This window comes from Sulfitobacter alexandrii (genome assembly GCF_001886735.1).
GTDB lineage: Bacteria > Pseudomonadota > Alphaproteobacteria > Rhodobacterales > Rhodobacteraceae > Sulfitobacter > Sulfitobacter alexandrii.
Window position 1 is genome coordinate 1633890 of the sequence record NZ_CP018076.1, and the last position, 56201, is coordinate 1690090.

General features: G+C 64.9%; 51 protein-coding genes, 1 tRNA gene and 3 pseudogenes (2 of these 55 cut by a window edge). 31 read left to right on the forward strand and 24 right to left on the reverse strand.

Translation table 11 applies throughout. From position 1 onward, the window contains the following. The 4 genes from BOO69_RS07905 to BOO69_RS07920 all read right to left on the reverse strand — a co-directional run. Nucleotides 1-422, reverse strand: partial view of a DUF502 domain-containing protein gene (locus tag BOO69_RS07905; RefSeq protein WP_071971673.1) — the 5' portion only. Its footprint begins 313 nt before the window's first position; the window shows 422 of its 735 coding nt (coding positions 1-422); it begins with the start codon at nt 420-422; the stop codon falls past the left edge of the window. 99 nt (nt 423-521) lie between these two features. Beyond that, nucleotides 522-1439, reverse strand: a complete 918-nt coding sequence (locus BOO69_RS07910; protein WP_071971674.1) for a pseudouridine-5'-phosphate glycosidase — start codon at nt 1437-1439, stop codon at nt 522-524. Further along, nucleotides 1436-2326, reverse strand: a complete 891-nt coding sequence (locus tag BOO69_RS07915; protein ID WP_071971675.1) for a PfkB family carbohydrate kinase — start codon at nt 2324-2326, stop codon at nt 1436-1438. Before BOO69_RS07915 ends, BOO69_RS07910 begins: the two co-directional genes overlap by 4 nt. Before the next feature lie 63 nt (nt 2327-2389). Continuing rightward, nucleotides 2390-3208: a DUF4198 domain-containing protein gene (locus BOO69_RS07920; RefSeq protein ID WP_071971676.1), complete on the reverse strand. Its 819-nt coding sequence runs from the start codon at nt 3206-3208 to the stop codon at nt 2390-2392. Here BOO69_RS07920 and BOO69_RS07925 point away from each other — a divergent pair. Beyond that, nucleotides 3207-4397, forward strand: a complete 1191-nt coding sequence (locus tag BOO69_RS07925; protein ID WP_071971677.1) for a HupE/UreJ family protein — start codon at nt 3207-3209, stop codon at nt 4395-4397. The genes BOO69_RS07920 and BOO69_RS07925 overlap by 2 nt on opposite strands. Nucleotides 4398-4422: 25 nt before the next feature. Here BOO69_RS07925 and BOO69_RS07930 read toward each other — a convergent pair whose 3' ends face one another. Continuing rightward, on the reverse strand, nt 4423-5043 hold the full coding sequence (locus BOO69_RS07930) for a thiamine phosphate synthase (RefSeq protein WP_071971678.1): 621 nt from the start codon (nt 5041-5043) through the stop codon (nt 4423-4425). A gap of 101 nt (nt 5044-5144) precedes the next feature. On the opposite strand from BOO69_RS07930, the gene BOO69_RS07935 reads away from it, so the two are divergent. From BOO69_RS07935 to BOO69_RS07950, 4 genes are all read left to right on the forward strand, one after another. Next, nucleotides 5145-5900: an RNA methyltransferase gene (locus BOO69_RS07935; protein WP_071971679.1), complete on the forward strand. Its 756-nt coding sequence runs from the start codon at nt 5145-5147 to the stop codon at nt 5898-5900. A gap of 112 nt (nt 5901-6012) precedes the next feature. Next, nucleotides 6013-7161 (forward strand): heme A synthase, encoded by a 1149-nt coding sequence (gene ctaA, locus BOO69_RS07940; RefSeq protein ID WP_071971680.1) that lies wholly within the window; start codon nt 6013-6015, stop codon nt 7159-7161. 2 nt (nt 7162-7163) lie between these two features. Continuing rightward, nucleotides 7164-8639: a carboxypeptidase M32 gene (locus BOO69_RS07945; protein ID WP_071971681.1), complete on the forward strand. Its 1476-nt coding sequence runs from the start codon at nt 7164-7166 to the stop codon at nt 8637-8639. A 161-nt stretch (nt 8640-8800) separates the two neighbouring features. After that, nucleotides 8801-9148: a hypothetical protein gene (locus tag BOO69_RS07950; RefSeq protein WP_071971682.1), complete on the forward strand. Its 348-nt coding sequence runs from the start codon at nt 8801-8803 to the stop codon at nt 9146-9148. Between the two features lie 213 nt (nt 9149-9361). Here the strand turns inward: BOO69_RS07950 and gyrA are convergent, their stop codons facing one another. Beyond that, nucleotides 9362-12091: a DNA gyrase subunit A gene (gyrA, locus tag BOO69_RS07955; protein WP_083545650.1), complete on the reverse strand. Its 2730-nt coding sequence runs from the start codon at nt 12089-12091 to the stop codon at nt 9362-9364. Nucleotides 12092-12323: 232 nt separating this feature from the next. Here gyrA and BOO69_RS07960 point away from each other — a divergent pair, with 232 nt between their 5' ends. The 3 genes from BOO69_RS07960 to BOO69_RS07970 all read left to right on the forward strand — a co-directional run bounded on the left by BOO69_RS07960 (nt 12324) and on the right by BOO69_RS07970 (nt 14874). After that, nucleotides 12324-12605, forward strand: a complete 282-nt coding sequence (locus BOO69_RS07960) for an usg protein (RefSeq protein ID WP_071971684.1) — start codon at nt 12324-12326, stop codon at nt 12603-12605. Nucleotides 12606-12690: 85 nt separating this feature from the next. Further along, the gene (locus BOO69_RS07965) at nt 12691-13755 is read left to right on the forward strand and encodes a DUF2855 family protein (RefSeq protein ID WP_071971685.1); all 1065 of its coding nucleotides are present in this window, start codon (nt 12691-12693) and stop codon (nt 13753-13755) included. 39 nt (nt 13756-13794) lie between these two features. Next, complete coding sequence (locus tag BOO69_RS07970; RefSeq protein ID WP_071971686.1) at nt 13795-14874, forward strand: hypothetical protein; 1080 nt, start codon at nt 13795-13797, stop codon at nt 14872-14874. Here BOO69_RS07970 and BOO69_RS07975 read toward each other — a convergent pair. Next, complete coding sequence (locus BOO69_RS07975; protein WP_071971687.1) at nt 14871-15830, reverse strand: radical SAM protein; 960 nt, start codon at nt 15828-15830, stop codon at nt 14871-14873. The two genes, BOO69_RS07970 and BOO69_RS07975, sit on opposite strands and share 4 nt — an antisense overlap. A gap of 188 nt (nt 15831-16018) precedes the next feature. Here BOO69_RS07975 and zwf point away from each other — a divergent pair, with 188 nt between their 5' ends. The 3 genes from zwf to pgi are packed head-to-tail and all read left to right on the forward strand — an operon-like array spanning nt 16019 to nt 19742. After that, nucleotides 16019-17485, forward strand: a complete 1467-nt coding sequence (zwf, locus tag BOO69_RS07980; protein ID WP_071973716.1) for a glucose-6-phosphate dehydrogenase — start codon at nt 16019-16021, stop codon at nt 17483-17485. Then, the gene (pgl, locus tag BOO69_RS07985; RefSeq protein WP_071971688.1) at nt 17482-18153 is read left to right on the forward strand and encodes a 6-phosphogluconolactonase; all 672 of its coding nucleotides are present in this window, start codon (nt 17482-17484) and stop codon (nt 18151-18153) included. Before zwf ends, pgl begins: the two co-directional genes overlap by 4 nt. Next, a complete protein-coding gene (gene pgi / locus BOO69_RS07990) occupies nt 18150-19742 on the forward strand; it encodes a glucose-6-phosphate isomerase (protein ID WP_071973717.1) in 1593 nt (530 codons plus the stop codon). Before pgl ends, pgi begins: the two co-directional genes overlap by 4 nt. A gap of 88 nt (nt 19743-19830) precedes the next feature. Here the strand turns inward: pgi and BOO69_RS07995 are convergent, their stop codons facing one another. Together BOO69_RS07995 and BOO69_RS08000 are read right to left on the reverse strand one after the other, a co-directional pair. Continuing rightward, complete coding sequence (locus BOO69_RS07995; RefSeq protein ID WP_071971689.1) at nt 19831-21084, reverse strand: cation:proton antiporter; 1254 nt, start codon at nt 21082-21084, stop codon at nt 19831-19833. Further along, on the reverse strand, nt 21081-21527 hold the full coding sequence (locus tag BOO69_RS08000; RefSeq protein WP_071971690.1) for a GNAT family N-acetyltransferase: 447 nt from the start codon (nt 21525-21527) through the stop codon (nt 21081-21083). The genes BOO69_RS07995 and BOO69_RS08000 overlap by 4 nt, the downstream gene beginning before the upstream one ends. A 137-nt stretch (nt 21528-21664) precedes the next feature. On the opposite strand from BOO69_RS08000, the gene BOO69_RS08005 reads away from it, so the two are divergent. Next, nucleotides 21665-23284, forward strand: coding sequence for a long-chain fatty acid--CoA ligase (locus BOO69_RS08005; RefSeq protein ID WP_071971691.1), 1620 nt, complete (start codon nt 21665-21667; stop codon nt 23282-23284). Nucleotides 23285-23715: 431 nt separating this feature from the next. Here BOO69_RS08005 and BOO69_RS23010 read toward each other — a convergent pair whose 3' ends face one another. Beyond that, complete coding sequence (locus BOO69_RS23010; RefSeq protein ID WP_156874890.1) at nt 23716-24195, reverse strand: hypothetical protein; 480 nt, start codon at nt 24193-24195, stop codon at nt 23716-23718. Between BOO69_RS23010 and BOO69_RS23225 the strand changes: the two genes are divergently transcribed. Beyond that, nucleotides 24195-24548 carry a hypothetical protein gene (locus tag BOO69_RS23225; RefSeq protein WP_071971692.1) on the forward strand — a complete coding sequence of 118 codons (354 nt, stop codon included), beginning with the start codon at nt 24195-24197 and terminating at the stop codon, nt 24546-24548. The two genes, BOO69_RS23010 and BOO69_RS23225, sit on opposite strands and share 1 nt — an antisense overlap. A 100-nt stretch (nt 24549-24648) precedes the next feature. On the opposite strand, the gene BOO69_RS08015 is transcribed toward BOO69_RS23225, so the two are convergent. The 3 genes from BOO69_RS08015 to BOO69_RS08025 all read right to left on the reverse strand — a co-directional run bounded on the left by BOO69_RS08015 (nt 24649) and on the right by BOO69_RS08025 (nt 27742). Continuing rightward, nucleotides 24649-24722 (reverse strand) — tRNA-Gly (locus BOO69_RS08015). Nucleotides 24723-24854: 132 nt separating this feature from the next. After that, nucleotides 24855-25703: a class I SAM-dependent methyltransferase gene (locus tag BOO69_RS08020; RefSeq protein WP_071971693.1), complete on the reverse strand. Its 849-nt coding sequence runs from the start codon at nt 25701-25703 to the stop codon at nt 24855-24857. Continuing rightward, on the reverse strand, nt 25700-27742 hold the full coding sequence (locus tag BOO69_RS08025; protein WP_071971694.1) for an ASKHA domain-containing protein: 2043 nt from the start codon (nt 27740-27742) through the stop codon (nt 25700-25702). Before BOO69_RS08025 ends, BOO69_RS08020 begins: the two co-directional genes overlap by 4 nt. A 192-nt stretch (nt 27743-27934) precedes the next feature. Between BOO69_RS08025 and guaB the strand changes: the two genes are divergently transcribed. The 3 genes and pseudogenes from guaB to BOO69_RS08040 all read left to right on the forward strand — a co-directional run bounded on the left by guaB (nt 27935) and on the right by BOO69_RS08040 (nt 33067). Continuing rightward, nucleotides 27935-29383, forward strand: a complete 1449-nt coding sequence (gene guaB / locus BOO69_RS08030) for an IMP dehydrogenase (RefSeq protein ID WP_071971695.1) — start codon at nt 27935-27937, stop codon at nt 29381-29383. Between the two features lie 62 nt (nt 29384-29445). After that, a pseudogene (locus tag BOO69_RS08035) lies at nt 29446-30614 on the forward strand (RsmB/NOP family class I SAM-dependent RNA methyltransferase). Between the two features lie 240 nt (nt 30615-30854). Then, nucleotides 30855-33067 (forward strand): annotated as a pseudogene (locus BOO69_RS08040) (ATP-binding protein). A gap of 194 nt (nt 33068-33261) precedes the next feature. Here BOO69_RS08040 and BOO69_RS08045 read toward each other — a convergent pair. Further along, the gene (locus tag BOO69_RS08045; RefSeq protein WP_071971696.1) at nt 33262-33855 is read right to left on the reverse strand and encodes a gamma-glutamyl kinase; all 594 of its coding nucleotides are present in this window, start codon (nt 33853-33855) and stop codon (nt 33262-33264) included. A gap of 200 nt (nt 33856-34055) precedes the next feature. On the opposite strand from BOO69_RS08045, the gene recA reads away from it, so the two are divergent. From recA to BOO69_RS08065, 4 genes are all read left to right on the forward strand, one after another. Further along, nucleotides 34056-35126 carry a recombinase RecA gene (gene recA, locus BOO69_RS08050; RefSeq protein WP_071971697.1) on the forward strand — a complete coding sequence of 357 codons (1071 nt, stop codon included), beginning with the start codon at nt 34056-34058 and terminating at the stop codon, nt 35124-35126. A 138-nt stretch (nt 35127-35264) separates the two neighbouring features. Then, complete coding sequence (gene alaS / locus BOO69_RS08055; RefSeq protein ID WP_071971698.1) at nt 35265-37928, forward strand: alanine--tRNA ligase; 2664 nt, start codon at nt 35265-35267, stop codon at nt 37926-37928. Nucleotides 37929-37932: 4 nt separating this feature from the next. After that, nucleotides 37933-38220, forward strand: coding sequence for a DUF1330 domain-containing protein (locus BOO69_RS08060; RefSeq protein ID WP_071971699.1), 288 nt, complete (start codon nt 37933-37935; stop codon nt 38218-38220). Further along, nucleotides 38217-38564: a DMT family protein gene (locus BOO69_RS08065; RefSeq protein ID WP_071971700.1), complete on the forward strand. Its 348-nt coding sequence runs from the start codon at nt 38217-38219 to the stop codon at nt 38562-38564. Before BOO69_RS08060 ends, BOO69_RS08065 begins: the two co-directional genes overlap by 4 nt. 2 nt (nt 38565-38566) lie before the next feature. On the opposite strand, the gene BOO69_RS08070 is transcribed toward BOO69_RS08065, so the two are convergent. From BOO69_RS08070 to BOO69_RS08085, 4 genes are all read right to left on the reverse strand, one after another. Next, entirely contained in the window at nt 38567-38890 is a 324-nt protein-coding gene (locus BOO69_RS08070) for a cupin domain-containing protein (RefSeq protein ID WP_071971701.1), read from the reverse strand. Continuing rightward, nucleotides 38887-40704, reverse strand: coding sequence for a translational GTPase TypA (gene typA / locus BOO69_RS08075; RefSeq protein ID WP_071971702.1), 1818 nt, complete (start codon nt 40702-40704; stop codon nt 38887-38889). Before typA ends, BOO69_RS08070 begins: the two co-directional genes overlap by 4 nt. A 125-nt stretch (nt 40705-40829) precedes the next feature. Beyond that, complete coding sequence (locus BOO69_RS08080) at nt 40830-41159, reverse strand: DMT family transporter (RefSeq protein WP_071973718.1); 330 nt, start codon at nt 41157-41159, stop codon at nt 40830-40832. A 16-nt stretch (nt 41160-41175) separates the two neighbouring features. Next, the gene (locus BOO69_RS08085; protein ID WP_071971703.1) at nt 41176-41634 is read right to left on the reverse strand and encodes an Lrp/AsnC family transcriptional regulator; all 459 of its coding nucleotides are present in this window, start codon (nt 41632-41634) and stop codon (nt 41176-41178) included. A gap of 113 nt (nt 41635-41747) precedes the next feature. Between BOO69_RS08085 and BOO69_RS08090 the strand changes: the two genes are divergently transcribed. Next, nucleotides 41748-41954: a DUF6356 family protein gene (locus BOO69_RS08090; RefSeq protein ID WP_071971704.1), complete on the forward strand. Its 207-nt coding sequence runs from the start codon at nt 41748-41750 to the stop codon at nt 41952-41954. A 2-nt stretch (nt 41955-41956) separates the two neighbouring features. Then, on the forward strand, nt 41957-42751 hold the full coding sequence (locus BOO69_RS08095) for a class II glutamine amidotransferase (protein ID WP_071971705.1): 795 nt from the start codon (nt 41957-41959) through the stop codon (nt 42749-42751). A gap of 75 nt (nt 42752-42826) precedes the next feature. Here the strand turns inward: BOO69_RS08095 and BOO69_RS08100 are convergent, their stop codons facing one another. The 5 genes from BOO69_RS08100 to BOO69_RS08120 all read right to left on the reverse strand — a co-directional run bounded on the left by BOO69_RS08100 (nt 42827) and on the right by BOO69_RS08120 (nt 47268). Beyond that, complete coding sequence (locus tag BOO69_RS08100) at nt 42827-44155, reverse strand: hypothetical protein (RefSeq protein ID WP_172839514.1); 1329 nt, start codon at nt 44153-44155, stop codon at nt 42827-42829. Nucleotides 44156-44416: 261 nt separating this feature from the next. Beyond that, nucleotides 44417-45631 carry an NADP-dependent isocitrate dehydrogenase gene (locus BOO69_RS08105; RefSeq protein ID WP_071971707.1) on the reverse strand — a complete coding sequence of 405 codons (1215 nt, stop codon included), beginning with the start codon at nt 45629-45631 and terminating at the stop codon, nt 44417-44419. A 142-nt stretch (nt 45632-45773) separates the two neighbouring features. Further along, nucleotides 45774-46367 (reverse strand): HD domain-containing protein, encoded by a 594-nt coding sequence (locus tag BOO69_RS08110; RefSeq protein ID WP_071971708.1) that lies wholly within the window; start codon nt 46365-46367, stop codon nt 45774-45776. Beyond that, nucleotides 46364-46603, reverse strand: coding sequence for a hypothetical protein (locus BOO69_RS08115; RefSeq protein WP_071971709.1), 240 nt, complete (start codon nt 46601-46603; stop codon nt 46364-46366). Before BOO69_RS08115 ends, BOO69_RS08110 begins: the two co-directional genes overlap by 4 nt. An 11-nt stretch (nt 46604-46614) precedes the next feature. Beyond that, the gene (locus BOO69_RS08120) at nt 46615-47268 is read right to left on the reverse strand and encodes an alpha/beta hydrolase (RefSeq protein ID WP_071971710.1); all 654 of its coding nucleotides are present in this window, start codon (nt 47266-47268) and stop codon (nt 46615-46617) included. 187 nt (nt 47269-47455) lie between these two features. Between BOO69_RS08120 and iscR the strand changes: the two are divergent. From iscR to BOO69_RS08165, 9 genes and pseudogenes are all read left to right on the forward strand, one after another. Then, nucleotides 47456-47913: pseudogene (gene iscR / locus BOO69_RS08125) on the forward strand (Fe-S cluster assembly transcriptional regulator IscR). A gap of 103 nt (nt 47914-48016) precedes the next feature. After that, nucleotides 48017-49114: a cysteine desulfurase family protein gene (locus BOO69_RS08130; RefSeq protein ID WP_071971711.1), complete on the forward strand. Its 1098-nt coding sequence runs from the start codon at nt 48017-48019 to the stop codon at nt 49112-49114. Nucleotides 49115-49129: 15 nt separating this feature from the next. Further along, the gene (gene sufB / locus BOO69_RS08135; protein ID WP_071971712.1) at nt 49130-50665 is read left to right on the forward strand and encodes a Fe-S cluster assembly protein SufB; all 1536 of its coding nucleotides are present in this window, start codon (nt 49130-49132) and stop codon (nt 50663-50665) included. 86 nt (nt 50666-50751) lie between these two features. Next, nucleotides 50752-51699: an FkbM family methyltransferase gene (locus BOO69_RS08140; RefSeq protein ID WP_071971713.1), complete on the forward strand. Its 948-nt coding sequence runs from the start codon at nt 50752-50754 to the stop codon at nt 51697-51699. Nucleotides 51700-51749: 50 nt separating this feature from the next. Next, nucleotides 51750-52505 carry a Fe-S cluster assembly ATPase SufC gene (gene sufC, locus BOO69_RS08145; protein WP_071971714.1) on the forward strand — a complete coding sequence of 252 codons (756 nt, stop codon included), beginning with the start codon at nt 51750-51752 and terminating at the stop codon, nt 52503-52505. Continuing rightward, nucleotides 52505-53785: a Fe-S cluster assembly protein SufD gene (sufD, locus tag BOO69_RS08150; protein WP_071971715.1), complete on the forward strand. Its 1281-nt coding sequence runs from the start codon at nt 52505-52507 to the stop codon at nt 53783-53785. Before sufC ends, sufD begins: the two co-directional genes overlap by 1 nt. Further along, nucleotides 53785-54276 carry a YIP1 family protein gene (locus BOO69_RS08155; RefSeq protein WP_071971716.1) on the forward strand — a complete coding sequence of 164 codons (492 nt, stop codon included), beginning with the start codon at nt 53785-53787 and terminating at the stop codon, nt 54274-54276. The genes sufD and BOO69_RS08155 overlap by 1 nt, the downstream gene beginning before the upstream one ends. Further along, a complete protein-coding gene (locus BOO69_RS08160) occupies nt 54273-54851 on the forward strand; it encodes a YIP1 family protein (RefSeq protein WP_071971717.1) in 579 nt (192 codons plus the stop codon). The genes BOO69_RS08155 and BOO69_RS08160 overlap by 4 nt, the downstream gene beginning before the upstream one ends. Beyond that, on the forward strand, nt 54851-56071 hold the full coding sequence (locus tag BOO69_RS08165; protein WP_071971718.1) for a cysteine desulfurase: 1221 nt from the start codon (nt 54851-54853) through the stop codon (nt 56069-56071). The genes BOO69_RS08160 and BOO69_RS08165 overlap by 1 nt, the downstream gene beginning before the upstream one ends. Before the next feature lie 33 nt (nt 56072-56104). Here BOO69_RS08165 and BOO69_RS08170 read toward each other — a convergent pair whose 3' ends face one another. After that, on the reverse strand, nt 56105-56201 hold the 3' end of the coding sequence (locus BOO69_RS08170; RefSeq protein ID WP_071971719.1) for a peroxidase family protein. Its footprint extends 1430 nt past the window's final position; only the last 97 of its 1527 coding nucleotides appear in the window; the start codon falls outside the window, past its right edge; its stop codon occupies nt 56105-56107.

Here is a 56201-nt window from a genome sequence, read left to right on the forward strand (position 1 = left end):
TCCGACTGGGCGAAGATCGTCTCGGAAATCTGCTTGATCCCGGAGTATATGGTGCGCACCACCGGCGTCCGTTCCACGAGGCTTTCCGCGAAACGGATCAGCGACCGGCCGATGATCCCCTTGGCCATCCAGCCCACGATGATCGTGAACACGAGGAAGATCACCACGCCGAGGCCGCGAACATTGATCTGGACGTCCGGGTCGAGCCCGAGGAAATCCTGCAGCATCCGGTCGGGATGGTATCCCTTGGGCACCAGCGGCAGGACAAATCCGTCGATCCAGCCGACGACGGACCAGATCAGCCATATGGTCAGGCCGACGGGTGCGATCACCACCAGCCCGGTCAGAAAGGACGCCCGCAGGCGCGCGACCAGTCCGGGGCGGCGTGGTTCGGAAGGGTCGATGTCGAATGGCGTGTTCATGGCTGTCCCGGCAAGTCGTCACATAGCTAAGCCGTTTGCGCGCCTGCCACAATGCCGGGTGCGCGTTTTCCTTCTGAAATCAGGCGCGTCGCCCGGAGATTACGCGGCCTGGCGCGCGATCTCGGCGGCGATCCCCGCGGCCAGCCGGGCGTTGTTGCGCACCAGGGCGATATTCGCGGTCAGCGACCGGCCGTCGGTCAGCTCGAAGATGCGCTGCAGCAGGTAGGGCGTGACCGCCTTGCCACTGATTCCATGGGCCTTGGCGTCGGCCTGGGCCTGGGCGATGACCGGGGCCATCTCGGCCGCCGGGATCTCGTCTTCTGCCGGGATCGGGTTGGCCACCAGCTGACCGCCCGGCAGGCCGAGCGCGGCGCGCAGCGTGTGGGCTTTCGCGATCTGCGCGGGGTCATCCATGCGCAGCGGGGCCTTCAGCGGCGAGGACGCGGACCAGAAGGCGGGAAAGCTGTCCTGGCCCACCGCGATCACCGGCACGCCCTGGGTCTCCAGCACTTCGAGGGTCTTGGCCACGTCGAGGATGGCCTTGGCGCCGGCGGCGACGACCGTGACAGGCGTCTGGGCCAGTTCCATCAGGTCGGCCGAGATGTCGAAGCTGTCTTCGGCACCCTTGTGAACTCCGCCGATCCCGCCGGTCGCGAAGACGGCGATGCCCGCCAGACGCGCCGCGATCATCGTGGCGGCCACGGTGGTGGCGCCGGTCCCGCCACGCGCGATGCAGGCGGCAAGGTCGGCGCGGCTGAGCTTGGCGACGTTGCGCGCCTGGGCCAGGGCATCGAGCTCGGTGGTCTCCAGCCCGATGTGAAGCTGTCCGTCCAGTACCGCGATCGTGGCCGGCACCGCGCCTGCGGTGCGGATGTCCGCCTCGACAGCGCGGGCGACCTCGATGTTCTGCGGATGCGGCATCCCGTGCGTGATGATGGTGCTTTCCAAGGCGACGATGGGCGTGCCCGCCGCGCGGGCTTGGGCCACTTCGGCGCTGAAAGTGAGGGGCAGGGTCATATGAGGGTCTCTCCGGACACGTAAAGGGCGGTGGCGTCGAGCGCCTGCTGCAGGGCGGCTTCGGCCTTGATGCCGCCGCGTTCCGCCGCGATATGGGCGGCCATGAAGGTATCGCCTGCGCCGGTGACCCGCGCCACCTGCACCTGCGGTGGGGTCTGCGTGTGCATGCTGTCGGGGTCGGCCACGGTGGCGGGATTGCTCCCATCGGTCACCACCACGCGCGCCGCGCCCCGTGCGAGAAGCCCTTCGGCCGCCGCGCGGGAATCGGCGAACACGCGCTGGCAGAGCAGTCCTGCCTCCTCGAGATTCACGTAGAGCGTGCCGCGACCGGTCTTGACGAACGGGGCGAGACGCAGCGCCTTGCCGGGCGAGGCCGGGGCGACACGCAGGTCGGCCTCGGCCAGAAGCGGGCTTTCGGCCATGAGACCCAACAGGTCGATGGTGAGATTGCCATCGAGCGCGACCGCCCCGGTAAAGGGCTTCGGCAGGCGGCCATCGCCGAGCGGGCCGAGAATCTTGTCGCCCGCGGCTTCGAGCGAGTGGGCGTCCGCGACCGCCGCGATCAGCCCGTTGGCCCCTTCGACGGCCATGTAGCGGTCGGTCGGCAGGTCGTCGGAGCGATAGATGAAGTCCGTCATCAGCCCCCGCACCGCGCAGGCGGCCATGAGCTCATCGCCTTCCGGGTCGCGGCCCACGGCGGAGAGCAGGGCAGGTGCAAGGCCGAAGCGTGACAATGCCATGCCGATGTTCAAGGCCACGCCGCCGGGCAGACGTGTGATCCGCCCCGGCATGTCGGAGCCTTGTCGCATGGGCTTGTCGCAGCGACCGATGATGTCCCATAGGACCGCGCCGATACAGAGGATGTCAGGGGACCGGGATGGCGTCATGGCACGGGTTTACCCGCGCGCGGGCGACCTGCGCAAGCCGGTCGTTGCGGAAGTCCGGCGGCGTCAGCCGGGAACCTCGAAAGTCAGCGCCGCCCAGAGCGTTTCCCACACCGGCGAATCCTCGGCCTGGCCGGCATCCGGCGCCTCGCGGAGCGTTACCGCGTCAAACAGGTATTCATGCCCCGGCGTGACCGGAATGCGCGCGATGCCTTCCGCGTCGGTCCGGTGAAGCGTGATGCTCACGCTGTCGTCCGGCGCGCGGTCGAAGACCTCCACCTGGGCATCGGGACGCGGCGCGCTGTCGTAGGTCAGCTTGACCTCCATCGGCCCTTCGAAGCCCGGCGCATAGGGGTTCGTCAGGGCGGTGAACTCGGTCGCGAGCCCCACCGTCTGGTCCGCGCCCGCGCCGCTGCCCACCGCGATCAGCGCCTTCACGTGCCGCGTGTAACGTTCGCGCACGCGTTCCTTGCTCCAGCCGTTGGCTTCGTGGGTGGCGAGGGCGTTCTTGAAATCCTTGTGCTCCGTGAAGCCGACGAATTTTTCCCATTCGCGGTAGGTGACGTACTGGGGCGTGGATTCGTAGACCACCGCCACCAGCGCATCGTCGACAGGGGCCTCGACATCGAGCGCGGGCCGATCGCCCGCCCGCGGTTTCAGCCGCGTGCCGACGCCATCGGCCACCATCACGTAGAGGTGGGTGCTCTTGTTGAAATACGCGAGAATATTGCCGACGAATTGCTCCCCGTTCCTGAAATCGCCCTGTATGGTGCCGCCATTCTCGACTTGATAGTCGAGCGGTTCGATCCAGAATTCATGGGACAGGGCCGGCGAAAAGGGCAGGGCGCAGAGCGCGACTGGCAGCAGGAAACGGGGCAGGTACATGCGAAATACTCTCACTAGGATGCTGTTCAAGCTGGCAGCGCTGGTCCTTTTGTCAAGTGGGCTGGCGGTGTTCGGGATGCGGGCGGGGGCGCATGAATTGCAGCCCACCATCGCGGATCTGACCGTGACCGGAGACAGGGCGGACCTTGTGTTGCGTATCAATCTGGATGCGTTTCTCGCCGGGATCGACCTCGATGGCATGGATGACACGGACAACGCCGAGAACGCGGAAAGCTACGATGCGCTGCGCGCGCTGCCGCCCGAGCAGATCGTCACCCGCCTTCCGGCGCTGCTGGAGCGATGGAACGCCCTGCCGCTGCTGAGCGCGGACGGTGCGCCTGTCCCGCTGCGCAGTGCGCGCGTCGACCTTCAGGACGACATCGGACCCGAGTTCGCACGCCTCGCGGACTGGACGCTGCGCGGGAGCGTCGATCCGCGGGCTGAAGTCGTGCAGGTCACCTGGCCCGACGGCGGCGGGGCGCTCGTGCTGCGTCAGCAGGGGGTCGAGGAACCCTTTACCGGCTATCTCGACGGGGGGGAGACCAGCCCCGAGATTGCGCTGCAGGGCGGTGCCGAGCAGAGCGGGCTGGGCACGTTCGTCGGCTACATCCCGGTGGGATTCGATCACATATTGCCCAAGGGGCTGGATCATATCCTCTTCGTGCTGGGGCTTTTCCTGCTGTCGACCCAGCTGCGGCCGCTGGTCTGGCAGGTCTCGGCCTTTACGCTCGCGCATACGGTGACGCTGGCACTGGGCGCGCTGGGGCTGGTGCGGGTGCCGGCCGAGATCGTCGAGCCGCTGATCGCCGCATCGATCGTTTATGTCGCGGTCGAGAACATCTTCTTTCACCGGCTGAGCCGGTGGCGGCCGCTGGTGATTTTCGGCTTCGGCCTGCTGCACGGGCTGGGCTTCGCGTCGGTGCTGGGGGAATTCGGGCTGCCGCCGGGCCAATTCCTCCCGGCGCTCATCGGGTTCAACGTGGGCGTGGAACTGGGCCAGCTTGCCGTCATCGCCCTTGCGGCGCTGTTGCTGTGGGGTGCGGTTCTGGCGGCACGCCGGGCGCATCTGGAGGGGCAGGAGGAACTGGTGACGGAATACACGGTGATGTTCCGTGCCGTTTCGGTGACCGGCTCGCTCATCATCGCGCTGATCGGGGCCTACTGGGTGGTGGAGCGCGTGTTCCTGTAGCGCGCGCCCGCGTCCTCGCGGTGTCTCAGCCCATCGCGGCGATGAGCGTGCCCAGGGCGGCGGCCGGATCGTCCGCGGCCCAGATCTCGTCCCCGATGCCGAAGAAATCGGTGTAAGGCGCGAGTTGCCGCATCATGTTCGCGTCAAGCGCGCCTTCGGCCACCACGGGCACTTCGATCACCTCCGACCACCATTGAAAGAGATCGGTCTCGGCGTGGCTTCCATCTCCCAGCGCCGAAGGCTGGACCGGGCCGAAGCTGACATAGTCGGCGCCCGCTTCTCCGGCGGCCATGCCTTCGTGCTTGGAAGGGCCGCAGAAACTGCCGACTATGGCGTCCTCGCCCAGTTCCTTGCGGGCATGGCGCACGGTCCGGGCCGCGTCGTTCAGGTGCACCCCGTCGAGACCCAGCCTTTCGACCATCAGCAGGTGATCCGAGATCACAAGTGCGACGTCGCGGGCGTGGGTGACGTCGCGCAGGGCGTCGGCGGCGCGGGCCAGCCGATCCTCGTCCCGGGTCGAGAGGGCCAGCCGGACACAGGCCACGGGATGGGCGTCCAGTACCGTTGCCAGGCGGGCGGGGAAGGTCCCCAGTTCGATCTCGGGCGGGGTGATCAGGTAGATCTGCGGCTTTTCGGGCGTGTCCATCCGGGGCGTCCTTTGCGGTTCCTGGCGGTCTGCGTACCCCAAGCCGCGGGGAAATGAAAACCTTTCTTGCGGGGCCTTGAGGCCGACGGTAAGAGGCCCGCATGAGCCAGCCCGTCAGCCCCCCGTCCATCCCGGCCTTCGTGCTGGTGCGCCCCCAGATGGGCGAAAACATCGGCGCCGCCGCGCGGGCGATGTGGAACTTCGGGCTCGATCACATGCGGGTGGTCGCACCGCGGGACGGCTGGCCGAACCCTTCGGCCGTGGCGATGGCCTCGGGCGCGGGGCGGCTGCTGGACGAGGCGCGGCTGTGTTCCGACCTGCCCGACGCGCTGGGAGACTGCGATTTCGTGCTGGCGACTACCGCGCGCAGCCGCGACATGACCAAGCCCGTATTCTCCCCCGAAGCCGCGATGACCGAGGCGGCGCGCCGCATTGCCGACGGCCAGCGCGTCGCGGTGCTCTTCGGCCCCGAACGCGCGGGGCTCGAGAACGAGGACGTGGCGCGCGCCAATGCCATCGTGTCGGTGCCGGTGAACCCCGCGTTCCCCTCGCTCAACCTTGCGCAATGCGTGCTGCTGATGGGCTACGAATGGCGCCGTGCCACGGCGGAGGTTCCGGCGGTGACGACCGAGATGGCGGGCACCGACTGGGCCAGCGGCGAGGAGGTCGAGCACCTCGCGGCACATTACGAGGAACGGCTGGAGGAGGCGGGCTTCTTCTTTCCGGCCCACAAGGTCGGATCGATGAAGCTGAACCTGCGCAACATGTGGTCGCGGATGCCGATGACGCGGGCCGACGTGCAGATGCTGCACGGGATGATGCGCCAGATGGTGCGCTGGAAGGAACGGGGCGACTAGGCCCGCCCCGACCGCCGGTGCGACACCGTCGCCCGCGGCAGGACGCCTTGCCGCACTGGACCTTGGCCGCGCCGTGACCTACCAAGACGGCAACAAGCAACCGAGGCGGAATATGGCTGAGAAGCGCAAGTTGTTCGAAGAGGTGGCGGAGCCCGCCACGACGCGGCCCGTTGTCGAGACCGGGGTCATAGATAGGGGCAGGGGGGCTGGCCGGCGCGCGATGCGGGTCTGGCTGATGATCCTGTTCGCGCTCGTATTTGTCATGATCGCGGTGGGCGGCATGACCCGGCTGACGGACTCGGGCCTGTCGATCACCGAATGGCGGCCCGTGACCGGCGCTCTGCCCCCGATGACCGAGGCGGACTGGCAATCGGAGTTCGAGAAGTACCAGGCCATCGACGAATTCCAGGTGCAGAACTCCTGGATGGGGCTGGATGATTTCAAGCGCATCTACTGGTGGGAATGGGGCCACCGCCAGCTGGGCCGGGTGATAGGACTGGTCTGGGCGCTGGGATACGCGTGGTTCGCGCTGCGCCGGCAGGTGCCCGGTGGCTGGCACCGGCGGCTGCTTCTGCTGGGCGCGCTTGGCGGCGCACAGGGCGCGATCGGCTGGTGGATGGTGTCCTCCGGCGTGACCAGCGGCGAAGGGGTGACCGACGTGGCCAGCTACCGTCTGGCGACGCACCTCGGCCTTGCCTTCATCATCATGGGGTTCATCACCTGGTACATTCTCATGCTGGGACGGTCCGAGCGCGATCTCATCCAGGCCCGCCGCGCCAAGGAAGCGCGGCAGTTCGGGATGGCCACAGGCCTGCTTCACCTCGCCTTCCTGCAGATCCTGCTGGGTGCGCTGGTGGCCGGGATCGACGCGGGCCGGTATTTCATCGACTGGCCCCTGATGCAGGGACAGTTCTTTCCGCCCGATGCGTTCAACCTGATGCCGGCCTGGCGCAATTTCTTTGAAAACGCGGGACTGGTGCAGTTCATCCACCGGATGACCGGCTACCTGCTGTTCGTATTCGGCATCGTCGTGTGGATGCGCGGGCGGCGGTCGGCACATGCGACCACCCGGTTCGCCTTCAACGCCGTGATGGCGGCGCTCGCGCTGCAGATCGTGCTGGGGATCACCACGGTGCTTTATGCCGCGCCGGTGCACATCGCGCTTACCCACCAGGCGCTGGCGGTCGTGTTGTGGGTGCTGATCCTGCGCGCGCGCTTCCTGTCCGCCTATCCCGTCGCCACATCCCTGAGAGGTAAATGACCATGACCGCCTACGATGACCTGATGGCATTCCAGCGCGAGACCGAAGCCCTTGCGCAGGTGGCCGGCCGCCTGGGCTGGGACCAGGAGACGATGATGCCGCGCGGTGCCGCGCCGCAACGGGCAGAAGAGATGGCGGCGATGGAATCGGTGTTGCATGCGCGGCGGATCGATCCGCGCGTGGCTGACTGGCTGGCCAAGATCGACGACGGCGCGCTCGACCCGGTGGGGCGTGCGAACCTGCGCCATATCCGCCGCGACCACGAGCGCGCGTCCAAGGTGCCCGCGCAACTGGCGGCGCGGATCGCGCGCGTCACCTCCGAGGCGCAGGGCATCTGGGCGGAGGCACGGGCCGCGGACGACTTTTCCGCCTTCGCGCCCACGCTGACCGAGGTGATCGCGCTCAAGCGCGAGGAAGGACAGGCGCTGGCCACCGACGGCGACGTTTACGACGCCATGCTTCAGGACTACGAGCCCGGCACCACGGGTGACCAGATCGCGTCGATGTTCGATGCGCTGCGTCCCGAACTGAGCGAGCTGCGTGCCGCCGTGCGGGCCGCCGAAGCGCCTCCGAGGCTGCAGGGGAGCTTTGACGAGGCCGCGCAGATGAAACTGACACGGCATCTGGCCAAGACGTTCGGCTACGACATGTCGATGGGCCGGGTGGACAAGGCGGTGCATCCGTTCTCGTCGGGCTCGGGGCTGGACGTCCGGATCACGACCCGGACGAATCCGGCTGACCCGTTCAACTGCTTCTATTCCACCATCCACGAGGTGGGCCACGCCGCCTACGAGCAGGGCATCGACCGCGCCTACCTGCTGACGCCTCTGGGCAGCGGGGTCTCCATGGGCGTGCACGAAAGCCAGAGCCGCATCTACGAGAACCAGATCGGGCGAAGCCGTGCCTTCACGTCATGGCTCTTCGGCCAGATGAAGGACGCCTTCGGCGACTTCGGCATCGCGGACGCCGAAACCTTCTACCGGGTCGTGAACCGTGTGAACGACGGTTACATCAGGACCGAGGCGGACGAACTGCAATACAACCTGCACGTGATGCTGCGGTTCGACCTGGAGCGGGCGCTGGTCGCGCACGACCTTCAGGTGTCCGAAATGGAGGCAGCGTGGAACGACCGGTTCGAGGCCGATTTCGGCTATCCGGTCGACAAGCCGTCGAACGGTGTCCTGCAGGATGTCCACTGGTCGGTGGGGTTGCTGGGATATTTCCCCACCTATTCGCTGGGCAACGTCTATGCCGGCTGCCTGCACGAGGCGATGCGCGCGGCGCTGCCCGATCTCGATGCCAGCCTGGCGCAGGGCAATACGGAGCCTGCGACCGCGTGGCTCCGGGCCAACGTGCAGACCCACGGCGGATTGATGGAGCCGCGCGAGGTGATCGCCCACGCCACGGGCAAGCCACCCACCGAGTCGCCGCTGCTGGCTTACCTGAGGGCGAAATTCACCGAAATCTACGGGCTCTAGCGGGCCGTGGGCGTTTTTTCGCCAAAGAGCTTCTATTATTTGTGCGGTTTTTTTGTATCAGCAGGTGCAAATGCCGCCGACATGGGTTAGAGGCCTTTTAGTGACAATCGATCCGTGTCATAAGCATTGTGAACAGAAATACTCTTGGGAGTTTGGTCCAGATGAGAAAGATTTTCGCACTCACCGCAGCTGTCGCGATGTCCGTCGCCGCAGGTGCATCCGCACAAACGACCGCACAGGCGTCTGTCCTGGGTGAAACCGGCAACCCGCAGTATCCGCTGCGCGTGCAGGGCACCAACGGCCAGATCTATTCCTGCGCGTCCGAAATCGAAACCGTTGACGGCGTGCGCGCACGTCGCTGCATCCAAGATGGCGACGCAGGCCCGCTGTTCGCTTCGGGTGCCGGCCTCGCAACCGGCGGTGCAGTCGCAGCCGGCGCGCTGCTGCTGGTCGTTCTGGCTGCCAACGATGGCAGCTCCAGCACCACCACCACCACGACCGACAACTGATCGTCAACTTCGGTTGACGCCTTCCCCAAAGGGGCAGGTATAGAATCAAGCACCTCCGCGCAGCATCGCGGGGGTGTTTTTCGTTCGTGGTGCGCCAAGGATCCATGAACTGAGGGTTCAGATGCCGTTCCGCAAGAAGAAGGCGCCACCGGTATTCCGGAGGCGCCTTTGCATTTCTCACGTCTGGCGCAAAAGCCTGCGCTGAGGTCCGTGTCAGTCGGCAGGTGTTTCCGTGCCCTCGTCGTCCACGTCGGCATCGCCCTGATCGGCGATCCACGCGACACTGACGACCTCTTCGCCCTTGCCGGTGTTGAACACCTTGACCCCGCCGGCCGAACGGGAGCGGAAGGAAATGCCATCGACGGGCACACGGATCGACTGCCCCTTGGAGGTCGCCAGCATGATCTGGTCGTCCATCTCCACCGGGAAGGAGGCGACGATGTCGCCGGACTGCATCCGCTTGTCCCAGGCGGTGACACCCATGCCGCCGCGGCCCCGCAGCGGGTAATCGTGGGACGAGCTGAGTTTGCCCGCGCCGCCCGCGGTGATGGTGAGAATCAGGTTCTCCGCTTCGGACATCTCGACATAGCGCTCCATCGGCAGGATCGCGTTTGCATTGCCTTCGTCGTCATCCTCGACCTCGACCTCGGCGTCGTCGGCCAGACCGGCCATCGCGCGACGCATCTTGAGATAGGCGGCCCGTTCATCCGACAGGGCGTCGAAGTGACGGATCACCGACATGGAGACAACCCTGTCGTCACCCGACAGCTTGATCCCTCGCACCCCGGTCGAGGCGCGCGAATTGAAGACGCGGACGTCGTCGGCGCGGAAACGGATCGCACGGCCGGAGTTGGTGGTCAGCATGACGTTGTCGTCGTTCGAGGCGATACGTGCGTTGATGAGCTTCCAACCCTCGCTGTCGCCCTCGAACTTCATGGCGATCTTGCCGTTGCGCATCACGTTGGTGAAATCGGAAAGCTTGTTCCGACGCACGGTGCCGTGGTCCGTGGCAAAGACGACCTGAAGATCGTCCCATTCATCCTCGTCCCGGTCCACCGGCATGATCGCGGCGATGGACACGCCCGTGGGGATGGGCAGGATGTTGACGATCGCCTTTCCCTTCGAGGTGCGGCTGCCCTGCGGCAGGCGCCAGGTCTTGAGCTTGTAGACCATGCCTTCGGTGGTGAAGAACAGAAGCTGCGTGTGTGTGTTGGCGACGAAGAGCGTGGTGACCACGTCGTCCTCTTTCAGTCCGCCGCCCGACAGGCCCTTTCCGCCGCGCCGCTGGCTGCGGAAATCGGCCAGCGGTGTCCGCTTGATGTAACCGCCGGAGGTCACGGTCACGACCATGTCCTCGCGCGCGATCAGGTCCTCGTCTTCCATGTCGCCGGACCAGTCGGAGATTTCCGTCCGGCGGGGCACCGCGAAAAGATCCTTCACTTCGCGCAGCTCGTCCGAGATGATGCCCATGATCCGCTCGCGCGAGCCGAGGATCTCGAGGTATTCCTTGATCTTGCCGGCGAGTTCTTCCAGCTCGTCGGTCACTTCCTTGACGCCGATCTGGGTGAGGCGTTGCAGACGCAGCTCGAGGATGGCGCGGGCCTGTGTCTCGGACAGGTTGTAGGTGCCGTCCTCGTTGGCGGTGTGGGTCGGATCGTCGATCAGGGCGATGTATTGCAGGATGCTTTCGGCAGGCCAGCGGCGGGTCATCAACCGTTCGCGTGCCTCGCCCGCATCTGCCGAGGCGCGGATGGTGGCGACCACTTCGTCGATGTTGGTGACCGCGACGGCCAAGCCGCACAGGATGTGGCTTCGCTCGCGCGCCTTGCGCAGCAGGTAGGCGGTCCGCCGGGCCACGACATCCTCGCGGAAGTCGATGAAGCAGGTCAGGAACCGCCGCAGCGTCAGGGTTTCGGGGCGGCCGCCGTTCAGCGCCAGCATGTTGCAGCCAAAGGAGGTCTGCATCGGCGTGAAGCGGAAAAGCTGGTTCATCACCACTTCGGCATTCGCGTCGCGCTTGAGTTCGACCACCACGCGCACGCCGTTGCGGTCGGATTCGTCCTGCACATGGGCGATGCCCTCGATCCGTTTTTCACGGGCCTGTTCGGCGATCCTTTCGATCATCGTGGCCTTGTTCACCTGATAGGGAATCTCGTCGATGACGATGGCCCAGCGATCCTTGCGCAATTCCTCCAGACGGGTCTTGGCGCGGACGATGACGCTGCCGCGCCCTTCGAGATAGGCTTTGCGGGCGCCGGAGCGGCCAAGCATGATGCCGCCGGTCGGAAAGTCGGGGCCCGGCACGTAGTCGATCAACTGTTCCGATGTCAGGTCGGGATCGTCGATCAGCGCAAGACAGGCGTCGATCACCTCGCCCAGGTTGTGGGGCGGTATGTTGGTCGCCATGCCGACGGCAATGCCGCCCGCGCCGTTGACCAGCATGTTCGGAAACCGGGCAGGCAGGACCGAGGGTTCCTGCTGCTTGCCGTCGTAGTTGTCCTGAAAGTCGACGGTTTCCTTGTCGATGTCGGCCAGAAGATAGGCGGCGGGTTTGTCCATCCGCACTTCGGTATAGCGCATGGCCGCCGCGTTGTCGCCGTCCATGGAGCCGAAGTTGCCCTGGCCGTCGAGCAACGGCAGGGACATGGAGAAATCCTGCGCCATGCGGACGAGCGCGTCGTAGATCGCGCTGTCGCCGTGCGGGTGGTACTGGCCCATGACGTCGCCCACAGGGCGGGCGGACTTCCGATAGGCCTTGTCGTGGGTGTTCCCGGTCTCGTGCATGGCGTAGAGGATGCGCCGGTGCACCGGTTTCAGCCCGTCGCGCAGGTCAGGGATGGCGCGGCTGACGATGACGGACATCGCGTAGTCCAGATAGGACGTCCGCATCTCGTGTTCGATGGTGACGGAGGGACCGTCGAACTCGGGCCGCTCAGGCGGCATTTCGTCTTCGTTTTCAGGCGTTTCCGGCGTGTCGTTCACGTTGTCTGCTCTGCTTCTGATGGCGATCTAGATATTGTGATTTTCTATAGCAGAAGGGGCATATCGGGTGCAATGCGGGATGCCCCGCGTTCTCTGGCAGCCATCTGTGTGGAGTGACAACATACTGTTTTTGTTGAAAATAAATTCCGGCGTGGCAATCTGGTCTGAGTGCAGCAGCAAGGAGAGGTCGCAAATGGCCCAGACACACGTGCCGACGGAAACGGAACTGATGCTGAAGGGGTACGGCCTGACAACGGCGGAGTTTTTTTACCGGATGCCGGATTATACCCATGTCCTGAATTCCTACATCTGGCAGGATTACGATCTTGCGCCGGATCACCCCAAGCTTTTCGGCTTCGTCGAGTTCTGGCAGAACAAGATCGAGGGTCCGTTGCACTCGGTGCGGTTCACCCATCGCAAGCTGATCGGGCCGGGAGAATGGCAGAACCAGGTGGGCGAGTTCATCCTGCACTAGACCGCTGACGCAGCGTCGTCGCGATTTCGCTCTCGTGTGGGGAAACCCGGCGTTAGGCTGGGTGCGACACAGGAGGGGGAGCGCGATGAAAAGGCTGCTGGTCGATCAGAAGGATATCACGCAGGTGCGGCTGGAGGACGTCGCGTCTCCGGCACTGCGGGAAGGCGAGGCGCGGTTGCGGCTGGAAAGCTCCGCCGTGACCGCCAACAATGTCACCTATGCCGCCGTGGGGTTCGACATCGGCTACTGGAAGTTCTTCCCCACGGGGATAGACGGGATGGGCCAGGTGCCGGTCTGGGGCGTGGCGGAGGTGGTGGAAAGCCGCAGCGACGCCCTGGCAGAAGGGACGCGGCTTTACGGTTTCTTTCCGCTGGCGGAGGAGTTGGTGATCGTCCCGCAAGACGATGGCCACGGCGTTGTCCTCGACACGGCGGCGCATCGGGACGGGCTGCCCGCGGTCTACAACCGCTACGTCGCCGTAAAGGCCGGGACGCCGGAGCAGGATCACCTGCGTGCGCTTCTCCAGCCGCTGCTGGCCACGTCCTACCTGCTGTTCGACTGGCTCATGGACAATGATCGTTTCGGGGCGGAACAGATCATCGTCGGTTCCGCGTCTTCAAAAACGGGTCTGGGGCTGTGCAAGTACCTCGCGGAGCCGCAGACGCGCGACTACCGGATCGTCGGGCTGACTTCGGAAGGGAACCGCAGCTTTGTCGAGGGGCTGGGTGCCTGTGACAAGGTGCTGAGTTACGACGAGATCGACAGGATCGCGCAGGTGCCGTCGGTCTATGTGGACATGTCGGGCAATGCCGAGGTGAAGCTGAAGCTGCACAGCCATCTGGCGGAGGTTCTGACACATTCCGCCGCCGTGGGCACCAGCCATTGGGACCGGTTCCGCCCGCAGAAGGGTCTGCCGGGACCGAAGCCGCAGTTCTTCTTCGCCCCGTCCCAGATCGCCAAGCGGCGCGAGGAATGGGGCCCCGGCGAAATAGAGAAGCGGATCACTGCCGCGTGGAAGCGGCTCGCGGCGCAGGCCGGTGACTGGATGACGGTTCGGGTGCATGACGGGATGGAGGCCGTTCCGCAGGTCTACAGCGACCTCGCAAACGGGCGGGCCGATCCAAGGGACGGGCACGTGATCCGCATCTGAACGCTTGTCTTGAAAGAGGCCGCCGCTTATCGCTGTCGCATGGCGCGGATCATCTTTCATCTCGGACCGGGCAAATGCGGATCCTCGGCCATCCAGGCATTTCTGGAAGCCGCGTCTCGGGGCGCGGATCCTCTTCTGGACGCGATTTTCGTCAGGGCACCCGAAATTCAGGCGCTGGAGGCTGGCGACACGTCGCCGCTCGGCCCCCTGGCCGCCCGGATGGGTGCGGCGCGTGCGGATCGGCCGCTGATCGTCAGCCACGAGGCGTTGTTCAAGAAAACCGGGGCCTTGCGTGCGCTGGTCCGGGCCGCGGTCGGGCAGGGGGGCGAGACGTCGGCGCTCGCCTATGTCCGGAGGCAATCGGATTACCTGCGGTCGGTGCATGGCCAGTGGCTTTTCCGGGAGCCGGACCGGGTGGCCGAGACGGCCGGCATCCTGCGCGCGGAAGGCATCGATCCCGCGCTCTTTACCGGGGTGGAGCGCCAGTTGATGGCCTTTGCCCTGGGGCATGTCAGCGTCGGTCGCGACGCCGGCGGATTCTCGAGCTTCGACTGGTCGGTGAGCATGGTGCAAAGAGCACGGGAGTTGGACGAACTGGGGGTGCCGCTGCACGTTGCAGCGCTGCCGCCGCGGGATGCCGACCGCCCCCTGCTGGCCGATTTCGCCGCTCGGATCGGGGTGCGCAAAAGCGATGCGACGGAGGCGGCGGCGGTGGTGAACCCGGCTTTCGCGCCCGCCACCATCGAGGCGGTGACAAACGGGATCGAGTGCGGCTTTCCCATGCCCGGACGCCATGAAGCCAACAGGTTTCTCGCCGTCGGCGACCCCGTGGTCCAGTCCATTCCTCTGCCGGACGGCGCGCTGCTGGGTTGGCTGTCGGATTGCATCGACGCGACGTTCGAGGCGCGCAACCGGCAATTCGCCGAACGCTTCGGCATCGATCCGGCGTATTTCAGCCCCCGGCGGCCCTGCGATCCAAGCGAGATCGGCCAGCGGATTGCGCGCGAGGCGGCCCTTCGGTCGGAAGAACCGGCTGAATCACGTCAGGCGCGGATCACGGCGCGCGCCGGGGCGATGCGCGCGGCATGGCAGGCCTTTCGCGAGGTCGATCGCCCCTAGGCCGAGCAGCTGGCCCCGCCCAGCACGCAGAACTTGGCGCAATGGGGATGGTTCAGGGCCACGTCGCCTTCGGCTTCGGCCAGCGTGGTGCCCAGTTCGAATTCGGGCGAATAGGGCAGCAGGGTGCAGGCCAGCACGGCGGGTTTGTCGGCGCCCTTGCGTTTCACGACCATCCGGGAAGAGGAACACATCACCGCGTCTGGCGACTTGTTCAGGATGCCCCAGCAGGCGGTCGTGATCTCGGGGACATCGATCCTTTCGTCCATTTCCGGGAACAGCACCGTCATGCCGGGATCGGCGGCGTCGATGTCAAAGCCATGTTCCGCGAAGAATGCGGCGTATCCCGCGCGGCTTTCCGCGTCGCTGTCGGCAAAGACCGACCGTCCGGCGATGGCCATCCGAAAGCCGTTGTCGCGCAACCATTCCATGCCTTCGAGCGTCCTGGCGAACGATCCCTCGCCGCGTTCGGCATCGTGCAGGGCAGGGTCGTGGTGATCGACGGAGACGCGCAGGGTCAGCTTTCCGGGGTATTCAGCGTTCAACCGGTTCAACCCTTCCTGCATGGTCTTGCGCATCATCGGGCGCATGGCATTCGTCAGGATCAGCACGTCGTAGCCCCGGGCAAGTGCCGCGTCGGTCATGTCGATCATCTGGGGGTTCATGAAGGGTTCGCCGCCGGTGAAGGCGATCTCGCGCACGCGCCAGTCCCGCGCCTCGAGCTGGTCGAGATAGTCGCGGACCTCGTCTGCCGTGATGTAGACCAGCGCGTCATTGGTGGGAGAGGACTCGATATAGCAGTTCGCGCACTCGATATTGCACAGCGTTCCGGTATTGAACCACAGCGTCTGCGGGTTGCTGAGGGCGACGCGCGCGCGGGCTTCTCCCTTGGCGGTGACGGCGGGATCCGCGAATTTTCCGCGGTTCGCCTGTGCCTTGGCTGCGGCCATATCTTTCATGATAGGTCCTTGTCTGATCGTTCCTGATGCTGTTCCCTGTGCTAAGCGATCGGGCAGGGCATTAAAAGTCTTGTCCGCGGGCGGCGCACGACCTTGTGATGCCCGGATATACGAGTATGGTAGCGCTAACAGAAGCTGATGTAACCGCAGGGCCCATCATGACCCAGACCAAAGACAGGCTGCCGCACATGGTCAGCCGGGTGATTCCCGTAGATCCCTTCGACCTGGTGATCTTCGGCGGTACGGGTGACCTGGCGCAGCGCAAGATCCTGCCCGGCTTGTTCCGGCGCTTCGTGGCCGGGCAGATGCCGGCGGAATCGCGCGTCATCGGTGCGGCGCGCACCGAACTGGACAGCGCCGGCTACCGCGAGATGGTGGTGGAGGCGATCCGGGAGTTCGGCGGCGATTTCACCTACACGGACAAACAGCTGAAGGATTTCCTGGGCCGTATCGAATACACGCCCATCGATGCCCTTGGCGATGCCGGATGGGCCGATCTGCAGGAGTTGATGAAGGGCAAGGGCCGGACCGAAGCCTATTATTTTTCCGTGTCGCCCGCGCTGTTCGGCGAATTGGCGGAGCGGCTGCAGCAGTGGGGCATGGCGGACAGGGATGCGCGCATCGTGGTCGAGAAGCCTTTTGGCCGCGATCTCGAAAGCGCCCATGCGCTGAACGCGACGCTGGCGACCTATTTCAACGAAGACCAGATCTACCGGATCGACCATTACCTCGGCAAGGAGACGGTCCAGAACCTGATGGCGGTCCGGTTCGGCAACATGCTGTTCGAGCCGCTGTGGAACGCGCAGTTCATCGACCACATCCAGATCACCGTGGCCGAGACCGTCGGCGTCGGCGGGCGCGGTGAATACTATGACAAGGCGGGGGCCATGCGGGACATGGTCCAGAACCACCTGATGCAACTGTTGTGCCTCATCGCGATGGAGCCGCCCGCGCGGTTCGCCCCCGACGCGGTGCGCGACGAGAAGCTCAAGGTGATCCGCGCGCTCGACCCGGTCCTGCCGCATCACATCGTGAGGGGGCAATACCTGGCCGAGACGGGAAACGAGGAAAAGATGCCCTCTTACCGCGAGGCCGTCGGGGCACCTCGATCGCGCACGGAAAGTTTCGTGGCGCTCAAGACCCATATCAGCAACTGGCGATGGGCAGGCACCCCGTTCTACCTTCGGACCGGCAAGCGGCTTTCGGCCCGGTCGTCCGAGATCACGGTGGTGTTCAAGGAAACTCCGCATTCGATCTTCGGGGAGGACGCGGGCCGGCATCGCAACGTCCTTTCGATCCGCCTGCAGCCGAACGAGGGGATCACCCTCGGCGTCACCATCAAGGAACCGGGACCGGGCGGGATGCGCCTGATCGACGTGCCGCTGGACATGAGCTTTGCCGAGGCCCTGGGCCAGGATGCCGAACAGGTCGATGCCTACGAGCGGCTCATCATGGACGTGATGCGCGGCAACCAGACGCTGTTCATGCGCGGCGACGAGGTCGAGGCCGCCTGGGCCTGGACCGACCCGATCATCCAGGGCTGGGAGGCGCGCAATGACGTGCCCAAACCCTATGACAGCGGTTCGGCCGGCCCGGATTATGCAAACGAACTGATGCGGCGTGACGGCCGCGAATGGCGCGAGGTGACCCCATGAACCTGATCGAATATCCCGACCGGGAAATCCTGGCGATGAAGGTGGCGAACCGGCTGGCGGGCGAATTGAAGAAATGCCTCATGACGCACGAGTTCGCCTCGTTCGCGGTGCCGGGCGGGACGACCCCGGGCCCGATCTTCGACATGCTCAGCGGCACCGCGCTGGAGTGGGAGCGCGTCCACGTGATGCTGACCGACGAACGCTGGGTGTCGGAGCGCGACGAACGGTCCAACGGTGCGCTCGTGCGGGACCGGCTGATGACGGGCCACGCCGCGGCGGCGCGGTTCATTCCCTTCTTCCAGCCCGGCATGGACGCCGAGACGGGGGCGGCGGCGCTGGCCCCGACCCTCGATCCCGAATTGCCCCTCTCCCTGCTGGTGCTGGGGATGGGCGAGGACATGCACACCGCCTCGCTCTTTCCCGGTGCGGAAGGTGTCGAGGCGGCGATGGCGGGGAACGCGCCCAACCTCTGCCCCGTGCACGTCGAAGGGCAGGAGATCGCCCGCGTCACGCTGCCCGCGCATGTGCTGCGCGGGGCCATGTCGACCCACGTGGTGATTTTCGGCGACGCCAAGCGCGCGGCGCTGGAACGGGCGGAGGGACTGCCGCCCGAAGAGGCGCCGATCGCCGCGGTACTCAACAGCGCAGAGGTGCATTGGGCGGCATGAAGGACATCTGGAACAAGCTGAAGACACGCGCCGATGCGGTGTCTGACCGGACCCTGCTGGACCTGTTCGGCGATCGGGGCAGGGCGGAGGACTTCTCCGTCACGCTGGAGAACCTGCATTTCGACTATGCCAAGACCAACATCGACGGCGAGACGCGGGCCGACCTGCTCGCGCTCGCAGAGGCGGCGGGCGTGGCGGCGCGGCGCAGCGCGATGTTCGACGGAGCGCCGATCAACGAGACCGAGGGCCGCGCGGTGTTGCACACCGCCTTGCGCAATCTCGATGGCGGACCGGTTCCGGTGGACGGGCAGGACGTGATGCCCGGCGTGCACGAGACCCTGGCCAGAATGCGCGCCTACTCCGACGAGGTGCGCGGCAGCGCCATCACCGACGTGGTCAACATCGGCATCGGCGGCTCCGACCTCGGGCCCGCGATGGCGGTGGCGGCGCTGGCCCCTTACCACGACGGGCCGCGCTGCCATTTCGTCTCGAACGTGGACGGCGCCCATATCGCCGACACCCTGCGCGGGCTGGATGCAAGGACCACGCTGGTGATCGTGGCCTCCAAGACCTTCACTACGATCGAGACCATGACAAACGCCCGCACCGCCAGGGCCTGGATGACCGACCACGGCGGCGACCCGGCCCGGCAGTTCGCCGCCCTCAGCACCGCCGGGGACAAGACCGCGCAGTTCGGCATCGACCCGGCGCGCGTCTTCGGCTTCGAGGACTGGGTCGGGGGCCGCTACTCCATGTGGGGGCCGATCGGTCTTGCGGTGATGATCGCCATCGGCCCCAGGGCGTTCGATGCCTTCCTGCGCGGGGGGCAGGCGATGGACCGCCATTTCCGGTCGGCGGATCCGTCCGAGAACATGCCGGTACTGCTGGCGCTGGTGGGGATCTGGCACAACCAGGTGCTGGGCCATGCCACCCGCGCGGTGCTGCCCTATGACCAGCGGCTGCGCATGCTGCCCGACTACCTCCAACAGCTGGAGATGGAGAGCAACGGCAAGTCGGTCTGCATGGACGGCGCCGGTGTGGCGCACCACACCGGCCCGGTGGTCTGGGGGGCTGCGGGCACCAACGGGCAGCACGCCTTTTACCAGCTGATCCATCAGGGGACACGGATCGTCCCCTGCGAATTCCTGGTCGCCGCCAACGGCCACGAACCGGAACTGGCGCATCATCACCAGCTTCTGCTGGCGAATTGCCTCGCCCAGTCCGAGGCGCTGATGCGCGGCCGGTCGCTGGATGAAGCCCGCCGTCGCATGGCGGCGAAAGGCCTGAGCGGGGACGAACTGGAACGCCAGGCCCGGCACCGGGTCTTCCCGGGGAACCGCCCCTCGACCACGCTGATCTACCCGCTGCTCGATCCCTTCACCCTGGGCCAGATCATCGCGCTCTACGAACACCGCGTCTTCGTCGAGGGGGTGATCCTGGGCATCAACTCCTTCGATCAATGGGGGGTGGAACTGGGCAAGGAACTGGCCACCTCGCTGCAACCCATCGTGGAAGGGACCGAGCCCGCCGCTGGCAAGGACGGCTCCACCGCCGCGCTGGTGGACTATGCCCTGAAACACCGCACCTGACCCGGCTTCTTTATGCCCAAAATACTCCGGGGTTTGGGGCAGCGCCCCAAAAATCGGGAATCGAATGCGGCGCAGCCGCACCGTCAGGTCACACCAGGTCCGGCGCGCGCCCCATCCGGTTGGCAAGCCGCCCGACCGTCAGCCCCTCCACGACGATGGAAAAGACGACCACCACGTAGGTGCAGGTCAGGATCAGCGATTTCCATTCGCCCTCGGGCAGCGACAGCGCCAGCGCGACGGAGATGCCCCCCTTCAGCCCGCCCCAGGTCATGATGCGCGTCACCCCCGACGAGAAGCTGCGGAAGGGGCGAAGCATCGCGATCGGGACCGCGACCGCCGCGAGACGCGCGAGCAGGGCCAGCAGGATCGTCGCCGCCGCCGTCACGAGGACATCCGCCTCGAAGGCGATGGCGAAGACCTCGAACCCGATCATGAGAAACAGGACCGCGTTGAGGATCTCGTCGATCAGCCGCCAGAAGGCGTCCACGTATCTCCGGGTCTCTTCCGACATGCCGCGCGCGGTCCCTACGTCGCCGATCAGCAGCCCCGCGCAGACCGCCATGATCGGGGCGGAGACATGCAGCCAGACCGCCAGTTCGTACCCGCCGAAGGCCAGCCCCAGCGTCAGAAGCACTTCGAGCGAATAGTCGTCGATCCGGCGCATGACGCGAAAGGTGATCCAGCCCAGGACGAGGCCCAGCAGGGCGCCGCCAAAGGCTTCCTGCACGAACAGCAGTGCGGCACCGCCCAGCGGGTTGCCGCCCGCGCCGTGGTGGGCGGCCGGAAACGCAAGCCCCACGAGCACGAGGAACACCACGTATCCGACCCCGTCGTTGAACAGGCTCTCTCCCGCGATCTTGGTTTCCAGCGCCTTGGGAAGATCGGCTTCGCGCAGCACCCCAAGCACGGCCACCGGGTCGGTGGGAGAAATGAGCGCGCCGAACACGAGCGCCACCAGCAGCGGCATGCCGGTGAGCCAGGAAAACCCGACCCCGACCACCACCGTGGACAGCGCGATGCCGAGCGTGGCCATCAAAAAGACGCTCGGCCATTCGCTGCGCAGGTCGCTCAGCTTGACATGGAGCGCCCCGGCGAACAGCAGCAGCCCCAGCATCCCTTCCAGCAGCGCCTCGGAAAAGTCGATGCCGGTGACCAGTTGCCGAACCGTGTCCGCGATCCCAAGGCCCGGCAGGGCGAGGTCCAGACCCAGCAGGCCGAAGGATGCCAGCAGCGACACCACGAGGATGCCGATGGCAGAGGGCAGTTTCAGGACAAGGTAGTTGATCGCACCGAAGACGCCCGCCAGAACGATGAGCAGCGAGGTGATCTGAAGAAAGGTCATGTCTTGAGATCGTAGGTGATCCACATCGTCCGGGTCGCCATCCGGTCATAGACATTGCGCCCGCGGTAATTGTCGTCCGCGGTGATCCATCGCACCGTTGCCCAGCCGCGCGCCCGCGCGTGATCCGCCACCGCGTCGATCAGCGCCTGGGCCGTTCCGGTGCCGCGTGCGTCCGGATCGACGAACAGATCGTCGAGAAAACAGTTCGTCACCGCCCGCAAGGGGCTGGCGAAGGGCCTGAAATGGGTCAGCCCGATCAGCCGGCCCCGGTCGTCCTCGGCCACGAAACCGTTGCATTCGTGAGCGTCATCCATCAGCCAGCCGAAGACGGTATCGCGCATCTGCGCGGTTTGATCGACGCGGTAGAAATCGGCGTAGCCGCGGTACAGTCGATCCCAGTCGGTGCGATCCTCGGGAGCGGTGGGACGGATCGTCGGGGTCATGTGCGCGCCTTCCGTTGCGGACCCGGCAAGGCCCGACAAAACAATGCCTTGAATGAGGTTTAGGCGGCTTATCGCGGGCTTGCAAGTACCGGTGCTCTGCTTCACTCTGGCGCCAAGAACGGACAAGGAGGATCCCGATGCTAGGCCAGATGATGTCGCAACCGCTGTTGATTTCCAGCCTGATTGAACACGCAGAAAAATACCATTCCGGGGGCGACATCTATTCGGTCAACACCGGTGGCGGGGTGGAGGAGACCACATGGGGCGAGGTCGCCGCGAATGCGCGGCGGCTGGCCTCGGCACTGACGGGGCTGGGACTTGACCCGCAGGCGCGGTGCGGCACCATCGCCTGGAACAACCGGCGCCATCTCGAGATCTACTTCGGCGTCTCGGGCGGCGGCTTTGTCTGCCACACGATCAACCCCCGCCTGTTCCCCGAGCAACTGGTCTACATTCTCAACCATGCCGAGGACAAGGTGCTGTTCATCGACGCCACCTTCGTCCCGCTCGTGGCCGCGATCCGCGACAAGCTGGAGCATCTGGAGCATATCGTCCTGATGGAGGCCGAGGTGGGCGACGCGGCCGAGAAACTGCCGGGCATCATCGCCTACGACGATCTGCTGGCACAGGGCGATGCCGGGTTCGACTGGCCGGACATGGATGAGAACACGGCGTCAAGCCTTTGTTATACCTCGGGAACCACCGGGAACCCAAAGGGCGTGCTCTACAGCCACCGTTCCACCGTTCTTCACAGCTTCGGCATCAACCTCGCCGACAGCGTGGCGATTTCCGCCGCCGAAGTCGTCCTGCCCGTGGTGCCGATGTTCCACGTCAACGCCTGGGGCGCGCCCTATGCCTGCGCCATGGTCGGCGCGCGCATGGTGATGCCGGGGCCGGGACTTGACGGTCCGTCGCTGGTCAAGCTGATCGACACCTACCGCGTGTCGCTGGCGCTGGGGGTGCCCACGATCTGGCTCGGCCTGCTGGGCGAGGCCAAGAAGGGTGGCAGCAAGCTGGAAAGCCTCAAGCGCACGGTCGTTGGCGGATCGGCCTGCCCGCCGTCGATGATCAAGAGCTTCCGCGAGGAATTCGGCGTCGACACCATCCACGCCTGGGGTATGACGGAAATGTCGCCGGTCGGCACCGTGAACCGCCCGCTGGCCAAGCATGCGGACCTGCCCGAGGCCGAGCAGCACCGCCTGCGCGAAAACCAGGGCCGGCCGGTTTTCGGGGTGGAGCTCGAGATCCTCGACGACGACGGCAATCCCCTGCCGCATGACGGCAAGGCGCAGGGCGACCTCGTGACACGCGGGCACTGGATCCTCGACGCGTACTTCAAGAAATCGACCGACGAGACCCTGACCAACGGCTGGTTCGACACGGGCGACGTCGCCACGATGGACCCGGACGGCTATGTCACGATCAAGGACCGGTCGAAGGACATCATCAAGTCGGGTGGCGAATGGATCAGCTCGGTCGAACTTGAGAATATCGCGATCTCGCATCCCGATCTCTCGGATGCCGCGGTGATCGGCGCACGCCACGAGAAATGGGACGAGCGCCCGGTGCTGGTCGCGGTCAAGGCAGAGGGAAAGGACCCCTCGGAAGACGCCATCCTCGAGATCTTCGACGGCAAGATCGCCAAGTGGCAGATCCCCGACAAGGTGGTCTTTACCAAGGAATTGCCGCGCAACGCGACGGGCAAGGTGCTCAAGCGGAACCTGCGGGACGAGTTCGGCGACGTGCTGATGGATTGATCCGGTAGGGGCCGGCGGCGGGCAACCGCTGCCGGTCCGCCGCAGCGCCGGGAAACCGGCCGCGTATCATGGCGGCCTTCGGCAAACATCGTTTCAGGATTGTTTGGAGCGGGTGGCGGAGGCCGTGGTGACCGCTTAACGGGCAAATAATCAGGTTCTGGACGACCCAACCTTGCCTTTCTATGCCATAGCCATCGATGCGGCTTCCACGCTGGCGCAGGGACTTGCAACCGTGTCGTCTATCAAGGGCACGACCGCCATCGGGACACGCGGCGGTGGTGGCTCTGGCGGCGCAGCAGGGGGCGCGGCTTCAATTCCAGCACCGCGCCGCGTTGCGGAGTTCCAGATCACCGGGAGCAACGTGCAGGGCGGTCGCGAACTAGTGGACGCCTCAACGCTGCTTTGGACCAGGGGTATCAGATCAATCTCGCTTACTCAGGCTGAGCCTGCATTGCGATCCGAATTTTGATAGCCTCGCGCAGCATGTCATCTGCCTCTTCGATTGCGCCGTCTATCTCGCCTTGTGGCACCGGAGCATCGAAGTGACGCCACATTAGTGGCGGATCATCTGGACGCCGAAAGTAATGCTCAACTCGCGCGTCAGTATCATGTTCGCCAGTAAACCAAGCTCCATGAACTGCGGTGTTGCGGACTTCGATACCGGCATCAATGCGCTCAGAGAGCGAAATGATCCGAGCTGAAATATCCGCTGAAGTTAAGTCTGCTGCGCCCCTAAAGTGCTCTCGCAACTGCGTGCTATTCTTGCGCACCTTTAGAAAACGGTCAACCTTGTGGGGGACGCCTTGATCGCCGCCATCAGCCAACATGATTATTTCCCAGCAGGCCAATTCAAGGTGCGCGCAGGTCTGAGTATAGGTTGCGTACTCAACCAGAAACTTTCTCGTCAGCATTGTCTGGATCAAAGGCTTCAATTCTTCAACCTTACCCCGGCGCCGCCGCCATTCTCTGCGATAAACTCCACCCCTGCGGCTTCGAGGGCGGAGCGGATAGCGGCAAGAGCATCCGCACTGCCAGCATATCGGCCTGTCTCGATATTGCTAACCTTATTCCGAATAACCTCAGTGGGCTGACCTTCGCCTTGTGCGGGTTAGCAGGGGAAAACAAGTATGTCGGCAGCAACAACGAGGAAGCGATGGCATTGATGGCGCTTATCATCGTCATCACCGAAATGACCCGGCGAGTCGTAGACCTCCGCCAACTAGCATGGGAGGTCGCGCGAAACAGTAACGGAAGGGCGGCTTAGAGGGCCATTTCCCAGCGATTCTGCAACGGTGGGTATTCGGGCGGGTAGATAAAATGTCTGCCCATTTTTGTGGGCTAAATCAACATTTTAGGTGGTATGTTGGAGCGGGTAACGAGAATCGAACTCGTAACTAAAGCTTGGGAAGCTGCCGTGATACCTTTTCACCATACCCGCGCGCGGTATGAGGGATATGCGCGGCGCGGCGCGCCGTCAAGGGGCGGCAATCACAAAAGGGGCTGCCCTGCGCGGCGGTGGTTACGATGATCCTGGGGTTCAACCGGAAGACACGTCTCGCAGGGCGATGCTTCAGGCGCCGCCCGCAGTTCTGGCGGTGAAGATGTTGATCAGCGCGGGGATGCGGATGCCCTGGGGCGTCTCGTAAGGTGCCAATGCATCGGCCAAAGCCGCCCGCAGCCGCTGGCGATCTTCCTGTCCAACGTCGAAATGGGTCAGGGTACGGTGCGCCGGGCCGATCTGGCACAGCAGATCCGCGACCGTCTGCGCATCGCCCGGCGGCGTGAGGGGCAGCGCGACCTCGCTGGCGGTGATGTCGCGCAGGCCCGCCGCGCCCAGTTGGCCTACCACCTTGCGGGTGTCACGCATCGCGAAGGGGCCCGGGGCATCCGGATCGGTCTTGGGCGGCGCACCGATGATCGATTTCGCGACCCGCGCGGGCATCGTGAAATAGGGGTTCTCCGAGATTTCCCCCCAGGTGGCGAAGGTCAGGCGCGCGCCCGGCCGCAAACCTCGGGCGATATTCGAGAAGGCGGCAACTGTATCGGAAAAGAACATGACGCCGAAACGCGAGATCATTGCGTCGAAGCGGTCCTGACCGAAGTCGTGGGTTTGCGCATCGCCCAGCACGAACGAAACGTTGGGGGCATCCGCCAGCGCCGCGCGCGCGTGATCCAGCAGACTGCGGGATATGTCGAGCCCGCAGGCGCGCCCCTGCGGCCCGGTGAGGCGCGCGGCGGCGACAGTGCTCGTGCCGGCCCCGCAGCCGACGTCCAGCACGCTGTCACCATCGCGCAGTTCGGCATCGGCAAGCAGTCGGTCCAGCACCGGGGCAAGGGTCCGGTCCATCGTCTGCATCTGGGCGATCCAGGTCGGGCCGGCTTCCTCGGTCCAGAACTCCTGCTGATCGGTGTTGGTCATGCCCGGCGTCTCCGGCGGCGGCCGCCCGCGTCGCCAGTTTCGCCGCCGGTGTTGAAGGTGGCGTCCGGCAGGGTAACGATGGAGTTCAGGATCGGGAAAGGCTCCACCGCGTTGGGAATGGCGGAGGCGTTGACGAAATGCTCCTGAAAGCGGGGTTCGATCGCGGTTTCGACCTTGTGAATCTCGCGCACGGTCTGTTCGATTTCAGCCCGCGCGCCGACGTTGAGCAGGGCGATCCGCGCACCGGTTCCCGCGGCATTCCCCGCCGAGGTCACCTTGTCCAGCGGCGCGTCGGGGATCATGCCAAGGACCATCGCGTGCTTGGTGCTGATATGCGCGCCAAAGGCGCCGGCCAGAACGATGCGGTCCACCTTGTCCACGCCGAACTTGTCCATCAGCAGCCTTGCACCGGAATAGAGCGCGGCCTTGGCCATCTGGATCTCGCGGATGTCGCGGTTCGTCACCGTGATCCGGGGGCCGCCGTTTGCCGTGCCATCGTAGACCAGGTAGGAATTCGTGCGCCCGTCCGCGAAAACCGCGGCGGAGCCGGTCTGTTCGGCGGTGCCGATCAGGCCCGGCGCATCGACGATCCCGTGCATCCGCATTTCCGCGACCATCTCGATGATCCCCGAGCCGCAGATGCCGGTGACGCCGGTGCCGGCGATTTCCTCTTCGAAACCGGGCGCGTCGGACCACAGGTCGCAGCCGATCACCTTGAAGCGCGGCATCTTCGTTTCCGGGTCGATTTCCACCCGTTCGATGGCGCCGGGGGCGGCGCGCTGGCCCGAACTGATCTGCGCACCCTCGAACGCGGGCCCGGTGGGGGAGGAACAGGCCAGAACCTTGTCCTTGTTGCCCAGCAGGATCTCGGCGTTGGTGCCGACATCGACCACGAGCACGAGATCCTCGGATTTGTCCGGTGCCTCGCTCAACGCGACGGCGGCGGCATCGGCGCCCACATGGCCGGCGATGCACGGCAGGATGTAGACCCGCGCGGCGGGATGGATGTTGAGCCCGAGGTCGGTCGCGCGCAGCCGCATGGCATTCGAGGTCGCCAGTGCGAAAGGGGCCTGTCCCAATTCGAAGGGGTCGATCCCGAGGAACAGGTGGTGCATCACCGGGTTGCAGACAAACACCGCATCGACGATCAGCCCGGCGTCGATCCCGGCTTCCGCCGCGATCTGGTCGAACAGGGTCGTCATGCCCTCGCGCACGGCACGGGTCATCTCGTCCGCACCGGAGGCGTTCATCATCGAATAGCTCACCCGGCTCATCAGGTCCTCTCCGAACCGGATCTGGGGGTTCATGACCCCCGAGGACGCCAGCACCGCCCCGGTTTGCAGGTCGCACAGATGCGCCGCGATGGTGGTGGAGCCGAGGTCCACGGCCAGCCCGTAGAGCGTCCCGTCGTAGTAGCCCGGCCAGATGTGCATGATGCGCGGCGGGTTCTCGGCATCGCCGAGGTTGACGGCGACGGTCACCTTCCAGTCGCCCTTGCGCAGGATCGGCTGCATCGTCTGCAGGATGTGCAGGTCCGCGGCGACATTGTCGATGTCCCACTGCGTGCGCAGGGCGTCGCGCAGGCGTTCCAGATCGCCGGAGGGGTCGTGCATGTCGGGTTCCGCCACGTCGACATAGAAGAGCCGGGTCGACGGATTGAGCACGATGTCCCGTGCCTCGGCCCGCTTGCGGACAACCTGTTTGTGAACCTGGCTTTCGGGGGGCACGTCGATCACCACATCGCCCTGAACGGTGGCCTGGCATCCCAGGCGCCGTCCCTCCTTCAGCCCGCGCTTTTCCTTGTAGCGTTCCTCGACCTTGTTCCACTCGGACAGGGCGTCCGGCTTCACGTCGACGTTGTGCTTGGAGAAACTGCCGTAGCTGGGCGTGATCTGGCATTTCGAACAGATCCCGCGGCCGCCGCAGACCGAATCCAGATCCACGCCAAGTTGCCGGGCCGCCGTCAGGATGGGTGTGCCCCGTGGGAACCGGCCCCGCTTGCCGGAAGGGGTGAAAATAACCAGCGGATCGACGCTCATCGGTGCACTCCATCAATTCTGGCGCCAACATAGCGGTACGCGCGGCGGGTGAAAGACGGGGGGCGGCAAAATGTCGTCCGGCTGCGCCATTATCGGCACAACACCGCGTGCATCGGCCCTTTCCAATCGGGTCCATCCGTGAAATAGCAAACCGCCAAATGAACCCCGAGAAACGCAAAGCGGAGAGCGACGATGGAGATTCGTGAGGCACTGACCTTTGATGATGTACTGCTGGTGCCGGGGGCCTCTTCGGTGCTGCCCTCGACGGCGGATACGCGCACCTTCGTTACCAAGCGCATCGCGATGAACATTCCCCTGCTGAGTTCGGCCATGGACACGGTGACCGAAAGCCGGATGGCCATCACCATGGCGCAGGCCGGGGGGATGGGGGTGATCCACAAGAACCTCAGCGTGGAAGACCAGGCGCGCGAAGTGCGGCGGGTGAAGCGTTTCGAGAGCGGGATCGTCTACAACCCCGTGACCCTGCGCCCCGACCAGACGCTGGCCGACGCCAAGGCGCTGACCGAGCGATACCGTTTCACCGGTTTCCCGGTGGTGGACGACAAGGGCCGTCTTCTGGGGATCGTGACCAACCGCGACATGCGCTTTGCCCAGCACGACGACACGCCGGTCCACGCGATGATGACCGCCGAGAACCTCGCGATCCTGCGCGAGCCCGCCGACCGGGACGAGGCGATCAGCCTGATGAAGGCGCGCCGCATCGAAAAGCTGCTCGTCACGAATGCCGACGGCAAGCTGACCGGGCTGTTGACCCTCAAGGACACCGAGAAATCCGTGCTGAACCCCACCGCCTGCAAGGACGATCTGGGCCGCCTCCGCGTGGCGGCGGCCACGGGCGTCGGCGACGCGGGGTTCGAGCGGACCGAAGCGCTGGTGGATGCGCAGGTGGACATCGTCGTGATCGACACGGCCCACGGCCATTCGGCCGGCGTGCTTCAGGCGGTCGAGCGGGTCAAGCGGCTGTCGAACGAGGTTCAGGTGATCGCCGGCAACGTCGCCACGCCCGAGGCGACCCGCGCGCTGATCGACGCGGGAGCCGATGCGGTCAAGGTGGGCATCGGGCCGGGCTCCATCTGCACCACGCGCATGGTCGCGGGGGTGGGGGTGCCACAGCTGACCGCGATCATGGAATGTGCGGCGGCGGCGGGCGACGTGCCGGTGATCGCCGACGGCGGCATCAAGTTCTCGGGGGACTTCGCCAAGGCCATCGCGGCGGGTGCGTCCTGCGCCATGGTGGGATCGATGATCGCGGGCACCGACGAATCTCCCGGCGAGGTCATCCTGTACCAGGGCCGCAGCTTCAAATCCTACCGCGGCATGGGCTCGCTGGGGGCGATGGCAAGCGGTTCGGCGGACCGTTACTTCCAGAAGGATGCGGCGAGCGACAAGCTGGTGCCCGAGGGAATAGAGGGGCAGGTGGCCTACAAGGGGAGCGCCGGGGCCGTCGTGCACCAGATGGTCGGCGGCCTGCGCGCCGCCATGGGCTACACCGGCTGCGCCACTGTCCCTGAGATGCGCAAGAACTGCACTTTCGTGCGGATCACGGGTGCCGGCCTCAAGGAGAGCCACGTGCACGATGTGCAGATCACGCGGGAATCTCCCAACTATCGCGGCGGGTGACGCGTGACCTTTCCGCGTTGTTTCAGTAGCTTGGCACGGTTTCTTGATGTCGGGTCAGGGGCATGACACCGGGCGCGCGCGTTGCCGCGGCGATCGAGATCCTCGACGACATGCGCGAGGGACAGGCGGCTGAACAGGCGCTGACCCGCTGGGCGCGCCGCAGCCGGTTCGCCGGGTCCAAGGACCGCGCCGCCATCCGGGATCACGTCTTTGACGTGCTGCGCTGCCGTCCGTTGGCCGCGCATTACGGTCGGGGCGAGACGGGCCGCGCCCTGATGCTGGGGCTGATGCACCTTCAGGGCGCCGAGATCGCGATGCTGTTCTCCGGGGAGGGTCACGCGCCCGCCCCCCCGGCGCCGTCGGAACTGGACTTTCCGTCCCCCCGGACGACCGCGCGACCCGCTGGTGTCTGCCCGACTGGCTGGTGCCGCTGTTCGAGGATGCGCTGGGGGAGCATGCCGCGGAAACGGCCACGGCGCTTCAGGCCCGCGCGCCCGTGGTGTTGCGAGTCAACCTTGCACGGATCGACCGGGCTGCGGCGCAGCGCGAGTTGGCCGAGCAGGGGGTCGAGACAGTGGCGAATCCGCTGGCGGAAGGGGCGCTGACGGTGATCGAGGGTCAGCGGCGGCTTCGTTCCGCGCCCGCCTACACGGACGGTCTGGTCGAATTGCAGGATGCCGCCAGCCAGGCGGTCGTCGCGGCGCTGCCCTCCGGCGGTCGGGTGCTGGATTATTGCGCGGGCGGCGGCGGCAAGGCGCTGGCGTTGTCGATGGACCCCGCGCGGACGGTCCTTGCGCATGACATCGACCCCGGCCGCATGGCGGATCTGCCCGCCCGTGCGGCGCGCGCGGGTGTTCAGATCGGGCAGGTCGGGACCGCCGATCTCGTGCCGGCCGGTCCGTTCGACGTCGTGCTGTGCGATGCGCCCTGTTCCGGATCGGGCGCCTGGCGGCGCGCGGCGGAAGGCAAGTGGACGCTGACCCGCGATCGACTGGATACGCTCACCGGGATCCAGGACGGGATCCTGGATGACGCCTGCGCACTTGTCGCGCCGGGCGGTGTCCTTGCCTTTGCCACCTGCTCGGTCCTGCGCGAGGAGAACGAGGATCGCGCCGCGGCCTTCGTCGCCCGCCACCCCGAGTGGTCCTGCACGTTCGAACGGCGCTTCGCCGTGGATGCCTTGGGCGACGGTTTCTACACGGCGCATTTCGTGCGGTCCGACAGGACGTAACCGACCCGACCAGAGCGGCGGCGTCTCGGATTAAGCTTCGGTTAACCGGCGGCGTTCTTAATGGGCCCCGATTCGAGGGGAACTGGAGGACTCGACGTGTCTGATCGCCTGGGGCTGGACGCATCGGATGACATGTCGCCGCAGCGGTCGCTTTACGCCGCGCACGACGCGGCGGCCGGCCTGCGGGACGGGCGGCAGCGGGCGTGGATCCTGCTGATGATCGGCGGGCTGGCACTCGCCATGGGGATGGTCGTTCCCCACCGGCTGGCGGGTCTCGTCCTTCTGGCTTCGGGCCTCGCGCTGGCCGTCGTCGGCTGCGCGAAAATCTTCCGTCCGGCGCGGCCGACCGCCCGACTGGCAGCGCCCCCCGACAGTGTCGAAGGGTTCATCGCGCATGATGTGGTTCCATCCTTCATCGCCGAACAGGATGGCCGCATTCACGCCGCCAACCGCGCGGCAAAGCGTCAATTCCAGCAAGACCAATTCACCACCCTCGGCGCTACCTTGGCAGAGACCTTCGCCAACCCCGCGGGCATCCTTTATCGCCTGCAATCGCGGGCGGATGCGACAGGCGCCGCGCAGGAGGACGTGGCCACGCGCGCGGGCCACCTGCGCCTGTCGGTCCATGCGGTCGGTACGAACAGTTTTGTCTGGCGGCTGGAACATCTGGGTGCCCGGCCGGCACCCGTGCGCGCCGGGCAGGAGTCCCTGCAGCTGCCGATGCTGATGGTCGGCCGCGGGGGGGCGGTGCTGTTCACGAATGACGCCGCGCGACGGTTGCTGGGGGGAAGGGTCAAGACACTCGACCGCGTCTTCAACCGCCTGCCGCCGGTCCACGGAACGGTCGCGGAAGTGTCATGCCATTCCGAGGTGCGCGAGATGCTGGTCGCCGAGGTCGACGCGGGCGCGGGGCGGCGGGCGCTCTACCTGCTGCCACCGCCCGGGGGCGACGTGCAGGCCCCGATGCAGGCATGGCACGCCTTTCAGGATCTGCCAGTGCCTATGATCCGGCTTGAGCCGGACGGGGCGGTACGGTCCTTCAACAGGATGGCGGCGAGGCTGGTGGGAAAAAGACTGGCCGAGGGGATCAACATCGCCCAGCTGATGGAGGGCCTTGGCCGCCCCATCGGCGACTGGCTGAACGACACCCTGGCAAACCGGGTGGTGCAGAAATCCGAATTCCTGCGCCTGACCCGTACGGACAGGGAGCGTTTCGTGCAGGTCGTGCTGAACAAGATCACGGACGATGGGGAGCCGGCCCTGATCGCGGTTCTGCACGATGCGACGGAGCTCAAATCCCTTGAGGCGCAATTCGTGCAAAGCCAGAAGATGCAGGCCATCGGCCAGCTCGCGGGCGGTGTCGCGCATGACTTCAACAATCTGCTCACCGCGATCTCGGGTCACTGCGACCTGCTGCTGCTTCGGCACGACCAGGGGGACGCGGACTACGGCGATCTCGTACAGATCAACCAGAATGCCAACCGGGCGGCAGGGCTGGTGCGGCAATTGCTGGCCTTCTCCCGCAAGCAGACCCTACGCCCCGAAACATTGGATCTGCGCGACACGCTGGCAGACCTCACCCATCTGCTGAACCGGCTCGTGGGCGAGAAGGTGACGCTGACCCTCAGCCACGATCCGGTGCTGCGCCCGATCCGGGCGGACAAGCGGCAGCTCGAGCAGGTCATGATGAACCTTGTCGTCAACGCGCGGGACGCGATGCCGGCCGGGGGGAGATCAGGATCGTGACCGATTGCGTCACCCTGTCCGAACCGCTGACCCGGGACCGCGTGACCGTGCCCGCGGGGGATTACGTCACGGTGAAGGTCATCGACGACGGCCTGGGCATCCCGGCGGACAAGCTGCCGAAGGTGTTCGAGCCGTTCTTCACCACCAAGCGGACGGGCGAGGGCACGGGGCTCGGGTTGTCGACCGCCTACGGTATCGTGAAACAGACCGGCGGCTTCATCTTCGTGGATTCGCAGCCCGGTACGGGTACGACCTTCGTGCTCTATTTCCCCGTGCACGAACACCCAATCGAACTGGCGGAAAAGCCCGGTGTCGCTGCCGCGACGGGCACATCGGCCGCGTCGGACGGCGTGATCCTGCTGGTGGAGGACGAGGCCCCGGTGCGCGCCTTTGCCAGCCGCGCGCTCCGACTGCGGGGCTTTACGGTGCTCGAAGCGGAATCGGCGGAGGCGGCGCTGAAGACGCTTGAGGATCGGGATCTGAATGTCGACGTGTTCGTGACGGACGTGGTCATGCCGGGCATGGATGGGCCAAGCTGGGTGCGCGAAGCGCTCAAGGACCGCCCCGGCGTGCGCGTCGTCTTTGTCTCAGGCTATGCCGAGGACAGTTTCGGCGAGGAGCAAAGCCGGATTCCCAACTCGGTCTTCCTGCCGAAGCCGTTCTCGCTGAACGAGCTGACCGAGATGGTGCACAAGCAACTCCACTGAGCCGCCGGTCGGCCCGGACATCGCCGCACAGTGCCGAATGGCCGTGCGTCACCGCGATGAATGGCATCCTCCCGTTTCTTTTGCGTGCGACAGGGGGGCACACAACGGTGCAGTGCTGCGCCGATGAACCTGCTGTGCCGGCGTTGCCGATCAGGCCGAACCGGGCGGCCGGGCGGCGAGGAAGATAAGGCCGATCAGGGGATCGACTCGTACAATGCGAACTCATCGGCGTATTTTCGCCGGAACCGTTCCGCCACCCCGGGCGACAGGGTCAGCTCCATCCGAGGCGATACGTTTTCCCGTTCGAGGGTGATGGTCATGTTCAGCCGCTCTTCGAGAAACGCCTTGAGCCGCGGCTGGTCTTCGTAGCGGAAGTGATGGGTGACACCGGTTCCGTTCGGCTGGCTCTTCATGAACTGGACCTGGCTGCCCACGTCGGCAAAACCGGGCTTGTCGCCTTTCATGTAAGCGAGCACGAAGTCATCGAAACTGATGCCATGCGTCGCATTGGGCTTGCCTTCCATGAAAGGCCGTTGGCGGTAGCGGTACCAGCTGCCCAGCCACGACACCGGTTCGCGCATGACGGCCATCACCTCCAGCTCGACCCCGCATACCCGTTCGAACATGGGCCGGATGAAGCGGTTGTAGCGATAGACCGGCGCGTGTTTCAGCATCGGCGGTTCCGAGATCACCATGTCGGCCCGTCCGGCCAGTGCGCTTTCGTAGGCGGTGGTGCCGGTCTTGGGTACCGACAGAAACGCAAGACGTTCCTTATAGAAAACAAGCATCAAGCCGTTCCTTTCCCTTTCCGGACCGGGGGCAGGGTCCATAAACCACTTCTTAACCCATTGGCGGAAAAGATGGACAGACAAATAATTCGATTGAAATGTTCCGGTTTTGGTCCCATAAGAACATTAATGGAACAAAGAGCCGGCGCAGGAGGGCGATTGCCGATCCCGCGCCACTATGACACTAAGGGAACGGGCAAATGGCAACGGCAGATCTATTGACAATGGACAACAAGAAATCGGCGGAAAAGCAGAAGGCGCTGGACAGCGCCCTGGCACAGATCGAACGCCAGTTCGGCAAGGGCTCCATCATGAAGCTTGGGGCCGAGGGGGCGATCCAGGACATCAAGGCGAGCTCGACCGGGTCGCTGGGACTGGACATCGCGCTGGGAATCGGCGGCCTGCCCATGGGCCGCATCATCGAGATCTACGGCCCCGAGTCCTCGGGCAAGACCACGCTGACGCTGCATTGCGTCGCGGAACAGCAGAAGGCCGGCGGCGTCTGCGCCTTTGTCGACGCGGAACACGCGCTCGATCCGCAATACGCGCGCAAGCTGGGTGTGGACATCGACGAGCTGCTGATCTCGCAGCCCGATACCGGTGAACAGGCGCTGGAAATCACCGACACGCTGGTGCGCTCCGGCGCGGTGAACATGGTGATCGTCGATTCGGTCGCGGCCCTGACGCCGAAATCGGAACTCGAAGGCGACATGGGTGACAGCTCGGTCGGGGTTCAGGCCCGCCTGATGAGCCAGGCGATGCGCAAGCTGACCGGTTCCATCAGCCGGTCCAACTGCATGGTCATCTTCATCAACCAGATCCGCATGAAGATCGGCGTCATGTTCGGCTCTCCCGAGACGACGACAGGCGGCAACGCGCTCAAGTTCTATTCCTCCGTGCGGCTGGACATCCGCCGCATCGGCGCGCTGAAGGACCGCGACGAGGTGGTCGGCAACGCGACCCGCGTGAAGGTGGTCAAGAACAAGGTCGCGCCGCCCTTCAAGCAGGTGGAATTCGACATCATGTACGGCGAAGGCATCTCCAAGATGGGCGAGCTTCTGGATCTCGGCGTCAAGGCCGGTGTGGTCGAGAAGTCGGGGTCGTGGTTCTCCTACGGCGACGAACGGATCGGCCAGGGCCGCGAGAACGCCAAGACCTTCCTCAAGGAGAACACGGCGATGGCCATGGAAATCGAGGACAAGATCCGCGCAGCGCACGGGCTCGATTTCAACGGTTCGGAAGAGGATGACGCCGACATTCTCGAGGCCTGAGCCGCAGGCACCGCGATGAGACGACACCCGAGGGGCGCGCCGGCAGGCAGCGCCCCTTTTCACGCGTCCTGACTGTGGACAGGCAGGGCGCCCAAGGTTATCTGACAACGACCGCAGTTGCCCCGGAAGGCCAGACCGATGAAGACCTTGAATGAAATCCGATCCAGCTTCCTGTCCTACTTCGACAAGAACGGTCACCGGGTTGTGCCCTCCAGCCCGCTGGTGCCGCGCAACGACCCTACGCTGATGTTCACGGCGGCGGGGATGGTGCAGTTCAAGAACCTGTTCACCGGGGTCGAAACGCGCGACTACACCCGCGCCGCGACGGCGCAGAAATGCGTGCGGGCGGGCGGCAAGCACAACGATCTGGACAACGTCGGCTATACCGCGCGGCATCACACGTTCTTCGAGATGCTGGGGAACTTCAGCTTCGGCGATTACTTCAAGTCCGAGGCGATCCCGCTTGCCTGGGATCTGCTGACGAAGGTCTTCGGCATCGACGAGAAACGCCTGCTGGTCACCGTCTACCACACCGACGACGAAGCCGTGGAAATCTGGAAGCGGCATGCGGGCCTTTCGGACGACCGGATCATCCGCATCGCCACGGACGACAACTTCTGGTCCGCAGGTCCGACGGGCCCCTGCGGCCCCTGCACGGAGATCTTCTACGACCACGGCGATCATATCTGGGGCGGCCCTCCGGGCAGCCCGGAAGAGGACGGCGACCGCTTTGTCGAGATCTGGAACCTCGTCTTCATGCAGTACGAGCAGTTCGAAGACGGCACCCGGCGGGATCTACCGAACCAGTCGATCGATACCGGCATGGGGATCGAGCGGGTGGCGGCCCTGCTGCAGGGCACCAATGACAACTATGCCACCGACCTGATGCGCAGCCTGATCGAGGCCTCCGCCGAGGCTTCCAGCACCGATCCCGACGGGCCGGGCAAGACCCATCACCGGGTGATCGCGGATCACCTGCGGTCGACGTCCTTTCTGATCGCGGACGGTGTGATGCCATCGAACGACGGCCGCGGCTACGTGCTGCGCCGGATCATGCGGCGGGCCATGCGTCATGCCCATCTCCTGGGCGTGCAGGATCCGCTGATGCACCGGCTGGTGCCGGCGCTGGTGCACCAGATGGGCGCGGCCTATCCGGAGCTGGGACAGGCGCAATCGCTCATCTCCGAGACATTGCTGAACGAAGAAACCCGCTTCAAGCAGACGCTCGACCGCGGGTTGCGGCTGCTGGAGGACGAGGTCGGCGGCCTGGCCGACGGCGCGGACCTGCCGGGGCAGGCGGCGTTCAAGCTTTATGACACCTACGGCTTCCCCCTCGACCTGACGCAGGACGCCCTGCGGGAACAGGGGCGCGGCGTGGACATCGAAGGATTCGACGCGGCGATGGCGGAGCAGAAGGCCAAGGCGCGGGCGGCGTGGGCCGGATCGGGCGAGGCGGCGGACGCCACCGTCTGGTTCGACGTGGCCGAGAAACATGGACCCACCGAATTCCTCGGGTACGAGACCGAAACCGCCGAGGGCCAGATCAAGGCACTGGTCATGGACGGCATTCTGGTGGAGTCGGCAAGGGAAGGCGACAGCATCCAGGTCGCCTTCAACCAGACGCCGTTCTACGCCGAAGCGGGCGGCCAGGTCGGCGACACCGGGCTTATCCGCACCGGCACGGGCGAGATCAGGATCACCGATACGCGCAAGGCGGCAGGCGTCTTTGCCCATTTCGGCGAGGTGGTTTCAGGCGAGGTCAAGGTCGGGCAGGCTTCGGTTCTCGAGGTGGACCACGCTCGGCGCACCGCCATCCGCGCGAACCATTCGGCCACGCACCTGCTGCACGAGGCGCTGCGCGGGGCGCTGGGGGATCACGTGGCGCAGCGCGGATCGCTCAACGCGCCGGATCGACTGCGGTTCGATTTCAGCCATGCCAAGGGGCTGTCGGCGGCCGAACTGGTACAGGTCGAGGGTGAAGTGAACGACTATATCCGCCAGAATGCGCCGGTGGAGACCCGGATCATGACGCCGGACGACGCCCGCGCGCTCGGGGCCCAGGCGCTGTTCGGCGAGAAATACGGCGACGAAGTGCGCGTGGTGTCGATGGGCCGCGCCGACGGGTCGGGCAAGGGCGCTGACGGCAGCACCTATTCGCTGGAGCTCTGCGGCGGCACCCACGTGCGCCATACGGGTGACATCGGTGCGTTCGTGCTGCTGGGCGACAGCGCCAGCAGCGCCGGGGTGCGCCGGATCGAAGCCCTGACCGGGGGAGAGGCGCTGGCCTGGCTCCGCGCGCAGCAAACGGCGCTGGCGCGGACCGCGGAGGCGCTCAAGTCCACGCCTGCCGACGTGCCTGACCGGGTGCGCGCGCTGATGGACGAGCGGCGCAGCCTGAGCAACGAGGTCGCGCAGCTGCGCCGCGAGCTGGCCATGTCCGGCGGCGGGGGCGCGACCGCCAAGGTCGAAACGCGCGAGGTGAACGGTATTCCGTTCGTCGCGCAGGTGCTGTCCGGCGTGACCGGCAAGGACCTGCCGTCGCTGGTGGATGACCACAAAGCGCGGCTGGGCTCGGGCGCGGTTCTGTTGATTGCTGATACCGGCGGCAAGGCGGCCGTCGCCGGGGGCGTCACCTCCGACCTAACGGACCGCATTTCGGCGGTGGAGATCGTCCGCGCCGCGGTGGCCGAACTTGGCGGCAAAGGGGGCGGCGGACGTCCCGACATGGCCCAGGGCGGCGGTGCCAGCCCCGAGAACGCCGAGGCCGCGATCGCGGCTGCCGAAACCGTACTGAAAGGATAAGCCCATGGCCGCACTCTGGATTGCCCATGTCACCGTGACCGACGACGACGCCTACGGAAAATACGCCAAGCTCGCCGGCCCCGCCATCGCCGCACATGGCGGAACCTTCCTCGCCCGTGGCGGCCGGTTCGTTCAGCTGGAGGGCAAGGAGCGCCCGCGCAACGTGGTCGCGCGGTTTCCTTCCGTCGAAGCGGCGGTCGACTGCTACAATTCCGACGCCTACCAGGAGGCGCTGAGCCACGCGCGCGATGCTTCGGAACGCGAGCTTATGGTGGTCGAGATCACGGAGTGACGCCGGCCCACATCGCGCCACCGCTGCTGCTGCTGGCGTCCAACGTTTTCATGACGCTGGCGTGGTACGGACATCTGAAATTTCCGCACCGCGCCCTCTGGCTGGTCATCGTGGTCAGCTGGGGAATCGCGTTGATCGAATACTGCCTTGCCGTCCCGGCCAACCGGATCGGCCACCGGGTCTATTCGGCGGCAGAGCTGAAGACGATGCAGGAGGTGCTGACGCTGACCGTCTTTGCCGTGTTCAGCGTGACCTACCTCAAGGAGCCACTGACGCTGAACCACGCGTTCGGCTTCGGGTTCATTGCCCTCGGTGCGTTCTTCGTGTTCCGAGGGCCGTTCTAGCCCTATTCGAGGTCGGTCTGGATCCACTCGGGCGACAGGTGGATGTCCTGTGCCTCGTAGGGCGCTTCGATCACCTCGAACCGGTGGGGGACGTTGGCCGGGCCGCGGATCACGTCGCCCGGCCCGCCATCGATCACCTCGTCACCGACCGTGAACCGCGCGCGTCCGCGGCGGATCACGAACAGTTCGTCGTAGGGGTGCCAGTGCAGCTTGGGGCCGCCGCCGGGCTTGTCGTGGGTCACGAACAGCACGGTGACGGAGGTGCCCAGATCGCGCCCCTCCACATGGCCGTGCAGGCCCGGGCTGCGCCGCAGCCCGTCGCTCATGACGCCTTGGCCATGCGCTTGCGTTCGTGGGGGTCAAGGAACCGCTTGCGCAGCCGGATCGCGTTGGGCGTCACCTCCACCAGTTCATCGTCGTCGATGTAGGCGATGGCTTCTTCCAGCGACAGGGTGATCGGCGTCGTCAGCCGCACCGCTTCGTCCGTGCCGGAGGCGCGCACGTTGGTCAGCTTCTTGCCTTTCAGCGGGTTGACCTCGAGGTCGTTGTCGCGGGAATGCTCCCCGATGATCATGCCGGTATAGACGTCAGCCTGGGCGCCGATCATCATCTTGCCACGTTCTTCGAGGTTCCACAGGGCATAGGCGACCGACGTGCCGTTTTCCATCGAGATCAGGACGCCCGCGCGGCGGCCGGGGATGGGGCCCTTGTGGGGCGCCCAGCCGTGGAAGACGCGGTTCAGCACGCCGGTCCCGCGGGTGTCGGTCAGAAACTCGCCATGGTAGCCGATCAATCCGCGCGAGGGGACATGGGCGACGATGCGGGTCTTGCCGGCTCCGGCCGGTTTCATCTCCACCAGTTCGCCACGGCGCGCGCCCGTGATCTTTTCGATGACGGCACCGGAATATTCGTCGTCCACATCGATCGTGGCTTCCTCGATCGGCTCGTGCCGCTCTCCGTCGATGTCGCGGAAAAGGACCTGCGGGCGGGAGATCGACAGCTCGAAGCCTTCGCGGCGCATGTTCTCGATCAGCACGCCCATCTGCAGTTCGCCGCGTCCGGCAACCTCGAAGGCCTCGCCGCCCGGTGTGTCCGAAACCTTGATCGCGACGTTGCTCTCGGCTTCCTTCATCAGACGCTCGCGGATCACGCGGGACTGGACCTTTTTCCCGTCGCGGCCTGCCAGGGGTGAGTCATTGATGCCAAAGGTCACGGTGATGGTGGGCGGGTCGATCGGCTGTGCCGGGATCGCTTCGTTGACCGATGTATCCGCGAGGGTGTCGGCAACGGTTGCCTTGGCCATGCCGGCAATCGACACGATGTCGCCGGCCTCGGCCACGTCAATGGCGGTCTGTTCCAACCCGCGGAAGGCAAGGATCTTGGTGCAGCGGAAGTTCTCGATCAGCTTGCCATTGCGCGAGATCGCCTTGAGCGTCTGACCGGCGCGCAGCGTGCCGGATTCGACCCGGCCCGTCAGCATCCGGCCAAGGAAGGGATCCGCGCCGAGGGTGGTGGCGAGCATCGTGAAGGGTTTGTCGACATCGGCCGTCTGCTTGGGGGCGGGCACGTGGTCGAGAATGAGTTCGAACAGCGCGTCGAGCCCCTTGCGCGGACCGTCGAGTGTGTGATCCGCCCAGCCGGCGCGACCCGACGCGTACATGGCAGGAAAATCGAGCTGCTCATCGCTGGCGTCGAGGTTGGCAAAAAGGTCGAACACCTCGTCCAGCGCGCGATCCGGCTCGCCATCGGGCTTGTCGACCTTGTTGATGACGACGATGGGCCGCAGCCCCAGTTTAAGGGCCTTCGACGTGACGAATTTCGTCTGCGGCATCGGGCCTTCGGCCGCGTCCACCAGCAGAACGACACCGTCCACCATCGACAGGATACGCTCCACCTCGCCGCCGAAGTCGGCGTGACCGGGGGTGTCCACGATGTTGATGCGGGTGCCTTTCCATTCGACCGAGGTCGGTTTGGCGAAGATGGTAATGCCGCGTTCGCGCTCGAGGTCATTGCTGTCCATGGCGCGCTCAGTGGTCGCCTGGTTTTCGCGGTAGGTGCCCGACTGCTTGAGCAGTTCGTCCACCAAGGTTGTCTTGCCGTGGTCGACGTGGGCGATGATTGCGATGTTGCGCAGGTCCATTGGATCAGCCTTTTTGCGGGGGTTGCGGGCGCCATACCGTGCAGACGCAGCAAATGCCAGCCCTAAAGCGGTCCGCGCGGTCGTGTCGGGGCCGGCTGTGGCGCAGTTCCGCCACGAGGGCCGCGTCAATGGGTGTCGGTGGCCGAAAACAGGTGGATCACCAGGATCCCGGAGATGATGAGCGCCAGACCGATCACGGCCGGCAGGTCCAGCCGCTGCCCGAAGAGAAGATATCCGATGCAGGCGATCAGCACGATGCCGGTGCCGGACCAGATCGCGTAGACGATGCCGACCGGCATGGTCTTGAGCACCAGCGACATGAAGAAGAAGGACGATCCATAACACAGCACGACCGCAAGCGAGGGCCAAAGGCGCGAGAACTGCTGGCTCGCCTGAAGCGCGGTCGTGCCAAGTGTTTCCGTGAGTACGGCGATGAACAGCCATAGGTAATGCAGCGGCAAGAGAACTTCCTCAGAGGGGCAGGGCGGTGGTTTCCTTGATCTCTTCCATGACGAAACTGGCAGAGACGTCGGAGAGAGGCACCTTGCGGATCAGGTTCTGGTAAAGACGGTCGTACCCCGCCATATCCGCAACCTGCGCCCGGATCAAATAGTCGAGGTCGCCGGACATCCGGTAGACACCGAGGATTTCCGGCATCGCGCGCGTGGCGGTCGAGAATCTCTCGAGCCAGTCGGGCGCATGGGCATTGGTGCGGACCTGAATGAAGACCGTCAGCGGCAGCCCGAGCCGTGTCGCGTTCAGCAAGGCCACGCGCCCGCGGATGATGCCGTCGGTCTCCATCTGCCGGATGCGCCGCCAGCAGGCATTCCGGGACAGGCCCACCGCCGCCCCCAGGGTTTCAAGGGATTGTTCCGCGTCGCGCTGCAATTCGATCAGGATACGGCGGTCCATGTGGTCAATGTCACTCATGATGGCATTATCTTGGGAAATTATCTTGCAGGCAATGGTAAAGCGGAGACATTTGGGAAAAATTCATGCGCGCGATGCCATAGTCTGCCGGGAAACAGCGATAGGAGAGAGACATGTTCGCACGCGTATTCCTGGACCATCCCGCCAAGGTCGATGAGAGCTTTTTCGAGCACATGCTGTTCGCGCTGCGGTTTTCCGCGCTGCTGTTCGCGGCGGCGGGTGCGGCGCTGGTGCACGCCCTGATCCCGTGCCTGTTCGAAAAGACGGCAAGCGGCATTATCGCCAAGCTTTACGCCCGCACTCATAATCGCGGCAGGTAACCATGTGTCGCTGGGCGGCCTGGCAGGGCGAGCCGCTGTTCCTGAGCGAGATCATCTCGGCGCCGGATCATTCGCTGATCCACCAGTCGCGGGATGCCAGCAAATGCAAGACCGCGATCAACGCGGACGGCTTCGGACTGGCCTGGTACGACCGTCGGGCGGAACCGGGGCTTTACCGCGATGTCTATCCGGCGTGGTCCGATCCCAACCTGCGGTCGCTGGCGGAGCAGGTGCAGGCGCGGCTGTTCATGGCGCATGTGCGCGCCTCGACGGGGACGGCCACCAGCCGAAACAACTGCCATCCCTTCGTGCAGGGACGGTGGAGCTTCATGCACAATGGGCAGGTCGGCGGGTTCGAACGGTTCCGGAAGTCCGCGGACATGATGATCGACGATGCGCTTTACGCGCACCGCAAGGGAGCGACGGACAGCGAAGCCTTGTTTCTCGTCGCCTGCGGTCTGGGCATCGATCACGACCCGAAGGCGGCGCTTGCCGGCAGTGTCGCACGGTTCGAGGCGCTCTCGCGGTCCCACGGCGAAGGGCCGCACATGCGCATGGCCGCGGCTGTCTCGGACGGGCGGACGCTTTTCGCGGTGCGCTATGCTTCCGACGGTCTGGCGCCGTCCCTGTTCTACCGCTGGTGTGCGGACTGGCGGGGGTGGGCCGTTGTTTCCGAACCCTACGATCTGGATCGGGCAGGCTGGACAGAAGTGCCGCAGGGCAGCTTCTGCACCTTCACACCCCAAGACTGCAGGATCACGGCCTTTGCGCCGAACCTGACGGATCTGGCGGCCTGATCCGCCGCCCTCGGTCAAACGTAAAACGGGCGCGCCTCCTGTGGAAGCGCGCCCGTCTTTACGGCTTGGTGCCGGTTACTGCGAAACGGCGAGATTGTTGCCACCACCGGTTTGCGTGAAGTTCGTCATATTGGCGACCCCCACCTGTGCCACGGCGAACTGGTTGCCGTTGCCGTCTACGGTGCCTTCGATGCTGTTGCCAACGCCGTCCTGCAGCGTTCCGAACAGGTTGTTGTTTCCATCGATATTCAGATTGACGTCGTTGTCATCGCCGAACTGGGTGACGCGGCCGAGTTCGAAACCGGGCAGCAGGGCAATCCCGGCAGCCGGGTTGTCGAGCGAATCCGCAGAGGTATAGATCCGCTGGCCAAAGAAGCTGACGGAGTTATAGGCAAGGCCGTTGTTGTCGCCGGTGATGGCGACGTCTGCCGTGTTGCTCATACCGTCCTGCAGCACGCCAAGTCGGTTCGCGTTGCCGCTCACGTTGACGCCGGCGATGTTGTTGTCCTGGTATTGCGCGACACCGATGTTGTTGCCGATGCCCGAGATGGTGGAAAGCGACACCTGGTTGTCGTCACCGTCCTGGCGAATTCCCAGCTGGTTGAAACCGCCTGTCATCGTGACCGTGCCGACGGTGTTGCCTTTTCCGTCCTGCGTGATCCCGAAGTTGTTGAACGTGCCGGAGACGTCAAGGTCGATGGTGTTTCTTCTCGAGAACTGGCGTACCCAGCCTTGCCGCAGGGTAGAACCTTGGACGTCTGCGATGTCTGCAAAGAGGTCCAGTTCAGTGGGAGCGCCGATCAAGTTCCGACCGTTTGAGGCGCCCGACATGTTGACGTTGATCGAGTTGGAGACGTTGCCGCCAGCCCTGTTGCGCTGATAGACGTCCTCGAGCACGTTCGCCAAGCCGTTCTGGGTGACGTTCAGAACGTTGTAGTTGGACGCCCCACGCTCCTGGTGGACAGTGCCGATCCGGTGCCCGCCAAGACCCGCCTGCGTGATGTTCACGCGGTTGCGCGCGCTGGCCTGCTGGTCGGTGCCGTCTGAATCCTGATACACCGAACCCACGGTGTTGAAGCTGCTGGACTGCGTGATGACCAGCGTGTTCGCGATCGGGTTGCTGCCGTTCTTGAGAACGGCTTCCTGCCGGACCCCCACACCCTCGAGGCCGATCTCGTTGTTGTTCCCGGACTGAAGGATTTCGAGCTGGTTGTAGAAACCGTCCTGCGTGACGGCAAGGCCCGACGCGCCGGCTTCGTTGTCGTTGCCCGACTGGGTGACCGATGCGGAGTTGTTGGTGCCGTCCTGATCGAGGAACGTCACGTTGTCATCGGCGGCCGAGGCCATGCCGGCAGTTAATGCAATGAAGCTTGCACCGCACAAAGCGGAATAAAAGGTTTTCATGAAAAATCTCCCAAGTGGACTGAAGCGGAATCGCTTCCGGGAAAAGGTTAACGTTAATGACCCCGGCTGGGAACGAATATGCCGCAATTTCGCCCCATTTCGGCCCATATTCAACTTGGGCGGGATAATTCGTCAGGTTTCAGCGGCCAATCGGCTTTATTTCAAGAGATCGTGCCGGCATTCGGAACAAGCGTGAAATGGAAATGAAAAAGGGCGCACGAATAGATGCGTGCGCCCTAGAACCGTTTCTATTCTTTCGGATCAGCCCGGCAGTGCCTTGCTGAGATTCTCGTCCACTTTCTCGAGGAAACCCATCGTTGTCAGCCACTTCTGGTCGGGGCCGACCAGCAGGGCAAGGTCTTTTGTCATGTGGCCGGATTCGACCGTTTCCACGACGACCCTTTCGAGGGTGGTGGCAAAGTTCGTCAGTGCCTCGTTCCCGTCGAGCTTACCGCGGTGCTTCAGACCGCCCGTCCACGCGTAGATCGACGCGATGGAGTTGGTCGAGGTCTCCTCGCCCTTCTGGTGCTGGCGGTAGTGGCGGGTGACCGTGCCATGCGCCGCCTCGGCCTCGACCGTCTGCCCGTCGGGGGTCATCAGGATGGAGGTCATCAGCCCGAGAGAACCGAAGCCTTGTGCCACGGTGTCGGACTGAACGTCGCCGTCGTAGTTCTTGCACGCCCAGACGTAGCCCCCGTTCCACTTCATCGCGCAGGCGACCATGTCGTCGATCAGGCGGTGTTCGTAGGTGATGCCGGCCTCTTCGAACTTGTCCTTGAATTCCTCGTCGAAGACCTGCTGGAACAGGATCATGAACTGGCCGTCATAGTTCTTGAGGATCGTGTTCTTGGTGGACAGGTAGACCGGCCAGCCGCGCTGAAGACCGTAGTTCATCGAGGCGCGGGCGAAATCCTTGATGGATTCATCGAGGTTGTACATGCCCATGTAGACACCCGACGACGGGGCCTTGAATACTTCTTCCTCGACCACCGTGCCGTCTTCGCCGACGAATTTCATTGACAGGGTGCCCGGCCCGGGGAATTTCATGTCGGTGGCGCGGTACTGGTCGCCGTAGGCGTGGCGGCCGATGACGATGGGCTTGGTCCAGCCCGGCACGAGGCGCGGCACGTTCTTGCAGATGATCGGCTCGCGGAACACCACGCCACCGAGGATGTTGCGGATGGTGCCGTTGGGCGAGCGCCACATCTTCTTGAGGCCGAATTCCTCGACCCGTGCTTCATCGGGCGTGATGGTGGCGCATTTCACGCCGACGCCGTATTTCTTGATCGCTTCGGCGGCATCCACGGTGATCTGGTCGTCCGTCTCGTCGCGCGCCTCGATCCCGAGGTCGTAGTACTTCAGGTCGATGTCGAGGTAGGGCAGGATGAGCTTCTTCTTGATGAAGTCCCAGATGATCCGGGTCATTTCATCGCCGTCCAGCTCGACGACGGGGTTGTCTACCTTGATCTTTGACATGAAGCCTATCCCTTTCGGTTATGAAGATGCGTTGCGCCGCGCATAGCGCAAAACACCGGCAGGGGAAAGCGGTATACGATAGTATACAGATCCGGAGGCGCAAATTTTCCGACCGTGCCGTGCTTTCGGGCGGGGTGGGGGATCAGGACGCGCGGCGCGCTTCGAAGAAAGCGGAAATGCGTCTGCGGGCGTAGTCCCACAGCGCGGGGGCGCCGATGGCGATCCGGCTGCCGACGCGGTCGTGGATCTGCTGTTCCGTCACGTCGAAATCGGTCCAGCTGCCGCCGCCGGAGGCGAGGTTCTGCATCGGCGGCTGGAACCGGTCGAGCGATTTGGCGAATTGTGCCGACGGCGTTTCGGCCGCTTCGAACTCCTCCCAGATCGCGCGCAGCGCGTCGCGCTGATCGTCCGGCAGAAGCCCGAAGATGCGATCGGCGGCCGCCCGCTCCGCCGTTTCGATCGCGGCATGATCGAGCGCGCCGAAAATCGGGTTGTCGCCCGCATCTATTTCCACGAGGTCGTGCAGGATGAGCATCCGGATCACGCGGTCGATCTCGACACCCGGTCCGGCCTGGTCCGCCAGCACCAGCGCATAGAGCGTCAGGTGCCACGAATGTTCGGCCGAATTCTCGTACCGGGACGCATCGCACAGTTCCGTGGCCCGGATGGTGTTCTTGAGCTTGTCGGCTTCGACGAGGAAGTCGATCTGGCGGTCGAGGCGGCTCCGCTCCGTCATGTCTTGGGATGGGCGTCGCGGTGGGCTTTCAGCTTCTTGCGCAGGAACGCGCGGCCCTGTTCGTTGGCCATGCGGGTCCGGATCGCCGTGAGAAACGCCTCTTCGAGCGTCTGGGACGAGGCCCCGAGCACGTTACCCACCTCCATGAAAAGACGGTCCTCACCTGTCTCGGACTGAACGGCGAGACATTCCTCGGCCAGTTTGTTGGCCATTTCGATGACGACGGGATCTGCCATGGAGGTTCCTGTCAGCGTGTGGTTTCGGTCAGGCGGCGCTTCACGTAGTCGGTGGTCGCTCCGATCAGCTGGTCCATGTAGGGCTCTTCAAAGAAGTGGCCCGCACCCTCGATCTGTTCGTGGGTGATGGTGATGCCCTTCTGCTCGTGAAGCTTGCTGACGAGGCTGGTCGTGTCGGCCGGCGGCGCCACGCGGTCCGCGGTGCCGTTGATCACCAGTCCCGACGAGGGGCAGGGGGCGAGGAAGCTGAAGTCGTACATGTTCGCGGGGGGCGCGACCGAGATGAAGCCGGTGATTTCGGGGCGCCGCATCAGCAACTGCATGCCGATCCACGCGCCGAAGGAGAAGCCCGCGACCCAGCAATGCTTGGAGTTGTTGTTCATCGACTGAAGGTAATCGAGTGCCGATGCCGCGTCGGACAGCTCGCCGATGCCCTGATCGTATTCCCCCTGGCTGCGTCCCACGCCGCGGAAATTGAACCGCAAGACGGTGAAACCCATGTTGTAGAAGGCATAATGCAGGTTGTAGACGACCTTGTGGTTCATAGTCCCGCCGAACTGCGGATGCGGGTGGAGGACGATCGCGATCGGTGCGTCGCGTTCCTTTTGCGGATGATAGCGGCCTTCAAGGCGGCCTTCTGGTCCGGGAAAGATGACCTCTGGCATGGGCGTCCCTGTATGCTGGTTCCTAATGTCTGGGCAGCTTGACGCGGTCTATAGTTGACGACTTCACTCAGGCACTTTAGAACGGTTCTAATCTTTATCGGCCGGTACTGCATACCGGATCGGAATTGCATGTATGCGCATCGCGCGTCCGCGTCAATCAATGCGGGCTGAAAGAGGACCACGGGCCATGAAGCTATCGACGAAGGGACGTTATGCGATGGTCGCCCTGGCCGATATCGCGCTGCAGCCGGGAGACAGGCTGGTGTCGCTGGGCGATATAGCGGAGCGGCAGTCGATCTCGCTGCCCTACCTCGAGCAGCTTTTCGTCAAGTTGCGGCGGGCCGAGCTCGTTTCCTCGGTGCGGGGCCGGGGGGAGGATACCGTCTGTCCCGCCCTGCCTCGGACATCCGCGTGGTGGAGATCCTTGCGGCAGTGGACGAGAAGGTCGACGCGATGCACAAGGGGGCCGGCGCATCGGGCGGGCTGTCCGGGAGCCGGGCGCAATCGCTGACAAACCGCCTCTGGCAGGGGCTGAGCGCGCATGTCTACGTTTTTCTGCACCAGACGCGGCTTTCCGACGTGATCTCGAACGAGCTGGCACCCTGTCCCGCCGTGCCGAACCTGTTTGCCGTGGTGGACGAATGATGTTCCGCGATCCGATAGCCGCGCAAGCGCGACACGATTCATTTCCGGATGGGGGACGCTGTCCCCCACCCCCCCTGGAAGTATTTGGGGGCATAAAGAAGGCATGAGAACCTACCTCGATCATAATGCCACCACGCCTCTCAGGGCTGAAGCGCGGGCAGCCATGTTTGCGGCGATGGACGTTGTCGGAAACCCGTCCTCCGTGCATGCGGAGGGGCGCGGGGCGAAAGGGCTGGTGGAGCGCGCGAGGGCACAGGTCGCGGCACTGGTGGGCTGCAAGGTGTCGCAGGTGATCTTTACCGGCAGCGCGACCGAGGCGGCGGCCCTTGCGGTGGCGCAGAAGGCGCGCCATGGCGGGGTCTTTGCCGCCTTGCCGACCGAGCACGACTGCCTGCGGGTCTGGAGCGAGCAGGACCTGCCATCGCTTCATGACAGGGCGGGGCATCTGGCGCCGGACTGGCGCGCGGCGCTGCCCGACGGGTTGGTGGCGGTGTCCGCCGCGAACAGCGAGACAGGCATCATGTTGCCGGGTGGGCAGGTCGCCGGCAGTGGCAAGGGGCATTCCGTGATCTGCGACATCACGCAGGTCGCGGGCAAGGTGCCGGTCGTCTACGAGGACGAGACCCCATCCTACGCGATCCTGTCCGCGCACAAGCTGGGCGGGCCCAAGGGTGTTGGCGCCTTGATCAACTTCACCGCCGCCGACCCCGAACCGATCCTGCGGGGCGGCGGGCAGGAGATGAACCGCCGTTCCGGAACCGAGAACCTCGTCGGGATCGCAGGGTTCGGCGCCGCGGCCGAAGCGGCGGCGCGGGACGTGGCGGAGGGGCGATGGGACGAGGTGGCGCGGTTGCGCGACCTTCTCGAGACGACCCTTGCGACCGTCTCTAAGAAGACTATTTTTGTCGGGAAAGGGGTGGCGCGACTGCCGAACACTTCCTGCATCCTGACCGAAGGCTGGAAAGGGGAAACCCAGGTCATGCAGATGGATCTTGCCGGGTTCGCCATATCCGCGGGATCGGCCTGTTCCAGCGGCAAGGTCAAGGCCAGCAACGTCCTGCGCGCGATGGGCTACGACGAGGCGCAGGCCGCCAGCGCCATTCGCGTCTCGCTGGGACCGGAGACAACCGAAGAGGACGTTTCGCGCTTTGCCGACGCATGGGCCGCGAAACTCGAACGACACGCACAACGGGCCGCTTGAGCGCCCAGGGAAAGGATGATGACTTTGGACATCGTGAAAGAGCAGGACAACGTCAAGGAAGGCGTCGATCAGGAAACCGTGGACGCGGTGCGCGAGGTCGGCGGCAAGTACAAGCACGGCTGGTCCACCGACATCGAGATGGACTATGCGCCCAAGGGCCTTTCGCCGGACATCGTCAAGCTGATCTCAGAAAAGAACGGCGAGCCGCAGTGGATGACGGACTGGCGGCTGGAGGCCTACGACCGCTGGCTGACCAAGAAGGAGCCGGACTGGGCGATGGTCGATTACCCGGACATCGACTTCCAGCAACAGTATTACTATGCCCGGCCCAAGAGCATGGCCGAAAAGCCCAAGTCGCTGGACGACGTGGACCCCAAGCTGCTGGAAACCTACAAGAAGCTGGGCATCCCGCTGAAGGAGCAGATGGTCCTCGCCGGGGTCGAAGGGGCCGAGGACGCGCCCGAGGAGGGCCGCAAGGTGGCCGTCGATGCGGTGTTCGATTCCGTCTCTGTCGGTACCACCTTCCAGGAGGAACTGAAGAAGGCCGGCGTCATCTTCTGCTCGATCTCCGAGGCGATCCGCGAGCATCCCGAGCTGGTGCGCAAGTACCTCGGGTCGGTCGTGCCGGTCAGCGACAATTTCTATGCCACGCTCAACAGCGCCGTGTTCTCGGACGGGTCGTTCGTCTATGTGCCGCCCGGTGTCCGCTGCCCGATGGAGCTGTCCACCTACTTCCGCATCAACGCCGAGAACACCGGCCAGTTCGAGCGGACGCTGATCATCGCCGACAAGGGGTCGTACGTGTCCTATCTCGAAGGCTGCACGGCGCCTCAGCGTGACGAATCCCAGCTTCACGCCGCGGTGGTCGAAATCATCGTCGAGGAAGACGCGGAGGTGAAGTATTCCACCGTGCAGAACTGGTATCCCGGCGACGAGGACGGCAAGGGCGGCATCTACAACTTCGTGACGAAACGCGCCGATTGCCGGGGCGATCGGGCCAAGGTGATGTGGACGCAGGTCGAGACCGGCTCCGCCGTGACGTGGAAGTACCCGTCGTGCATCCTGCGCGGCGACGACAGCCAGGGCGAGTTCTACTCCATCGCCATCGCCAACAACATGCAGCAGGCTGATACCGGCACCAAGATGGTGCATCTGGGCAAGCGCACCAAGTCGCGGATCGTGTCCAAGGGGATCAGCGCGGGCAAGGCCCAGAACACCTATCGCGGACTGGTGTCGATGCACCCCAAGGCGAAGGAGTCGCGCAACTACACCCAGTGCGACAGCCTGCTGATCGGCGACAAGTGCGGGGCCCATACCGTGCCCTACATCGAGGTCCGCAACAATTCGAGCCGGGTCGAGCACGAAGCGACCACGTCGAAGGTGGATGACGACCAGATGTTCTACTGCCGGTCCCGAGGCATGGACGAGGAGGAGGCGGTGGCCCTTGTGGTCAATGGCTTCTGCAAGGACGTGCTTCAGGCCCTGCCCATGGAGTTCGCCATGGAGGCGCAGGCGCTGGTCGCGATCTCGCTGGAAGGGTCCGTCGGGTAACAGGCAACGGCGGGCGGGTTCTCCGGCCCTGGCGTTGACGGAAGAATGACTGAAGAACAGTCGGCAAACCGTTGAAAGAACACGACATGCAGAACGTCGAAACACCCCAGGAAGGTCACGCCGACCTGCCCGACATCCCGCGGTCCGCCTTGCGGACGCTGCAGGGGCGGATCGATTACCTGCGTGCCTTGCTGGATCTGGAGCGTCCGCTGAGGATCGTCGACGTGGGCGCGAACCCCGTCAACGTTCCCGATTATGCCGAGCTGCTGGCGATCGGCGCTTGCGAGGTCTGGGGTTTCGAACCCGAGCCGGAGGCCTTTGCCGCCCTGAAGGCGCAGGCGGGCGCGAACACCCACGTGATCCAGCGGGCCATCGGGAAGACCGGCAAGGGCAAGTTCTATCCCCACAGGTCGACGGGTCTTGGATCGACGCTGAAAATGGATGCGGCATCCGTATCCTACCTCGGACGGCCCGGCTGGCACGCCAACCAGGGCGAGGGGACGGAGATCGACCTCATCGCGCTGGATGACATGCCGACCGGCGAATTGCCGCGTCCGGACCTGCTCAAGATCGATATCCAGGGCGGTGAACTGGACGTTCTGGAAAGCGCGCAGGAGACCTTGAGCGAGGCCATCGCGGTAATCACCGAGGTCCGGTTCGCGCAGATGTACGCGGATGAGCCCATGTGGGCGGAAATCGATCTCGAGCTGCGACACCAGGGCTTCGTGCTGCACAAGATGGCTGCGGTGAAGTCGATACCCGTCGGCAACTCCATGCGCGCGCAGATGGTGTCTGCGCATTTCCGCAGCCAGATGCTGGACGGCGACGCGGTCTATATCCGCGACCCGCGCGAGATGGACGACTGGACCGGCGACCAGGTGCGCCAACTGGCGATCGCCGCGGCAGGGGTCTTCAATTCCTACGATCTGGTGATTGCCTGCCTCGATCACCTGGTGACGCGCGGCGAGATCGCGGCCCAGGCCCCCGCGGATTTTTTCAACAAGCTACCGAAATGGATGACGAAGGCGGCCTGAGCCGCCGCACGTCATGGAACAAAGGCCAAGTGCCGAGAAGGAGACGACAAATGCTGAGCATCAAGAACCTGCATGTGAAACTGGAAGAAGAGGACAAGCAGATCCTCAAGGGGGTCGATCTGGAGGTCGAGGCCGGCAAGGTGCACGCGATCATGGGCCCGAACGGGTCGGGCAAGTCGACGCTGTCCTACGTGCTGTCGGGCAAGGACGGCTACGAAGTCACCGACGGTTCGGCCACGCTGCTGGGTGTCGACATCCTGGACATGGAACCCGAGGAACGCGCGGCGGCGGGGCTGTTCCTGGCGTTCCAGTACCCGGTCGAAATTCCCGGTGTCGGCAACATGACGTTCCTGCGCACGGCGGTGAATGCCCAGCGCAAGGCGCGCGGAGAACCGGAGATTTCCGCTGCCGATTTCCTCAAGGAGGTGCGGGCCAAGGCGAAGGATCTGAAGATCGACGCCGAGATGCTCAAGCGGCCTGTCAACATGGGCTTTTCCGGCGGCGAGAAGAAGCGCAACGAGATCCTTCAGATGGCCATGCTGGAACCCAAGATGTGCATCCTCGACGAAACCGACTCGGGGCTTGACGTGGACGCGATGAAGCTGGTCGCCGATGGCGTGAATGCCCTTCGCACAGAGGGGCGCGGCTTTCTTGTCATCACGCACTACCAGCGGTTGTTGAACCACATCGAGCCGGACGTCGTGCACATCATGGCGGACGGTCGCATCATCAAGACGGGCGGACCGGAACTGGCGCTGGAGGTCGAGAACAACGGCTACGCCGGTATCATGTCCGAGGTGGCGTAATGGCACAGGCAGCGGAAAAACCGAACCTGACGGAGACGCGCCTTGCGACGGTGACCCTTCCCGGCAAGGGCTGGTCCGTCGCGGCGCGCGAGGATGCCCTGAGCCGTGTCCGCGACATGGGGCTGCCGGTGCGGCGGGACGAATACTGGAAATACACGCGTCCCGACACGCTGACCCAGCCGGAGCCCGAAACGGCGGCTGTTTTCGAGAACGACGAAGCGCCTCTGTTCGACACGCTCGACCGTCTGAAAATCGTCTTTGTCGACGGCGTGTTCGACGCCGATGCCTCGGACGATCTGCAGCTCGAGGGGATCGAGATCGAGAGGCTGGCCGAAGCGGACACCGACCTGCACTGGGCACGGGACCTCTACGGCGTCCTGGAAAAGAACGGCCAGTCCCCCGTCGCGCGGCCGCTTGCGGCGCTGAACACCGCCTCTGCCACCGATGGCGTGCTGATCCACGTCCCCGGCAAGCCGTCCAAGCCGGTGAGCCTCATCTACCGCCACGAATCCGAGCGTTCGGACGCGGTTCTTCACCACGTGGTCAAGCTGGACCCCGGCGCGGAACTGACGATCCTCGAGAATGGCCCGGCGGCGGCACGTTTCAACAAGGTGATGGAGGTGGACGTGGCCGATGGCGCGTCGTTCCACCACGTGCGGGCCCAGGGCCGCGACCACGAGCGGCGCGCGGCCACCCATATCTTTGCCCGTCTGGGCACTGAATCGGCCTTCAAGAGCTTCACGCTGACCGTGAACGGTGTGCTCACGCGCAACGAATGCGTGATCGAACTGACGGGCGACGACGCGACGGCCCATGTGGCCGGGGCCTGCGTTGGCGACGGGGCGTTCCATCACGACGACACGGTTTTCATCACGCACGACGCGGTGAACTGCGAAAGCCGGCAGGTCTTCAAGAAGGTGCTGCGCAACGGTGCCACCGGCGTGTTCCAGGGCAAGATCCTCGTCAAGGAGGGCGCGCAGAAGACCGATGGCTACCAGATCAGCCAGTCGCTGCTGCTCGACGAGGACAGCCAGTTCCTCGCCAAGCCCGAACTGGAAATCTACGCCGACGACGTGGCGTGTTCACACGGGTCCACGTCAGGCGCGATCGACGAGGACGCGCTGTTCTATCTCCGCTCGCGCGGTGTGCCGCTGGGCGAGGCGACGGACATGCTGACACTGTCCTTCCTTGCAGAGGCGGTCGAGGAAATCGCGGCCGAAAACCTGCGCGAAGAGATCAACACACGCATGGCCGCCTGGCTGGCGCGCCGCCGCGGCTGATGGCGGCGACCAGCGATATCGTCGCCACCTACCGGCGGCCGGGGCAGGTCGTGCGCCGGTTGCTGGGGCAGGGGGCGCGGGAAGACCGTGCGCTGATCTACCTCATGGTCGGCTGCCTGCTGGTCTTTGTGGCGCAGACGCCGCGGTTGGCCCGGCAGGCCCACGTCACCGACGAAGACCTCGGAATGCTGATGGGAGGTACCCTGATGGCGTGGCTCTTCGTGGCCCCGTTGATCCTCTATGCGGTGGCCGGGTTGAGCGGGCTGCTCGGCCGCGCGCTTGGCCAAGGTCCGGGGGGCTTCGGGGCCCGGATCGCGCTGTTCTGGGCGCTGCTCGCGTCCACGCCGGTCATGCTGCTTTGGGGACTGACGGCGGGTTTCGTCGGCGCGGGGCTGGAGTTGAACATCGTGGGGATCCTCTGGCTGGGGGTCTTCGCCTGGTTCTGGGGGGCCGGCTACCGCGCCGCCGTGCAGGTGGAGCGCGGGTCATGAACCCGGCGCTGGCCAACCTTGTGCAGACGACCTTGCGCGCCCCGCGCGACGCGGCGGAGCAGATCATGACGCTCGGCCTGACGCGGGACGTGCTCTGGACCGCGCTTGCGCTCGTCGCCATCTTCAACGCGGCGCTGCTCTACGTGATCTTCCGGACATCCGGAACCACATTGCCCGTGCCCGCTTACGTGGAGCGGCCCCTTGCCCTTTTCATCATCATCGCCGGGATGATGGTCATCTACGTGCACGGCATGTACTGGGCGGGTCTGGCCTTCGGCGGGAGCGGAAAGCTGAACGACGTCTTGGCGCTGGTTGTCTGGTTCCAGATCCTGCGCGCGGCGGCGCAGCTGGCGATCATCGTGGTGTCGCTCGCGCTGCCACCGGCCGGTATGTTCCTGTCGCTCGGGGTGGCCATCTGGGGGTTCTGGATCTTTCTGAACTTCGTGACCGCCGCCATGCGGCTGTCCTCCATCTGGCAGGCGCTCGCGGTCCTGATCGCCGCCGCCGTCGGGGTGATTGTGGGCCTCGGCCTTCTGTTGACGTTAATCGGGCTGGCAGCCCAGGGAGCCACGTGATGTACGATGTGAACGCGATCCGCAGGGACTTTCCGATCCTCTCCCGCGAGGTGAACGGCAAGCCGCTGGTCTACCTCGACAACGGCGCCTCCGCGCAGAAACCGCAGGCGGTGATCGACGCGGTGACCCGGGCCTATTCCATGGAATATGCCAACGTGCACCGGGGCCTGCACTACCTGTCGAACCTTGCCACGGACAAGTACGAAGCGGTCCGCGGCACCGTCGCGCGGTTTCTCAACGCGGGGTCCGAAGACGAGATCGTGCTGAATTCGGGCACGACGGAGGGCATCAACCTTGTCGCCTATGGCTGGGCCATGCCCCGGATGGAAGCCGGTGACGAGATCGTGCTGAGCGTGATGGAACACCACGCCAACATCGTCCCCTGGCATTTCCTGCGCGAGCGTCAGGGCGTGAACCTCAAGTGGGTGGATACGGACAGCACCGGGGCACTGGACCCTCAGGCCGTGATCGACGCGATCGGCCCCCGGACGAAACTTGTCGCGATCACGCATCTGTCGAACGTGCTGGGGACGAAGGTGGACGTCAAGGCCATCACCCGGGCGGCGCATGCCAAGGGGGTTGCGGTGCTGGTGGACGGATCGCAGGCGGCTGTCCACATGCCCGTGGACCTGCAGGACATCGGCTGCGACTTCTACGCGATCACGGGTCACAAGCTGTACGGGCCGTCGGGTTCCGGCGCCATCTATATCCGCAAGGAGCGGATGGCGGAAATGCGCCCCTTCATCGGGGGCGGCGACATGATCCGCGAAGTCACGAAGGACGACGTGACCTACAACGATCCGCCGATGAAGTTCGAGGCTGGGACGCCCGGAATCGTGCAGACCATCGGGCTGGGCGTCGCGCTGGACTACATGATGGCGCTGGGAATGGACAACATCGCGGCGCATGAGGATTCCTTGCGTGACTATGCGGTGTCCAAGCTGGGTGGGCTCAACTGGCTTCAGGTACAGGGCACCACGCCGGACAAGGCCGCGATCTTCAGCTTTTCGCTGGACGGGGCGGCGCACGCGCATGACATCTCGACCATCCTTGACAAGAAGGGCGTGGCCGTGAGGGCGGGGCATCACTGTGCCGGTCCGCTGATGGACCACCTTGGGGTGACGGCCACCTGCCGCGCGTCGTTCGGTCTCTACAATACCACGCAGGAGGTGGACGTGCTCGTCGATGCGCTGGAACTGGCCCACGACCTGTTCGCCTGATCCCGGGGGCGACCCCCGGGACCGGCCTTTTCTTCACGTGCCCGGCGTGTTGGCCTGCCATTCGGCCGCAGTCGGTCCGCACCGCAGGTTCGGGGCAAAGGCCACGTCGCCGTAGTGCTTCTCGACAAAG

What these genes read in the sequence shown, in the direction of transcription:
- recA (WP_071971697.1), top strand. Translation starts at nt 34,056, where the DNA reads ATGGCAACGGCAGATCTATTGACAATGGACAACAAGAAATCGGCGGAA.
- BOO69_RS07925 (WP_071971677.1), top strand. Translation starts at nt 3,207, where the DNA reads ATGCGAAATACTCTCACTAGGATGCTGTTCAAGCTGGCAGCGCTGGTC.
- sufC (WP_071971714.1), top strand. Translation starts at nt 51,750, where the DNA reads ATGCTGAGCATCAAGAACCTGCATGTGAAACTGGAAGAAGAGGACAAG.
- BOO69_RS07960 (WP_071971684.1), top strand. Translation starts at nt 12,324, where the DNA reads ATGGCCCAGACACACGTGCCGACGGAAACGGAACTGATGCTGAAGGGG.
- BOO69_RS08060 (WP_071971699.1), top strand. Translation starts at nt 37,933, where the DNA reads ATGGCCGCACTCTGGATTGCCCATGTCACCGTGACCGACGACGACGCC.
- BOO69_RS07920 (WP_071971676.1), bottom strand. Translation starts at nt 3,208, where the DNA reads ATGTACCTGCCCCGTTTCCTGCTGCCAGTCGCGCTCTGCGCCCTGCCC.
- BOO69_RS08110 (WP_071971708.1), bottom strand. Translation starts at nt 46,367, where the DNA reads ATGACGGAGCGGAGCCGCCTCGACCGCCAGATCGACTTCCTCGTCGAA.
- BOO69_RS08120 (WP_071971710.1), bottom strand. Translation starts at nt 47,268, where the DNA reads ATGCCAGAGGTCATCTTTCCCGGACCAGAAGGCCGCCTTGAAGGCCGC.
- typA (WP_071971702.1), bottom strand. Translation starts at nt 40,704, where the DNA reads ATGGACCTGCGCAACATCGCAATCATCGCCCACGTCGACCACGGCAAG.
- BOO69_RS08105 (WP_071971707.1), bottom strand. Translation starts at nt 45,631, where the DNA reads ATGTCAAAGATCAAGGTAGACAACCCCGTCGTCGAGCTGGACGGCGAT.
- BOO69_RS07910 (WP_071971674.1), bottom strand. Translation starts at nt 1,439, where the DNA reads ATGACCCTGCCCCTCACTTTCAGCGCCGAAGTGGCCCAAGCCCGCGCG.
- guaB (WP_071971695.1), top strand. Translation starts at nt 27,935, where the DNA reads ATGGAGATTCGTGAGGCACTGACCTTTGATGATGTACTGCTGGTGCCG.
- sufB (WP_071971712.1), top strand. Translation starts at nt 49,130, where the DNA reads ATGATGACTTTGGACATCGTGAAAGAGCAGGACAACGTCAAGGAAGGC.
- BOO69_RS08045 (WP_071971696.1), bottom strand. Translation starts at nt 33,855, where the DNA reads ATGCTTGTTTTCTATAAGGAACGTCTTGCGTTTCTGTCGGTACCCAAG.
- BOO69_RS08165 (WP_071971718.1), top strand. Translation starts at nt 54,851, where the DNA reads ATGTACGATGTGAACGCGATCCGCAGGGACTTTCCGATCCTCTCCCGC.
- BOO69_RS07950 (WP_071971682.1), top strand. Translation starts at nt 8,801, where the DNA reads ATGAGAAAGATTTTCGCACTCACCGCAGCTGTCGCGATGTCCGTCGCC.
- BOO69_RS08095 (WP_071971705.1), top strand. Translation starts at nt 41,957, where the DNA reads ATGTGTCGCTGGGCGGCCTGGCAGGGCGAGCCGCTGTTCCTGAGCGAG.
- BOO69_RS07970 (WP_071971686.1), top strand. Translation starts at nt 13,795, where the DNA reads ATGGCGCGGATCATCTTTCATCTCGGACCGGGCAAATGCGGATCCTCG.
- BOO69_RS07945 (WP_071971681.1), top strand. Translation starts at nt 7,164, where the DNA reads ATGACCGCCTACGATGACCTGATGGCATTCCAGCGCGAGACCGAAGCC.
- zwf (WP_071973716.1), top strand. Translation starts at nt 16,019, where the DNA reads ATGGTCAGCCGGGTGATTCCCGTAGATCCCTTCGACCTGGTGATCTTC.
- BOO69_RS08140 (WP_071971713.1), top strand. Translation starts at nt 50,752, where the DNA reads ATGCAGAACGTCGAAACACCCCAGGAAGGTCACGCCGACCTGCCCGAC.
- BOO69_RS08155 (WP_071971716.1), top strand. Translation starts at nt 53,785, where the DNA reads ATGGCGGCGACCAGCGATATCGTCGCCACCTACCGGCGGCCGGGGCAG.
- BOO69_RS08160 (WP_071971717.1), top strand. Translation starts at nt 54,273, where the DNA reads ATGAACCCGGCGCTGGCCAACCTTGTGCAGACGACCTTGCGCGCCCCG.
- sufD (WP_071971715.1), top strand. Translation starts at nt 52,505, where the DNA reads ATGGCACAGGCAGCGGAAAAACCGAACCTGACGGAGACGCGCCTTGCG.
- gyrA (WP_083545650.1), bottom strand. Translation starts at nt 12,091, where the DNA reads ATGCCGCCTGAGCGGCCCGAGTTCGACGGTCCCTCCGTCACCATCGAA.
- BOO69_RS08025 (WP_071971694.1), bottom strand. Translation starts at nt 27,742, where the DNA reads ATGAGCGTCGATCCGCTGGTTATTTTCACCCCTTCCGGCAAGCGGGGC.
- BOO69_RS08090 (WP_071971704.1), top strand. Translation starts at nt 41,748, where the DNA reads ATGTTCGCACGCGTATTCCTGGACCATCCCGCCAAGGTCGATGAGAGC.
- BOO69_RS07995 (WP_071971689.1), bottom strand. Translation starts at nt 21,084, where the DNA reads ATGACCTTTCTTCAGATCACCTCGCTGCTCATCGTTCTGGCGGGCGTC.
- BOO69_RS08115 (WP_071971709.1), bottom strand. Translation starts at nt 46,603, where the DNA reads ATGGCAGATCCCGTCGTCATCGAAATGGCCAACAAACTGGCCGAGGAA.
- pgl (WP_071971688.1), top strand. Translation starts at nt 17,482, where the DNA reads ATGAACCTGATCGAATATCCCGACCGGGAAATCCTGGCGATGAAGGTG.
- BOO69_RS08005 (WP_071971691.1), top strand. Translation starts at nt 21,665, where the DNA reads ATGCTAGGCCAGATGATGTCGCAACCGCTGTTGATTTCCAGCCTGATT.
- pgi (WP_071973717.1), top strand. Translation starts at nt 18,150, where the DNA reads ATGAAGGACATCTGGAACAAGCTGAAGACACGCGCCGATGCGGTGTCT.
- BOO69_RS08100 (WP_172839514.1), bottom strand. Translation starts at nt 44,155, where the DNA reads ATGAAAACCTTTTATTCCGCTTTGTGCGGTGCAAGCTTCATTGCATTA.
- BOO69_RS08000 (WP_071971690.1), bottom strand. Translation starts at nt 21,527, where the DNA reads ATGACCCCGACGATCCGTCCCACCGCTCCCGAGGATCGCACCGACTGG.
- BOO69_RS08070 (WP_071971701.1), bottom strand. Translation starts at nt 38,890, where the DNA reads ATGAGCGACGGGCTGCGGCGCAGCCCGGGCCTGCACGGCCATGTGGAG.
- BOO69_RS23010 (WP_156874890.1), bottom strand. Translation starts at nt 24,195, where the DNA reads ATGCTGACGAGAAAGTTTCTGGTTGAGTACGCAACCTATACTCAGACC.
- BOO69_RS07915 (WP_071971675.1), bottom strand. Translation starts at nt 2,326, where the DNA reads ATGACGCCATCCCGGTCCCCTGACATCCTCTGTATCGGCGCGGTCCTA.
- BOO69_RS07965 (WP_071971685.1), top strand. Translation starts at nt 12,691, where the DNA reads ATGAAAAGGCTGCTGGTCGATCAGAAGGATATCACGCAGGTGCGGCTG.
- BOO69_RS07930 (WP_071971678.1), bottom strand. Translation starts at nt 5,043, where the DNA reads ATGGACACGCCCGAAAAGCCGCAGATCTACCTGATCACCCCGCCCGAG.
- BOO69_RS08130 (WP_071971711.1), top strand. Translation starts at nt 48,017, where the DNA reads ATGAGAACCTACCTCGATCATAATGCCACCACGCCTCTCAGGGCTGAA.
- BOO69_RS08085 (WP_071971703.1), bottom strand. Translation starts at nt 41,634, where the DNA reads ATGAGTGACATTGACCACATGGACCGCCGTATCCTGATCGAATTGCAG.
- BOO69_RS08020 (WP_071971693.1), bottom strand. Translation starts at nt 25,703, where the DNA reads ATGACCAACACCGATCAGCAGGAGTTCTGGACCGAGGAAGCCGGCCCG.
- BOO69_RS07975 (WP_071971687.1), bottom strand. Translation starts at nt 15,830, where the DNA reads ATGAAAGATATGGCCGCAGCCAAGGCACAGGCGAACCGCGGAAAATTC.
- alaS (WP_071971698.1), top strand. Translation starts at nt 35,265, where the DNA reads ATGAAGACCTTGAATGAAATCCGATCCAGCTTCCTGTCCTACTTCGAC.
- BOO69_RS07935 (WP_071971679.1), top strand. Translation starts at nt 5,145, where the DNA reads ATGAGCCAGCCCGTCAGCCCCCCGTCCATCCCGGCCTTCGTGCTGGTG.
- ctaA (WP_071971680.1), top strand. Translation starts at nt 6,013, where the DNA reads ATGGCTGAGAAGCGCAAGTTGTTCGAAGAGGTGGCGGAGCCCGCCACG.